General features: G+C 70.4%; 54 protein-coding genes, 6 tRNA genes and 1 pseudogene (1 of these 61 only partly in view). 20 read left to right on the forward strand and 41 right to left on the reverse strand.

Going from position 1 to position 54,507, the window contains the following annotated elements; all coding sequences use genetic code 11:
• On the forward strand, window positions 1-499 hold a 499-nt coding region (locus tag ACIA8X_RS21750; RefSeq protein WP_399458906.1), incomplete at its 5' end, for a transposase.
• A gap of 113 nt (window positions 500-612) precedes the next feature.
• Here the strand turns inward: ACIA8X_RS21750 and ACIA8X_RS21755 are convergent.
• From ACIA8X_RS21755 to ACIA8X_RS21785, 7 genes are all read right to left on the reverse strand, one after another.
• Window positions 613-3,348: a Tat pathway signal sequence domain protein gene (locus ACIA8X_RS21755; RefSeq protein WP_399458908.1), complete on the reverse strand. Its 2,736-nt coding sequence runs from the start codon at window positions 3,346-3,348 to the stop codon at window positions 613-615.
• A 98-nt stretch (window positions 3,349-3,446) separates the two neighbouring features.
• Entirely contained in the window at window positions 3,447-4,046 is a 600-nt protein-coding gene (locus ACIA8X_RS21760) for a hypothetical protein (protein ID WP_399458909.1), read from the reverse strand.
• A 10-nt stretch (window positions 4,047-4,056) separates the two neighbouring features.
• Window positions 4,057-4,932 carry a carbohydrate ABC transporter permease gene (locus ACIA8X_RS21765; RefSeq protein WP_399458910.1) on the reverse strand — a complete coding sequence of 292 codons (876 nt, stop codon included), beginning with the start codon at window positions 4,930-4,932 and terminating at the stop codon, window positions 4,057-4,059.
• Entirely contained in the window at window positions 4,929-5,885 is a 957-nt protein-coding gene (locus tag ACIA8X_RS21770; protein ID WP_393462832.1) for a carbohydrate ABC transporter permease, read from the reverse strand. Before ACIA8X_RS21770 ends, ACIA8X_RS21765 begins: the two co-directional genes overlap by 4 nt.
• A 14-nt stretch (window positions 5,886-5,899) precedes the next feature.
• Window positions 5,900-7,186, reverse strand: coding sequence for an ABC transporter substrate-binding protein (locus tag ACIA8X_RS21775; RefSeq protein WP_393462831.1), 1,287 nt, complete (start codon window positions 7,184-7,186; stop codon window positions 5,900-5,902).
• A 358-nt stretch (window positions 7,187-7,544) separates the two neighbouring features.
• Window positions 7,545-7,616 (reverse strand) — tRNA-Val (locus tag ACIA8X_RS21780).
• Window positions 7,617-7,704: 88 nt separating this feature from the next.
• A complete protein-coding gene (locus tag ACIA8X_RS21785; protein WP_393462830.1) occupies window positions 7,705-8,163 on the reverse strand; it encodes a TIGR02611 family protein in 459 nt (152 codons plus the stop codon).
• A 191-nt stretch (window positions 8,164-8,354) separates the two neighbouring features.
• Between ACIA8X_RS21785 and ACIA8X_RS21790 the strand changes: the two genes are divergently transcribed.
• Both ACIA8X_RS21790 and ACIA8X_RS21795 read left to right on the forward strand, forming a co-directional pair.
• Complete coding sequence (locus tag ACIA8X_RS21790) at window positions 8,355-8,768, forward strand: SsgA family sporulation/cell division regulator (protein ID WP_004002642.1); 414 nt, start codon at window positions 8,355-8,357, stop codon at window positions 8,766-8,768.
• Between the two features lie 331 nt (window positions 8,769-9,099).
• On the forward strand, window positions 9,100-9,657 hold the full coding sequence (locus ACIA8X_RS21795) for a CGNR zinc finger domain-containing protein (protein WP_393462829.1): 558 nt from the start codon (window positions 9,100-9,102) through the stop codon (window positions 9,655-9,657).
• Window positions 9,658-10,058: 401 nt separating this feature from the next.
• Here the strand turns inward: ACIA8X_RS21795 and ACIA8X_RS21800 are convergent, their stop codons facing one another.
• Entirely contained in the window at window positions 10,059-10,505 is a 447-nt protein-coding gene (locus ACIA8X_RS21800; RefSeq protein ID WP_399458911.1) for a hypothetical protein, read from the reverse strand.
• 234 nt (window positions 10,506-10,739) lie between these two features.
• On the opposite strand from ACIA8X_RS21800, the gene ACIA8X_RS21805 reads away from it, so the two are divergent.
• A complete protein-coding gene (locus ACIA8X_RS21805; RefSeq protein ID WP_393462827.1) occupies window positions 10,740-11,261 on the forward strand; it encodes a DsbA family protein in 522 nt (173 codons plus the stop codon).
• Between the two features lie 31 nt (window positions 11,262-11,292).
• On the opposite strand, the gene ACIA8X_RS21810 is transcribed toward ACIA8X_RS21805, so the two are convergent.
• The 3 genes from ACIA8X_RS21810 to ACIA8X_RS21820 are packed head-to-tail and all read right to left on the reverse strand — an operon-like array spanning window position 11,293 to window position 14,036.
• The gene (locus ACIA8X_RS21810) at window positions 11,293-12,114 is read right to left on the reverse strand and encodes a GNAT family N-acetyltransferase (protein WP_393462826.1); all 822 of its coding nucleotides are present in this window, start codon (window positions 12,112-12,114) and stop codon (window positions 11,293-11,295) included.
• 51 nt (window positions 12,115-12,165) lie between these two features.
• Window positions 12,166-12,987: an aminotransferase class IV gene (locus ACIA8X_RS21815; protein WP_399458913.1), complete on the reverse strand. Its 822-nt coding sequence runs from the start codon at window positions 12,985-12,987 to the stop codon at window positions 12,166-12,168.
• Complete coding sequence (locus ACIA8X_RS21820; RefSeq protein ID WP_399458914.1) at window positions 12,984-14,036, reverse strand: chorismate-binding protein; 1,053 nt, start codon at window positions 14,034-14,036, stop codon at window positions 12,984-12,986. The genes ACIA8X_RS21815 and ACIA8X_RS21820 overlap by 4 nt, the downstream gene beginning before the upstream one ends.
• 178 nt (window positions 14,037-14,214) lie before the next feature.
• Between ACIA8X_RS21820 and ACIA8X_RS21825 the strand changes: the two genes are divergently transcribed.
• From ACIA8X_RS21825 to ACIA8X_RS21845, 5 genes are all read left to right on the forward strand, one after another.
• Window positions 14,215-14,287, forward strand: a tRNA-Gly gene (locus ACIA8X_RS21825).
• Between the two features lie 38 nt (window positions 14,288-14,325).
• A tRNA-Cys gene (locus ACIA8X_RS21830) sits at window positions 14,326-14,399 on the forward strand.
• A gap of 1 nt (window position 14,400) precedes the next feature.
• Window positions 14,401-14,472, forward strand: a tRNA-Val gene (locus ACIA8X_RS21835).
• 19 nt (window positions 14,473-14,491) lie between these two features.
• Window positions 14,492-14,563: transfer RNA gene (locus ACIA8X_RS21840), tRNA-Val, on the forward strand.
• Window positions 14,564-14,609: 46 nt separating this feature from the next.
• A tRNA-Val gene (locus ACIA8X_RS21845) sits at window positions 14,610-14,681 on the forward strand.
• 56 nt (window positions 14,682-14,737) lie between these two features.
• Here the strand turns inward: ACIA8X_RS21845 and ACIA8X_RS21850 are convergent.
• Window positions 14,738-15,040 (reverse strand): zf-TFIIB domain-containing protein, encoded by a 303-nt coding sequence (locus ACIA8X_RS21850; protein WP_393462823.1) that lies wholly within the window; start codon window positions 15,038-15,040, stop codon window positions 14,738-14,740.
• A 134-nt stretch (window positions 15,041-15,174) separates the two neighbouring features.
• Window positions 15,175-16,167: a phosphotransferase gene (locus ACIA8X_RS21855; RefSeq protein ID WP_399458915.1), complete on the reverse strand. Its 993-nt coding sequence runs from the start codon at window positions 16,165-16,167 to the stop codon at window positions 15,175-15,177.
• Between the two features lie 291 nt (window positions 16,168-16,458).
• Between ACIA8X_RS21855 and ACIA8X_RS21860 the strand changes: the two genes are divergently transcribed.
• Entirely contained in the window at window positions 16,459-17,580 is a 1,122-nt protein-coding gene (locus ACIA8X_RS21860) for a PP2C family protein-serine/threonine phosphatase (protein ID WP_399458916.1), read from the forward strand.
• A gap of 67 nt (window positions 17,581-17,647) precedes the next feature.
• Here ACIA8X_RS21860 and ACIA8X_RS21865 read toward each other — a convergent pair whose 3' ends face one another.
• From ACIA8X_RS21865 to ACIA8X_RS21890, 6 genes and pseudogenes are all read right to left on the reverse strand, one after another.
• On the reverse strand, window positions 17,648-17,968 hold the full coding sequence (locus tag ACIA8X_RS21865) for a hypothetical protein (protein ID WP_393462820.1): 321 nt from the start codon (window positions 17,966-17,968) through the stop codon (window positions 17,648-17,650).
• A gap of 155 nt (window positions 17,969-18,123) precedes the next feature.
• The gene (locus ACIA8X_RS21870) at window positions 18,124-18,846 is read right to left on the reverse strand and encodes a maleylpyruvate isomerase family mycothiol-dependent enzyme (RefSeq protein ID WP_393462819.1); all 723 of its coding nucleotides are present in this window, start codon (window positions 18,844-18,846) and stop codon (window positions 18,124-18,126) included.
• A gap of 11 nt (window positions 18,847-18,857) precedes the next feature.
• Complete coding sequence (locus tag ACIA8X_RS21875) at window positions 18,858-19,370, reverse strand: GNAT family N-acetyltransferase (protein WP_399458917.1); 513 nt, start codon at window positions 19,368-19,370, stop codon at window positions 18,858-18,860.
• A gap of 37 nt (window positions 19,371-19,407) precedes the next feature.
• Window positions 19,408-19,656 (reverse strand): annotated as a pseudogene (locus ACIA8X_RS21880) (IS5/IS1182 family transposase); the annotation flags it as partial.
• 220 nt (window positions 19,657-19,876) lie between these two features.
• Complete coding sequence (locus ACIA8X_RS21885) at window positions 19,877-20,074, reverse strand: hypothetical protein (RefSeq protein WP_369269901.1); 198 nt, start codon at window positions 20,072-20,074, stop codon at window positions 19,877-19,879.
• A 268-nt stretch (window positions 20,075-20,342) separates the two neighbouring features.
• Entirely contained in the window at window positions 20,343-20,585 is a 243-nt protein-coding gene (locus tag ACIA8X_RS21890; protein WP_393461382.1) for a hypothetical protein, read from the reverse strand.
• Window positions 20,586-20,781: 196 nt separating this feature from the next.
• Here ACIA8X_RS21890 and ACIA8X_RS21895 point away from each other — a divergent pair, with 196 nt between their 5' ends.
• A complete protein-coding gene (locus ACIA8X_RS21895) occupies window positions 20,782-22,212 on the forward strand; it encodes a protein kinase (protein WP_393461394.1) in 1,431 nt (476 codons plus the stop codon).
• 85 nt (window positions 22,213-22,297) lie between these two features.
• On the opposite strand, the gene ACIA8X_RS21900 is transcribed toward ACIA8X_RS21895, so the two are convergent.
• The 11 genes from ACIA8X_RS21900 to ACIA8X_RS21950 form a co-directional block, all read right to left on the reverse strand.
• Entirely contained in the window at window positions 22,298-22,693 is a 396-nt protein-coding gene (locus tag ACIA8X_RS21900) for an NUDIX domain-containing protein (RefSeq protein ID WP_399458918.1), read from the reverse strand.
• Between the two features lie 11 nt (window positions 22,694-22,704).
• Window positions 22,705-23,523 carry a TrmH family RNA methyltransferase gene (locus tag ACIA8X_RS21905; protein ID WP_393461379.1) on the reverse strand — a complete coding sequence of 273 codons (819 nt, stop codon included), beginning with the start codon at window positions 23,521-23,523 and terminating at the stop codon, window positions 22,705-22,707.
• A gap of 113 nt (window positions 23,524-23,636) precedes the next feature.
• Window positions 23,637-24,869: a uroporphyrinogen-III C-methyltransferase gene (gene cobA / locus ACIA8X_RS21910; RefSeq protein ID WP_393461377.1), complete on the reverse strand. Its 1,233-nt coding sequence runs from the start codon at window positions 24,867-24,869 to the stop codon at window positions 23,637-23,639.
• A 188-nt stretch (window positions 24,870-25,057) separates the two neighbouring features.
• Window positions 25,058-29,794: a nicotinate-nucleotide--dimethylbenzimidazole phosphoribosyltransferase gene (gene cobT, locus ACIA8X_RS21915; protein WP_399458919.1), complete on the reverse strand. Its 4,737-nt coding sequence runs from the start codon at window positions 29,792-29,794 to the stop codon at window positions 25,058-25,060.
• A gap of 370 nt (window positions 29,795-30,164) precedes the next feature.
• Entirely contained in the window at window positions 30,165-31,376 is a 1,212-nt protein-coding gene (gene cbiE / locus ACIA8X_RS21920; protein WP_393461373.1) for a precorrin-6y C5,15-methyltransferase (decarboxylating) subunit CbiE, read from the reverse strand.
• A gap of 115 nt (window positions 31,377-31,491) precedes the next feature.
• Window positions 31,492-32,130, reverse strand: a complete 639-nt coding sequence (locus tag ACIA8X_RS21925; RefSeq protein WP_393461371.1) for a GNAT family N-acetyltransferase — start codon at window positions 32,128-32,130, stop codon at window positions 31,492-31,494.
• 142 nt (window positions 32,131-32,272) lie between these two features.
• Entirely contained in the window at window positions 32,273-33,094 is an 822-nt protein-coding gene (locus ACIA8X_RS21930; protein ID WP_393461369.1) for a MetQ/NlpA family ABC transporter substrate-binding protein, read from the reverse strand.
• A 5-nt stretch (window positions 33,095-33,099) separates the two neighbouring features.
• Complete coding sequence (locus tag ACIA8X_RS21935) at window positions 33,100-33,933, reverse strand: MetQ/NlpA family ABC transporter substrate-binding protein (RefSeq protein WP_393461367.1); 834 nt, start codon at window positions 33,931-33,933, stop codon at window positions 33,100-33,102.
• Between the two features lie 84 nt (window positions 33,934-34,017).
• Complete coding sequence (locus ACIA8X_RS21940; protein ID WP_393461365.1) at window positions 34,018-34,743, reverse strand: methionine ABC transporter permease; 726 nt, start codon at window positions 34,741-34,743, stop codon at window positions 34,018-34,020.
• Window positions 34,740-35,828, reverse strand: coding sequence for a methionine ABC transporter ATP-binding protein (locus tag ACIA8X_RS21945; protein WP_393461363.1), 1,089 nt, complete (start codon window positions 35,826-35,828; stop codon window positions 34,740-34,742). Before ACIA8X_RS21945 ends, ACIA8X_RS21940 begins: the two co-directional genes overlap by 4 nt.
• Before the next feature lie 327 nt (window positions 35,829-36,155).
• Window positions 36,156-36,803, reverse strand: coding sequence for an HAD-IA family hydrolase (locus tag ACIA8X_RS21950; protein WP_393461361.1), 648 nt, complete (start codon window positions 36,801-36,803; stop codon window positions 36,156-36,158).
• Window positions 36,804-36,872: 69 nt separating this feature from the next.
• Between ACIA8X_RS21950 and ACIA8X_RS21955 the strand changes: the two genes are divergently transcribed.
• Together ACIA8X_RS21955 and ACIA8X_RS21960 are read left to right on the forward strand one after the other, a co-directional pair.
• The gene (locus ACIA8X_RS21955; protein WP_093908976.1) at window positions 36,873-37,232 is read left to right on the forward strand and encodes a hypothetical protein; all 360 of its coding nucleotides are present in this window, start codon (window positions 36,873-36,875) and stop codon (window positions 37,230-37,232) included.
• Window positions 37,213-37,656: a hypothetical protein gene (locus ACIA8X_RS21960; protein ID WP_393461359.1), complete on the forward strand. Its 444-nt coding sequence runs from the start codon at window positions 37,213-37,215 to the stop codon at window positions 37,654-37,656. The genes ACIA8X_RS21955 and ACIA8X_RS21960 overlap by 20 nt, the downstream gene beginning before the upstream one ends.
• On the opposite strand, the gene ACIA8X_RS21965 is transcribed toward ACIA8X_RS21960, so the two are convergent.
• From ACIA8X_RS21965 to ACIA8X_RS21975, 3 genes are all read right to left on the reverse strand, one after another.
• Complete coding sequence (locus ACIA8X_RS21965; RefSeq protein WP_093908978.1) at window positions 37,646-38,143, reverse strand: GNAT family N-acetyltransferase; 498 nt, start codon at window positions 38,141-38,143, stop codon at window positions 37,646-37,648. The two genes, ACIA8X_RS21960 and ACIA8X_RS21965, sit on opposite strands and share 11 nt — an antisense overlap.
• A gap of 45 nt (window positions 38,144-38,188) precedes the next feature.
• Entirely contained in the window at window positions 38,189-38,707 is a 519-nt protein-coding gene (locus tag ACIA8X_RS21970) for a sigma-70 family RNA polymerase sigma factor (protein WP_393461356.1), read from the reverse strand.
• A gap of 74 nt (window positions 38,708-38,781) precedes the next feature.
• Window positions 38,782-39,945 (reverse strand): glycerophosphodiester phosphodiesterase, encoded by a 1,164-nt coding sequence (locus tag ACIA8X_RS21975; protein WP_393461354.1) that lies wholly within the window; start codon window positions 39,943-39,945, stop codon window positions 38,782-38,784.
• Window positions 39,946-40,339: 394 nt separating this feature from the next.
• On the opposite strand from ACIA8X_RS21975, the gene ACIA8X_RS21980 reads away from it, so the two are divergent.
• Window positions 40,340-41,014, forward strand: a complete 675-nt coding sequence (locus ACIA8X_RS21980; RefSeq protein ID WP_346182974.1) for a 1-acyl-sn-glycerol-3-phosphate acyltransferase — start codon at window positions 40,340-40,342, stop codon at window positions 41,012-41,014.
• Between the two features lie 115 nt (window positions 41,015-41,129).
• Here the strand turns inward: ACIA8X_RS21980 and ACIA8X_RS21985 are convergent, their stop codons facing one another.
• From ACIA8X_RS21985 to argH, 4 genes are all read right to left on the reverse strand, one after another.
• Window positions 41,130-42,656, reverse strand: coding sequence for an MFS transporter (locus tag ACIA8X_RS21985; RefSeq protein WP_393461352.1), 1,527 nt, complete (start codon window positions 42,654-42,656; stop codon window positions 41,130-41,132).
• Window positions 42,653-43,222, reverse strand: coding sequence for a TetR/AcrR family transcriptional regulator (locus tag ACIA8X_RS21990; protein WP_393461350.1), 570 nt, complete (start codon window positions 43,220-43,222; stop codon window positions 42,653-42,655). The genes ACIA8X_RS21985 and ACIA8X_RS21990 overlap by 4 nt, the downstream gene beginning before the upstream one ends.
• Window positions 43,223-43,303: 81 nt before the next feature.
• On the reverse strand, window positions 43,304-44,275 hold the full coding sequence (locus tag ACIA8X_RS21995) for an aldo/keto reductase (RefSeq protein WP_393461348.1): 972 nt from the start codon (window positions 44,273-44,275) through the stop codon (window positions 43,304-43,306).
• A 163-nt stretch (window positions 44,276-44,438) separates the two neighbouring features.
• Window positions 44,439-45,869, reverse strand: coding sequence for an argininosuccinate lyase (argH, locus tag ACIA8X_RS22000; protein WP_393461346.1), 1,431 nt, complete (start codon window positions 45,867-45,869; stop codon window positions 44,439-44,441).
• Between the two features lie 264 nt (window positions 45,870-46,133).
• On the opposite strand from argH, the gene ACIA8X_RS22005 reads away from it, so the two are divergent.
• From ACIA8X_RS22005 to ACIA8X_RS22030, 6 genes are all read left to right on the forward strand, one after another.
• On the forward strand, window positions 46,134-47,051 hold the full coding sequence (locus tag ACIA8X_RS22005) for a hypothetical protein (protein ID WP_393461344.1): 918 nt from the start codon (window positions 46,134-46,136) through the stop codon (window positions 47,049-47,051).
• Between the two features lie 116 nt (window positions 47,052-47,167).
• Window positions 47,168-47,755 carry a pyridoxamine 5'-phosphate oxidase family protein gene (locus ACIA8X_RS22010; protein WP_393461342.1) on the forward strand — a complete coding sequence of 196 codons (588 nt, stop codon included), beginning with the start codon at window positions 47,168-47,170 and terminating at the stop codon, window positions 47,753-47,755.
• 3 nt (window positions 47,756-47,758) lie between these two features.
• The gene (locus ACIA8X_RS22015) at window positions 47,759-48,460 is read left to right on the forward strand and encodes a L,D-transpeptidase (protein WP_399458920.1); all 702 of its coding nucleotides are present in this window, start codon (window positions 47,759-47,761) and stop codon (window positions 48,458-48,460) included.
• A 125-nt stretch (window positions 48,461-48,585) separates the two neighbouring features.
• Window positions 48,586-49,968, forward strand: a complete 1,383-nt coding sequence (locus ACIA8X_RS22020) for a ferric reductase-like transmembrane domain-containing protein (protein ID WP_399458921.1) — start codon at window positions 48,586-48,588, stop codon at window positions 49,966-49,968.
• Between the two features lie 45 nt (window positions 49,969-50,013).
• Window positions 50,014-50,799 carry an FMN-binding protein gene (locus tag ACIA8X_RS22025; RefSeq protein WP_393461336.1) on the forward strand — a complete coding sequence of 262 codons (786 nt, stop codon included), beginning with the start codon at window positions 50,014-50,016 and terminating at the stop codon, window positions 50,797-50,799.
• Window positions 50,800-50,854: 55 nt separating this feature from the next.
• Window positions 50,855-51,595 (forward strand): FAD:protein FMN transferase, encoded by a 741-nt coding sequence (locus ACIA8X_RS22030; RefSeq protein WP_393461334.1) that lies wholly within the window; start codon window positions 50,855-50,857, stop codon window positions 51,593-51,595.
• Window positions 51,596-51,701: 106 nt separating this feature from the next.
• Here the strand turns inward: ACIA8X_RS22030 and ACIA8X_RS22035 are convergent, their stop codons facing one another.
• The 4 genes in view from ACIA8X_RS22035 to argJ are tightly spaced (at most 19 nt apart) and all read right to left on the reverse strand, a layout consistent with a single transcriptional unit that may run on beyond the window.
• Entirely contained in the window at window positions 51,702-52,256 is a 555-nt protein-coding gene (locus tag ACIA8X_RS22035) for an arginine repressor (protein WP_393461332.1), read from the reverse strand.
• A 19-nt stretch (window positions 52,257-52,275) separates the two neighbouring features.
• Entirely contained in the window at window positions 52,276-53,472 is a 1,197-nt protein-coding gene (locus ACIA8X_RS22040; RefSeq protein WP_399458922.1) for an acetylornithine transaminase, read from the reverse strand.
• On the reverse strand, window positions 53,469-54,383 hold the full coding sequence (gene argB / locus ACIA8X_RS22045) for an acetylglutamate kinase (protein ID WP_393461328.1): 915 nt from the start codon (window positions 54,381-54,383) through the stop codon (window positions 53,469-53,471). Before argB ends, ACIA8X_RS22040 begins: the two co-directional genes overlap by 4 nt.
• Window positions 54,380-54,507: the 3' end of a bifunctional glutamate N-acetyltransferase/amino-acid acetyltransferase ArgJ gene (gene argJ, locus ACIA8X_RS22050; protein WP_393461326.1), read on the reverse strand. The gene runs 1,024 nt beyond the window's last position; only the last 128 of its 1,152 coding nucleotides appear in the window; the start codon falls outside the window, past its right edge — the gene reads right to left on this strand; it ends in the stop codon at window positions 54,380-54,382. The genes argB and argJ overlap by 4 nt, the downstream gene beginning before the upstream one ends.

Here is a 54,507-nt window from a genome sequence, read left to right on the forward strand (position 1 = left end):
GGACGCTCAGAGCATCAAGACCTCCGCCAACGTACCCACAGCCGGCCAAGGCATCGACGCCGGCAAGAAAATCGCAGGTCGCAAGCGGCACATCGGCGTCGACACCCTCGGCCTCCTGCTGGCGGTCTGGGTGACCGCGGCGAGCGTCTCCGACAACACCGGCGGCATCCACCTGCTCTCAAGCATCGCCAGCGCGAACCCTCATGTCACCAAGGCGTGGGCCGACACCGGCTACCGCACCAAAGCCATCGACCACGGCGCCCGCGTCGGCATCGACGTCGAAGTCGTCCAACGCGCCCCCGGCGTCAAAGGCTTCAAGGTGATTCCCCGGCGTTGGGTTGTCGAGCGCACCTTCGGCTGGCTCATGCACCACCGCCGCCTCGTACGCGACTACGAAACCCACCCGCGCCGCTCCGAAGCAATAATCCACGTCGCGATGATCGACCTCATAAGCCGCAGGCTCACCCGCGAATCCACCCCGAACTGGCGCGACACCTGAATCTCGAACCAAACAATCTCGGCGGGACAAAACGCTCTTTGAGACGCCGCAAAGGGGCGCGGGGAACTGCGCGACCAGCCACAACGGACCTGCAGTTCCCCACGAACCGATCCCTACGGCATGCGATCCCCAAGCAGCGCGAGATTCTCGATCGCCGCAAGCCCGTACAACGCGGTGTCGTTGGTCGACACCCAGGCCGCCTCGCTACCCGGCACCAGCGAAGCCGGCCCGCTCAGCGCCTCCGTCTTCCAGGGCGCCGACTCCTTGTAGCCGTCGGAGTTGTAGAACTTCTCCCACGCGCGCGTGGCGAGCTTCTCGTCACCGGTCTTGACGGCGGCGTACGCGTCGAGACGCGAGTGCCCCTGGAAGAGCAGCAGGGAGCCGAAGTTCGAGCCGTAGCGCGCCGCCTGCTCGGCCTTCGTCGCGTTGAAGTACCGGCAGTAGTCGAAGTACGCCTCGTTGAACTTCGGCATGTCGACGAGGTCGATCAGCTCGGCGCACAGCTCGTTGAGGCCGAACACGGCGGACAGGTGCGAGACACCGACCACCGGCTTGTCGGCGACGGCGAACTTGCCCGTGTCGAGGTCGTAGAGCCCACTGCCCTGTACGAAGCCGTTGGGTTGGGCGGCGATCGTCTCCATCGTGGACAGCACGCGCGCGCGTGCCTTCTCCCACTTCGGCCCCTTGCGCTCCCACTCCGTCAGCCACGCCGAGACGAGCCCGCTCCAGTCCGTGCCGAAGCCGATCGACAGCGCGTGCCGGTCGGGTGTGTACGGTTCGGTGCGGATCTTGCGGATCGGGTCGAGGGCGAGGAAGGTCTCGTCGGAGTCGACGTTGGCGTGCATGAGGTCGCCGACCCGTTCGTCGGCGGTGAGGAAGTAGTAGTAGCGGCGATACGTCGTGTTGGCGATGCGCTGCTGCTTGGCGCTGTCGGCGTAGTGCTGCACGCCGTGCCGGGTGCCGAGGCCGGCCCACTCGCCGAGGTGGTAGACGTCGACCTCGCCCGTGTGCCGGGTCATCGCCTCGGCGAACCGGAAGATGTCCGAGCGGCCACTGCGCAGGTACGCGAACCAGAGCCACAGATCCGGCGAGAGCTCGGAGTTGTCCCAGGCGTAGCCGCCGATGTCGTACCGCCACTGGTGCCTGACGGTGTCGTAGGTGTGCATGATGTCGCCGTAGTCCCAGAAGCCGTACCAACGGCGCATCTCCACCTGGTCCTTGTAGTAGGTGAAGAGGAAGTCGAGGTGTTCCTCGATCTTCGCCTTGGCCGGGGTGGAGCGATCCGGCTCGGAATACAGCCCCGGCCCGAAGACCTTCGCCTTGATGAGCTGCTTGGGCGGCGCGGCGAGCTGCGGCAACACTCGTACGGCGTCGACCTGTTGGGCCAGTGCCTCCGGGGAGGGTGTGGACTCGTTGGCCCAGAACAACAGCTCCGACGTGCGGGCGATGCCGTACGGAGTGCCGAACTCCGGCTCGTAGTCCTCGTAGGTGATGTTGAGGCCTTCGAGCTGCTCGGGGTAGGTGTCCTGGCCCATGCCGTCGTGGTAGAAGCGCAGGTCCATGGGCTGTGCCTCGGGCGACCAGAGCCACATCGTGACCTCGGCCGCATCGGTGTGGGCGTCGCGGATGTCGAGCTGGGCGGGGAACTTCTCCCAGAAGTCGCGGAGCCCGAAGGAGAGTCCGCCGCTGACGCCGCCGACGTAGCCGAACCCGGAGGCGCGCTTGCCACCGCCGGCGCCGATCCAGCCGTATCCCTTCTTGGTCCTCTTCCGAAGGGTGAAACCGTCGGCGGACAGCTGGGAGAGCGTGTAGTCGCCCCATTCGGGGATGTACTGCAGCCGGGTCGTCACGCGCTGGTCCCAGGTGGCCGGGTCGGGCAGCTTCTCCCCCGCGAACTGCGCCGCCTGTACGGCCGCCCCGGGGTCGCGGCGCAGTCCGGTGATGCCCTTGACGGCCTCGCGGAGCATGCCGGTGCCCTCGCCGCCGATGCGGATGTGGCGGTCGTACGACTCGTCGCGCATCGGGACGGTGAAGCGGACGCCGATGCCGCGGATGAAGTCGCCGCTGGCCTTGCCGGGCTCCTGGGTCCCGTCGTAGGTGATGGTGTGCACCATGCGGAAGGAGTCGGCGCCCGCGTAGAAGTACAGCCGGATGGAGAAGGGGAGCCAGCTCCGGCCGCCCTTGCGGTGCTTGCCGTCGATGCGGACGACCGCGCGGACCGGGCCGTCCTGCTCGACGGTGACCTCGGAGATGGCTCCCTCGAAGCGCTCGGTCCTGACCGCGCCCTGGTCCTCGTCCTCGATCTCGGGCTGGCGGATCAGCACGAGCCGCCCGTTCTTGGCGATCTCGGTGGAGCCCCGGGTGACCGACTTGATGAGGGTCGCGCCCGACTTGCCGATCTTCGCGGTGATGACGCCGGTCGAGACGGTGATCGTGCCGCCGCTCTTGTCGACGGTGACCTTCTTCTCCGGTACGGCGGTCTCGCCGGCGGCGAGCGTGAGCTTGTCGGTGCCCGAACTCACCGCGTGGGCCGTCCACTTGAGGGATCCGTCGGGCCAGTAGGCGAGCGGCCAGGACTGCACCGGCACGGACTTGCCGGCCGCGTCGGTCACCGCGAAGGCCTGGTCCTCCTGGTAGGCGCCCTTCGGCCAGGGCACACCCACGGTGGAGCCGGGCGCGGCACCGAGGCCGCCGTCCTCCAGCCAGTCGAGGGTCACGGGGTCGGCATCGGCGTCGGCGGCTCTGGGCGCGGCCTGTGCGTCCTTGGCTCCCAGTGCCCAGCTGAACTGCGCGGCGGCGCCTGCCACGGCGGCCGCCTTGAGGAGGGACCTGCGGGGAATGGGGGACATGGCCTTTCCTTCCGTGCGGGGTACGAGGGTGCGGTCAGGGGCATGACAGAGAGAGGTACGACGCCGGGGCGCCGACCTTGTGCGAGGGGCACCGCCCGTCAGCGGTGCCGGTACCGCTCTTCCACGGCGACGGCCGCCGCCGCGACGGCCCCCAGGACGGGGACCGCCAGCGGTGGGGCGAACCAGGCGGACAGGGCCACGACAGCCAGCCCGCAGACGACCAGGAAGGACCCGGCGGGATCGAGCACGGTCCGACGCCCGGCGTCCGCGAGCAACGCCCGCCAGGCGGCACCGGGTGTCCAGACGGCGGCCGCCCGCAGCAGGGCCACGGCCACCCCGATCAGCGCCAGGATGCCGACGGCCCCGACGAGCGGCCCACCGGGAAGCCCGGCCCGCGCGGCCAGGACGTCCACCCAGACCGCACCGGCCGCCGCCCACCCGGCGAGCCCGACGACCCACCCGCCGCGCAGGGCCGTACCGAAGTCCGCGACGAACTCCCGCAGGCCACCGCCCTCGTGAGCCGTACGACGCCGTAGATGCCGTGCGCCGGCGGCGAAGGCCGCGGGGTAGGTGACGACGCCGAGCGAGGCCACGGCGATCCACACGCCGGTGAGCAGGCACTCGGCGAAGACCGCGAAGCGCTCGCCGAACACGGACTCCCTGCGCCGGGCGCGGGCCTTCACGCGTGCTTCGGCCATGGTGACCGCCTCAGCCCTTCAGTCCGGAGGTCGCCATACCGTCGATGAGATAGCGCTGGAAGGCCATGAAGAAGGCGATGACCGGCACGAGCGCCACCAGCGACATCGCGATCATGCTGCCGTAGTTGGAGATGCCCTCCTGGTCGCGGAACATCATCAGGCCGAGCGAGACGGTGTACTTGTCGGGGGTGTTGAGGTAGATCAACGGCCCCATGAAGTCGTTCCAGGCATTGATGAAGGTGAAGATCGCGCTGGTGATGAGCGCGGGCCGGCTCAGCGGCAGCACGATCGACCAGTAGGTGCGCAAGTGCCCGCAGCCGTCGAGCTTGGCGGCCTCGTCCAGCTCGCGCGGCAGTCCCCGCATGAACTGCACCATCAGGAACACGAAGAAGGCTTCCGTGGCCAGGAACTTGCCCGCGACCAGCGGCACCAGGGTGTCGGTGAGCTCCAGGTTGCGGAACAGCACGTACTGCGGGATGAGCAGCACGTGATACGGCAGCAACAGCGTGCCGATCATCAGCGTGAAGAGCAGGTTCCGCCCGGCGAACCGGATCTTGGCGAAGGCGTACGCGGTCAGCGAACTGGACAGCACGACACCGACCACGGCGAGGCCCGCGTACATCAGCGAGTTCCAGAAGAAGCTGCTGATGGAGATGCCGGAGATGCCGTCGGCGAGGCCGGAGAAGTTCGCCCAGACCGGCTTGGTGGGCAGCAGGTCGAGGCTGGCGATGATGTCCTTGCTCGGCTTGAACGAGGCGCCGACCACCCAGATCACGGGATAGAGGACGACCGCGAGGACGGCGAGCGCGCCCACGTGCCAGGCGATCGATCCGGTGCGCCGCCGCTCGTTCGCGGTGTGCAGGGCAGGGCTGGTGGCACTGGTCACTTGGCGGCCTCCTCGTAGTGCACCCACTTCTTCTGCGACCAGAACAGGACCGCCGTGACGAGCGCCACCGCGATCACCAGCGTCCAGGCCATCGCGGAGGCGAAGCCCATCTGGGCCTCCTTGAAGCCCTTCTGGTAGAGGTAACAGGTGTAGACGAGCGTGGCGTCGGCGGGCCCGCACCGGGTGTCGGAGACGACGTAGGCGGAGCCGAACACCTGGAACGCGTGGATGGACTCCAGCAGCACGTTGAAGAACAGCACCGGGGAGATCATCGGCAGCGTGATGTTCCAGAACCGCCTCAGGGGTCCTGCCCCGTCCACCTCGGCGGCCTCGTACAGCTCCTGCGGCACCTGCTTGAGACCGGCCAGGAAGATGACCATCGGCGCGCCGAACTGCCAGATGCTCAGCGCGACCAGGGCGTAGATGACGTAGTCCGGGTTGCCGATCCAGCCGCCCACGTCGAGACCGAAGATCTTCTGCGTACGGTCCACGACGGCGTCGTCGGAGAACAGCGCCCGCCACACGAAGCCGACGGAGACGCTGGCACCGATGAGCGAGGGCATGTAGAACGCGGCCCGGTACAGGCCCTGTCCGCGCCGCTTCTGCGCGAGCAGCAAGGCGACACCGAGCGCGAGCAGCAGCTTCAGCGGTGTGGCCACGACGACGTACTTCAGGGTGACCTCGACCGACTTCTGCCAGCGCGGGTCCTGGAACATCGTCGTGAAGTTGTCCAGCCCCACCCACTGGGGCGGCGTGAACAGGTTGTAGCTGGTGAACGCGTAGTACAGCGAGGCGATCATCGGCCCCGCCGTGAGCAGCAGGAACCCCGCGATCCACGGCGACATGAAGAGATAGCCGGCGAGGTTCTCGCGGCGCCGCCCGCGCCGCCCGGCGGCGGGAGCGGCGGACCGCTTCCCGGCCGGGCGCACGGGCGCTTCCTTGACGAGCGTCATGGTGGTACGTCCCCTCAGCCCGCGAACGCGGCCTTGGCCTCGCTGAACAGGGCCTTGGCGGCGTCGGCCGGCTTGGTCTTGCCCTGGGCGACCTCGCCGCCGATCCGCAGGAACGCCGCCTCGATGACGTCGGCGCCGGACGGGTGCGGGGTGATCTTCCCCAGGACGCCGGCCTTGGCGACCTCGTCCTCGTAGGCCGCGACGCCCTTGTTGTTGGCGTCGGTGGGCTTGAACGCGTCGTACTGCTCGGTGGTGGCGAGGATGCCGCGGTCGTAGCCCATGATCTTGCCGACCTCGGGGTCGTGCACCATGAAGGAGATGAACTGGGCGACTTCCTTGGGGTGCTTGGTCCCGGAGAAGGCGCTCATCATCAGCGAGCCGAGGTACTGGCCGGTCTGCTTGCCGTCCGTGGTGGGGATCGGCGCGAGCCCGTAGTCCGACTCGCCCTCGCCCTCGTAGCGGATGGAGAAGTTGTCCCAGGTGAACTCGGACGCGGCGAGGCCCGCCGAGAGACCGGACTTCGGCTTGACCTGCTCGATCTTCTTCGGGTCGGCGACGAGCCCGGACCGCACGCGCTTGTAGCCGTCCTCCCACCACTGCGTCAGATCGTCCTCGGTGAAGCCGAGATCGGTGTCCGTGAAGAAGGCCTTGCCGTTCTGACGCAGATAAAGGTCGTAGAGGTACATGATGCTGAAGTAGCCGGTGTCACCGGCGATCTTCAGCTTGTCCTGGATCGTCTGCAACGCGTCGAAGTACTCGTCCCAGGTCCAGCCGAACTTCGCCTCGACGCCCGCCTTCTCGAAGGCCTTGAGGTCGATGACGAGCGCCATGGTGTTGGCGCCGACAGGTATGCCGATCTGCTTGCCGTCGACCTGACCGTTCGCCAGAACGCCGTTGCGGAAGTTCTCCAGGTCCAGATTCCCCGCGTCCGCCTGCGTCTTGAGATCCATCAGGACCCCGCGCTTGTCGTACTTGCGCAGGAAACCGACCGCATTCTGGAAAACGTCCGGCGGATTCCCGCCGGAGGCCTGGGTCTGGAACTTCTCCCAGAACGCCTCGTAGTCCGTGAATTCAGGCTTGATCTTGATCTTCGGGTACTTCTTCTCGAAGAGCGCGATCGTCTTCTTGATGGCGATGGTGCGCGGCTCGCCGCCCCACCACGCATAACGGAGTGTCACCGTCCCGTCTCCGGAACCGCTGTCACCGCCGCACGCGGTCGTCGCTCCCAGCCCGACCGTGACCGCGGAGGCCCCGGCCACCTTCAGGATCGTACGCCTCTCAACATTCCTGCTGGTTCCCATGGTTGGGCCCCCTCCCCGCAGCGTCATTGCCGCCTGCATGAATCGTTTCAAGTAAGCGCTTGCTGGCACAAGCTACGAGGGGCCTCGTGGTGCGTCAATGATTCGGACAGGATTTTCTTGCGGACCGGCGTGGCAAGTTGACGACCCGTCGGGAACGAACCGGGCATCAGATCGCCCAACTCCGCAGGTGGGGCACGTGTGATCGACGGGCCGAACGCGGACCAGCCCTCCGCACCCGTCTGCCGATCGACCAGAACTCGCCTGCCCGACCAGGGCACCAACGGGGCCGAGCGCATCCCCGGAGCGCACATGCGACGGCGGCCCGCCTGCACTCTCGCAGACGGGCCGCCGATCCGGGTGGGCGATACTGGGTTCGAACCAGTGACCTCTTCGGTGTGAACGAAGCGCTCTCCCACTGAGCTAATCGCCCGGACGCAGGAAGAACATTACCCCATGTCAGGGGGTGCGCGTGACCAGCGCGGGCCCCGCCCGACCGACCCCCGCACCCCCCGCGCGGATCACTGGTCCTTGATCTTCCAGGGCATGACGATGCCGAACTTCCACACGTAGATACCGACGAGCACGCCCACGATCACGAGGCCGATCGTCGTCAGGATGATGTTGCGGCGGCGCACCTTCGGGTCGAGGGCCTTCTGGGCCGCCTCGGTGACCTTGCGCTTGGTCCAGCGCAGCACCAGCTGGGCCCAGACGAACTCGGTCGCCCAGATCGCCATGCCACCGAAGATCACGACCCAGCCGGGCCCGGGCAGCGGCAGCATGATGATGCCGGCGACCACGACCGCCAGGCCGATGATGAAGACGCCCACCTGCCAGCTCACGTGCAGCGCCCTGCGCGCCTTGATGAACTCCGGCGCTCTTGAGCCGAGCCCCTGCTCGCTGTCGCCCTTCACACCGTCCACTTTGGTCTCGTCCGCCGCCACGGCAACCTCGCCAGGCTCGTTACTCCCCGTATTCATACGGCCAAACCCTACCGGACCGAAACCAGTCACTGGAATGGTCGTACCTCGCGAACCGGTTCTCGGCCGGAAGAGTTACGTAAACACACGCAAAACACTCAGAGGGGTTTACAACGGCACCGTAGGTGGCATGTCGATTTCGCCGACGTGCGAATCCCCGAGCGCACACTGAGCGAAAGGCCCTGGCGCTTATGAACACCACGGTCAGCTGCGAGCTGCACCTGCGCCTCGTTGTGTCGAGCGAGTCCTCCCTGCCTGTCCCCGCAGGCCTGCGGTACGACACGGCCGACCCCTACGCCGTGCACGCCACCTTCCACACCGGAGCCGAGGAGACCGTCGAGTGGGTGTTCGCCCGCGACCTCCTCGCGGAGGGCCTGCACCGGCCCACCGGAACCGGCGACGTCCGTGTCTGGCCGTCGCGTAGTCATGGCCAGGGCGTCGTCTGCATCGCCCTGAGCTCTCCGGAGGGCGAGGCGCTGCTCGAGGCCCCGGCACGGGCTCTGGAGTCCTTCCTGAAGCGGACGGATGCCGCCGTGCCTCCCGGCACGGAACATCGGCATTTCGATCTCGATCAGGAGCTCTCGCACATCCTGGCGGAAAGCTAGGGCGAGGCCCCCGCAAGCCGCCCGGCGCCGTCGACTCGGGGAGACGGCTCGGGCCAAGACAACCGCATAGGGCACGCACCAGCGCCGTCTCCGCATCGCCGGGGGCGGCGCTGGTGTGCCTGCGGGGTGTCGCTGCGGCGGGGTCGGTCAGGTGAGGCGGCACCGACGCCCACCCAGGCGGACCGTCGGCCCGGACGGGAACCGTCGGCGCTTCCATGGCGTTGTAATCGACGTCACAGCAGGGGCAGGGCCGGTACGGTCCCGGCGGATGCCACTACCATCGGCCAGCATCGGCGGGCGTCCGCCCGACCCCCAGGCCAGGGAGCGAAACGTGCTCATCACCCATGACACCCGGTGTGCGCTCGATGCCGTGGTGGATCTGGTGAACACCGCGCCGGACGACGAGACGCCGGACCGGCTGCCGGACGTCGCGGCTCTCGAGGAATTCGTACGAACGCACGAGTTCAGCGATGTCGGGGTCCTCTCGGAGTTCGATCTGTCGGCGGTACGCAAGGTGCGCGCGCGGTTCGCCGCGATCTTCGCGGAGCCTGAGGCCCGGCGCGCGGCCGCGCTGATCAACGAGCTGGTCGCCGCCGCGGGCACCACCCCCCGCCTCACGGACCACGACGGCTACGACTGGCATGTGCACTACTTCGCCCCCGGCGCCTCCGTCGCCGACCACCTGGCCGCCGACTGCGGCATGGCGCTGGCGTTCTTCGTGGTGGCCGGGGAGCAGGAGCGACTGCGGCGCTGTGAGGCGCCGGACTGCCGGCATGCCTTCGTGGATCTCTCCCGCAACCGTTCGCGGCGGTACTGCGACAGCCGTACCTGCGGAAACCGTCTGCATGTGGCCGCCTACCGGGCGCGCCGCAAGGAAGCGGCAGGCTGAGCGGCGATCGTCCGCGGGCCGACCCATCTGTGCCGACACCACATCTGCGTCGACGCGGACCCCGGCGGGTGGCGCCGGGGGCCGCGGGTACGGCTCAGAGCAGCAGCAGGTCGTGCAGCGCAGCCATGAGTAGCAGACACCCGATCACCGCAAGGAAGATCATCAGCGGTGGCTGGGAAAGGGCGAAGAGGCACCCGCGAGGCTCGTCCTGAGGGGGCGCGGCCTCGCTTTGAGTCGTGTCCAGCATCTCGCGGCGATGATGGCCTAGTTGGCCCTCGCCGCGCGATCACCACGCCCGGAATGAGCGGGAGTTCGCCGGATTCCGCGATGTCCGGTTCGAGTCGTGATCGCTTACGGACGGGCGGCGACCCACTGTGTCGTTTCAGTCCCGCGTGCGCTGGTCATATGCCGTGCTTCTTCAGGATGGCCTCGATGTCGCTGAAGTCGTCGCCGGCATCGGCCCGGGGCGCGGTCGCGGGCCCGGTCGACTGGCGGGTGCCCGGGCCCAGCGAGGGCGCCGAGGCCTGCGGCGCCACGGCCTCGCGTTGTGCGGCGGCGCGGGCCGCCTCCTTGCGCTCCTTGCGGGTGCCACCACGGCGGCGCTCCACCGCCCGCGTGCTCGCGAACAGCAGCCAGGCCGCGCCGAGCACACCGAATCCCGCCCAGGCGGTCGGGCTGAACGCGGTGTCCGCCAGCCAGTCGACGACACCCGTCATCACGAGGCCAAGGGGCACCAGCGAGTACGCGGCCAGCCGGGCGGCCGCGAGGAACCGCTTGCGGTACGCCGTGACCGCCGCGATGCCCAGGCCGGCCACGGCGGCGGCGGAACAGACGGTCTCGGCAATCATCCGGTCCTCCAGGCAGGCTGGGTCGAGGTCAGGGCACTTCGTCTCCTCCATCCTGCACCGTGGCGCCCCCGCCCGGCCATGCCTGGGCCGGACATCAGGGACATCTCCGGGTCGTCTCCTCCACAGGTGCCGGTCGGAGTCGTACGACCGACAGCCGACCGTGCCCGGAGTCGGCCGGGCCCGAAGCACGAGGTCGGATTGGGTCGTCCGCTCCGGGACTGGGAGACTGGGGCCATGAGCGACTCCTCCCCCGACCGCCCCGCCGCCCCCGTCCTCGACGTCTGGTGCGAGCTGCAGTGTTCCGACTGCCGCAGCGCCCTCGACGACCTCCGTGCCCTGCGCGCCCGTTACGGCGACCGGCTGGAGCTGCGGCTGCGGCACTTCCCGCTGGAGAAGCACAAGCACGCCTTCGCCGCCGCACAGGCCGCCGAGGAGGCACTGGAGCAGGGGCAGGGCTGGGCGTACGCCGAGGCGGTTCTGGGCCGGGTCGAGGAACTGGACCGTAAGGGAGAACCCTTCCTGGTCGAGGTGGCCGGGGAACTCGGCCTCGACACCGAGGAGTTCGACACCGCGCTGGTCGACGGCCGGCACATCCTGATCGTCGACGCCGACCAGGCCGAGGGCAAGGCGATCGGCGTGACCGGCACCCCGACGTATGTGATCGGCGGCGAGCGCCTCGACGGCGGCAAGAGCCAAGAGGGGCTGCGCGAGCGCATCGAGGAGATCGCGGACCGGCTGCTGGCCGAAGGGGTCTGAGGCTCTGAGCCTCAGAGCAGTTGTCTGATCCTCAGAGCAGTTGCTTGTGCAGGTTGTAGTGGGTGGTCCGGTAGCCGAGTGACTCGTAGAGCCGCTCGGCCGGGGCGTTGTCCGCGAAGACGTGCAGGGCGATGCGGTCCTTCCCGCCGGCGACCGCCTGGGCCTCGGCGAGCAGCATGAGCGCCCGGCCGTGACCACGGCCGCGGTACCGGGCATCGGCCTCGACATCGAGCACGTAGGCCGTGTCCGGCCGAAGCCCCAGCCAGAGCGTGCCGACCGGCGTCTCCTCGTGCTCCAGCACGCTGATCAGCGTGTTCTCCGTCGCCAGGCCGTCCGGCAGGTACTTGGCGTTCCCTTGGTCTGCCCTGGTGTACGCCTCGGCGGCGGAGACGCCCCGTTCGATCAGGTCGTGAGCGAAGCCCTCGCGCGCGTGCGCCAGCCAGGGTCCGTACTCGGCCTCGGTCAGCGGCCGGGCCGTGGTGCCGACGGGCAACTCGGGCGGGGTCGGGTCCAGCGGCTTGGACATGTTCCGGCCGCGCAGGACGTACCCGAGCGCCGTGGCGAGCCGCAGCGCGGCCTCGGCGTCGCCGGGCACGCGCGCGTCGATGCTCTTGCAGCCCCAGCTCCGCGCGATCTCCTCGGCGGCGAGCACGGCCACCGTGCCGCGCCCGCGCCTGCGGTCCGGCTCCTCTATGTGCAGGTCCGTGACGCTGGCGACGGACGGGCCGTCGGGGACCGTACAGAGGCGGATCCCACCCACGGGACGGCTGTTCACGCACACCTGGTAGCGGCGTGACTGCGTCCCGTCGGCGTTGCGCTGAAGCGGCTCGATCGGCCGCAGGGTCGTGGTCATCAGGGTTGTTCTACCCGCCGTACGGCCCTGCGGCAGCCCATTTTCCGCGCCTTACGGATCCAGGTCGTCCCCGGACCGCTCGGCGAAGATCCGCATGGCCTTCGCGGTCACCGGGCCCGGCGCGCCCGGCAGTTCGCGGTCGTCGACGCGCTGCACGGCCTGGACGTCCCGCAGGGTGGAGGTGAGGAAGACCTCCTCGGCCCGCTCGAGCACGTCCAGCGGCAGGTCCCTCTCCTTGGCGCCGGTCCACTCGATCGTCAACGCGCGCGTGATGCCCGCGAGGCAGCCCGAGGCGAGCGGCGGGGTGTGGATCTCGCCGTCCAGGACGACGAAGACGTTCGACCCGGTGCCCTCACAGAGCTGCCCGACGGTGTTGCCGAACAGGGCCTCGGTGGCGCCGTGTTGGTGGGCGCGGGCGAGGGCGACGACGTTCTCGGCGTACGAGGTCGTCTTCAGGCCGGTGAGCGCGCCACGCTCGTTGCGGGTCCAGGGCACGGTGATGACCGCCGTGGAGTCGGGGCGCCGGGCGGTCTCGCCGAGGGCGACGACGAGGGTCGGTCCGTGCTCGCCACGGTCGGAGCCGAGGGGGCCGTGGCCGCCGGTGTAGGTGATGCGCAGCCTGCCGAGCGGCATCGGGTTGGCCGCCAGGACGGCGGCGCAGGCGCGACGGACCTCGTCGTGGTCGGGCTCGGGCAGGCCGAGACCGCGCGCCGAACGCGTCAGCCGGTCGATGTGCCGGGTCAGCGCGAACGGACGGCCGTCCACCGCCTTCACCGTCTCGAAGATGCCGTCGCCCACGGTCAGCCCGTGGTCGAAGACGGAGACGCGGGCGGACTCGATGTCCTGCAGCCCGCCGTCGAGCCAAAGCTTCACTGGTCTCCTCGCAAGTCCGCTCCACTCACTGCATACGCCCCCGACGCTACCGCGAGCAGCCGGGCCGCCTTCAGCTCGGTCTCCCGCCACTCCCCCTCCGGATCCGACCCCCAGGTGATCCCCGCACCGGTGCCGAACCGCAGCACCCCCTCGGCCCGGTCGATCCAGAAGGTACGTATCCCTACGGCCAGCTCGCCGATGCCCCGGTCGGCGTCGACCCATCCGATGCCGCCGCAGTACGGCCCGCGGGGCGCCGTCTCCAGCGCGTCGATGATCCGCAGGGCACTCGACTTGGGCGCGCCGGTGACCGAGCCGGGCGGGAAGGTGGCGTCGAGCAGCTCGGGCCAGCCGGCGCCCTCGCGCAGCTCACCGCGGACGGTGGACACGAGATGGACAAGCCCCGGGTGCTTCTCGACGGCGCACAGGTCGGGGACGGCCACGGTCCCGGTGGCGCACACCCGGCCGATGTCGTTGCGCACCAGGTCCACGATCATGACGTTCTCGGCGTAGTCCTTCTCCAACAGGTCCGCCTCGGTGCGCCCGGTGCCCTTGATCGGCCCGGACTCGACGACACGCCCGTCGCGCCGCAGGAAGAGCTCGGGAGACGCGGTGGCTATCTCGACCCCGTGCTCCGGCAGCCGGATCGTTCCTGCGTACGGTGCCGGATTGCCACGGGCCAACAGGGCAGTGAGGGAGTCCACATCGGCATCCGGCCCGATGGGTGCGCTCAGCACCCGGCACAGATTCGCCTGATAGACCTCGCCGGCCGCGATGTACTCGCGGATGCGCCGTACGCCCGCCGTGTACGCGGCGCGATCGAGCGAGGACGTCCAGTCACTGACTCGCGGGCCACACCACTCCCCCGGCACCGGTGCGGGCACGGCCTCTTCGCGTACGTCACGGAAGCGGGCGCAGGTCAGACCGCCCTCGAAGTCGGCGCAGACGGCCCAGAATCCGCTGGAGTCCAGGGCCGCGGGGTCGCTGGTGACATCGAGGAGACCGGTGGCGAGGCGAGCGCCGAAGCGGGCGAGAGGAGGGAGGTCGAGCACGCAGTCGAGTCTATGGCGGGTGTCCGGCCGGTGACCTGGCCATGTCCCTTGGGGGAGGTTCATCGCGCCCCTGAGCAGGTGCAGCGCAGCACGCTGCACAAACGCGTTTTTGTACTGGCTCCGGAATCCGCTAGAGTTCAACACGTCGCCGGGCCGCGCGAGCGGAACGAAACGACAAGCGGACGTAGCTCAGTTGGTAGAGCGCAACCTTGCCAAGGTTGAGGTCGCGAGTTCGAGCCTCGTCGTCCGCTCGCAGGAACAGGGGATCTTCCCGAACCCCTACACTCCTGGTGGAGTGGCCGAGAGGCGAGGCAACGGCCTGCAAAGCCGTCTACACGGGTTCAAATCCCGTCTCCACCTCCAAGGACGATTAGCTCAGCGGGAGAGCGCTTCCCTGACACGGAAGAGGTCACTGGTTCAATCCCAGTATCGTCCACTGGATCTTCGGATCCCCCGCGCGATTAGCTCAGCGGGAGAGCGCTTCCCTGACACGGAAGAGGTCACTGGTTCAATCCCAGTATCGCGCACGCAGTAGCCCGTGATCTTCGGATCGATCGTCGATCACGGTCCCGAGGACGATTAGCTCAGCGGGAGAGCGCTTCCCTGACACGGAAGAGGTCACTGGTTCAATCCCAGTATCGTCCACACGCCGAAGCCCCCCGGTCCGATGACCGGGGGGCTTCTTCGCGGCTTGGTGCGGCTCAGCTGGAGAACAGCATGTGGCCGAAGCTCTTGTGACGCTTGTGGCCGTAGTGACCACCGTGGTGGCCGCCGTGGTGCCCACCGTGCGGGGCGCCCCAGGCCGGGGCCTGCGGGGCGGCCGGGTAGGCCTGCGGCGCGGCCGGGGGTGGCGGTGCCGGCTGGGACCACTGGGACTCCACGCGGGCCAGGGCCTCCAACTCGCCGTAGTCGAGGAAGATCCCGCGGCAGCCGCTGCACTGCTCAATCTGAACACCGTTGCGGTTGTACGTGTGCATCGGCGCATGGCACTTCGGACACTGCATGGTCGGCTCAACTCCTCGCCGGTCGGTCCTGCTTCGCGTATCGCCAGGACAGACTCTGTCCGGCTGCGGTCGGTTGCACACTACTTTGCGTGTCCGTGGGTCAACTCAGGGGGGACGTAGGGGGCGTAGGCCATTCAGTCACAGGCGGCAATTCGGTCACAGGCGTCGACGAGGGACTGCTCGACCTCGTCGAGGGGACGGCCTTCGGTCAGAGCCTTGGTGACCGCCCGGGCAGCGGTCTGCACGGTGAGGGCGCGGGCCGGGACGTCCAGCGCGGGCCAGGGGTCACCATCGGCGGGGACGGCCGGGCCTCCGGCGGCGCGGTAGGCGGTGAGGAATCGGTTCCATTCCTCGGGCGACAGCAACCCACAGGCGTACCAGGCGGCAGGGCGCCCGAGGTCCCAGGCCGGTACGCCCACGCCGAGATCGTCGACATCGATGAGCAGCCAAGGGCCGTCCGGGGCCGGGTGACGGACGAGTTGGCCGAGGTGGAGGTCGCCGTGGCAGAGGGTGGTGGTGTCGGGCTGGGGGGCCTCGGCGCGGGCCCAGGCGGGGAGGGTGTTCCAGGCGCAGAGGATGGATGTGGTGGGGGTTGCTGGGTCTGGGGTGTTTGTCGGGTTTATGCCGGTGGTGGGTTTTGGGGCGGTGGTGGGTTCCATGCCGGTGGTCGGGGCTGCGTTGGCTACAGCACGGAGGCGGGATATCGCGAGGGCTGCCTTGACGGGGCCGCGCATGGGAGGGAGCGGAGCGGGTGCGGGGGTGCGATGGAGGCGGGCGAGGAGGGTGGCGGCCGCTTCCCAGGGGGCCGCGTCGGGGTCTTCCGGGTCCACCGGGGTGCCGTACGGCCAGAAGGTCACCAGTCGGCCGTGGAGGTCGACCGGCGTGGGGGTGAGTGGGGGCAGGAGGGTGCCGGGGAGGTGTGTGGCTGTGGTGAGGCGGGGGGCCAGGTCGGTGGGGGTGAGGTCCGGGGCGTGGGCCTTGGCGACCGTGTCGGCGTGCCGGACGACGGTGGCGTCGGGGCGGTCGGCGAGTGTGACTGTTGCTCCGCAGGGACAGGTGGATGTGCGGTGGTGGGCGGCGGCCTCGGCTTGTGCGGTGAGGTCGGGGAGGAGGGGGTTGGGGGTCACGGGGGTCCCTTGGGTGCGGATGCTTTGGGGCGAGGGTACGTGGGGGACGGTGGCGGATAGGTCGTACGGGGCGCGCAGTCCGGCGCCGTAGTGCGCCTCGCCCGTTCGACAGTGAAGGACGCCCGTACCAGAGGCGGCAGCATGTGAACGAAGCCCGTTGGAGGAGGCCCAGCCCGCCAGGAAGGCGTTCGACGACCCCCGCCCGCCGCGTCTCCGACACCCTCCCCAGCCCCAGCCGCGTCCCCGGAGCGGCGCATCCTCGTAGGCGGAGGTGGGTGGCAGGCTTGGGGCATGGCCGTTCGACCATGGCTGGACTTCCGGCGTCCCTGGCGGCCGGGGCACTCGCCCGCGCTGGTGATGATCCCGGTCGGGCTGATCGTCACGGTCTGTGTGGTCGATGTGCTGTCTCCGCCGCACATCCACCTCGGGCCGCTGCTGGTGGCGGCACCCGCGATCACCGTGGCGTTCGCCGGCGCCGGCGTGACGGCGCTGATGGGCGCTCTCGCGGCAGCGGGGCAGGTGCTGATCGGCGTACTCAGAGGGGTGCTGCCCACCGCCAACATCCAGGCCCAGATCATTGCCCTGGTCGTCGTCTCCGTCGTCTGTGTCACCGTCTGCGTGGTGCGGGACCGACGTGAGCAGCAGTTGCGCCGGGTGCAGTCCGTGGCCGAGGCAGCGCAGAGTGTTCTGTTGCAGCCACTGCCCACACGCACTGGCCCGCTGCGGATCGCCGCCCTTTACCTGCCCGCCGAGGAAGAAGCCGACCTGGGCGGAGACCTGTACGCGGCCGCACGGACCTCTCACCACAGCACGCGGCTCCTCATCGGCGATGTGCGCGGCAATGGCCTGGCCGCGATCAACAACGCCGCCCTGCTGCTCGGCGCCTTCCGCGCGGCCGCACATCGGCAAGCCACCCTCCCCCGCCTCGCCGTCCACCTCGACGCCGCATTCCGCTGGGACACCAGCCAGTGGCGATCACAGGCCGAGCAGGACACCAATGAGGACTTCGCCACGGCCATGCTGCTCGACATCCCTGATCACGACCCGGTCGCCCACCTCATCAGCTGCGGCCACCCACCGGCGTTCCTCCTGCGGGGGAATCACCTCACCCCACTCTTGCCTGAGGCGAGCCACCTCCCGATCGGATTCGGTGGCCCCTTCGGCATCACCGACTACGACGTGCAGACGTTCGCGTTCGAGGTCGACGACTTGCTGCTCCTCTACACCGACGGCGTCATCGAAGCCCGCAATGCCGACGGACTCTTCTACCCCTTAACCGAACGGGCGCCCGGCTGGACCATGGACGACCCTGACGAACTGCTGCGCCATCTTCAGGACGACCTGTTGGCCCACGTCCACGGACACCTCGACGACGACGCTGCGGTGGTGGCGATCCGCCGCCTGACAGTCTGATACCCGGCCGGCTGGGCCGACACCTGAAGTAAGCGTGAACTGCGGACGCGGCGATACAAGCGGAGGGTCAGGTCCTGCCACCCTGGCTCGCTGGTCCTCGGCTGGACTCCCTCTGCGTGGTTTCGGCGAAGGCCAGCCCTTGCAGGGCCAGTCGTTGTGTTTCGTATCGGCCCTCGGTGGTGGCCTCCACGTCGAAGCTGTGCGCGGCCGCCGACGGGTAGCCGATGAGTTCGAGGGCCCGGCTGGGCAGTTCCTGCCTGGACGCCTCGTCCGACTCCCACAACAGAACGGCTCCCCACCGGTTGGTGTCCGGATCCGAGAGCCACATCTTGAAGCGAAGCCCGGGCAGCTGGGAAAACGCGGCGACGGATTCCACGCAGGTACTCACGCATGGACTCGATGGTTTCTCCGGAGGCGGACAGGTCCCACCAAACGATGTCGGCGCGCATGGCGCTCCTTCCCTTCGAAACGGATTCGTCCATGTCCGCCGCTCGGGCCGGGAGCGGTGCGCGCCTCACACTCACACTCTGGCCGGCGAAGACGTCACCCACGGTCCCTTGACTGCGGCGGGTGGGGTGGCCAGGGCCCGAGGGCAGGCAGTCCGTCCGCCGCCACCGGTGACAGCGCAGGCGTACGTCCGGCCAGCCATGCCGCCAGGTCGCGCACGCGTCCGGTGACCACCGTGCCCGGCTGCCCGTCGCCCACGGACCAGCCGACGGACCATTGGCGGGCCACGTCCTCGGCGCGCAGGCGTGTGCCTGCCGGGAGGCGGTCGAGGAGGAAGGCGATGGCATGTGTGGCCAGGTCCTCGGGCCAGTCGTCCGGCCGCACACCGAGTTCCAGGTCGACCATGTGGATCCATGCCTCGCGCCAGCGTGCGAAGACCGTGGCCGCGAGGTCCGCGTTGCGGAATGTGACGGGACGGCTCCAGTCCACGTCGTCGGCGCGTGCCCAGACCGCCTCCAACCCGGCTGTGTGAGCGGCGAGTTCCGCGCGGTGCTCGGCGGCGCTGCGGCCCGCCGTGGCCTCGATGATCGCGTTGCGCTCGTCCACCCCGCCGTCGTATCCCGCTACGAGCTCACCGCGCAGGGCATGCTCCGCGAGACGGGCGAACATTCTCGCGTTGTCGGTGAGATGCGCCAGGACGTGGCCGCGTGACCAGCCCGGAAGGGCGGATGCCTCGGCGACCTGCTGGTCGTTCAGCCCGGCCACGAGCTCGTCCAGTATCCCGTGGGCTTCGATGACCGCTGCGACGGGTGGTTGCACGGCCCTCCGTCCTACCGGGCCGGGGTCTGGTTGGGGACGACGGCCGGGACCTGGGCGGCGAGTTCCCTGAGGGGCTCACCGCTCAGTCGGCATACCCTCCACTCGTCCAGGAAGTCGACGCCGAGTGACTTGTAGAAGTCGATCGTCGGCTCGTTCCAGGCCAGGACCCACCACTCGAAGCGCTCGTAGCCTCTTTGCTCGCAGATCGCGGCCAGGGAGGCGAGCAGAGCCTTGCCATGTCCGCCGCCTCGGGCCTGCGGCCGCACGTAGAGGTCCTCCAGGTGCATGCCGCGCGTGCCGGTCCAGGACGAGAAGTGGGGGAACCACAGGGCATAGCCCACTGCCTCGCCCGTCCCGTCGTCCTCGGCGATAAGCGCGAAGGCGGCCGGATGCTCTCCGAACAGCGCCTCGCGGAGCTGCTCCTCGGTCGCCCGGGCCTGCTCAACAGACCGTTCGTACTCGGCGAGTTCACGGATCATCGCGCGGATCTCCGCGACGTCGTTCACGGTGGCGGCACGGATCATGCCGGAGATCATCGGTCACCGAACCGTGCTGTGTCCATCCAATTCCACGTCTCCGCCGGGCGACGCGCTCCGCTGCTCGCCCTCGCGGGCGGCGCGGCAGATAGCGGCGGCTGCGGCGGGAGCTGTGTGCCTTGTCGCCGCTGAGATGGTCCGGCCGGGTGCGCGGGTGCCCGCCCTGCGGGCGGGGGACGCGGATGCGGCTGAGGACCACGATCATCTGCGGGGCATCACCGAACTGGCCCGGTGTGAGCACGACGGCCATGGGGCGAGAGCCGCCTGCGCCTGCACGGGCTGATTGGCACGGACCCGCGTCAAGAGGTGGTCGTCCCTTGCGGGCCGCCCCAGGTGCCCCCGGCCGAACCGCCGGAGGCCCCCGCACAAAAGCAATGCCGGCGCAGCTCCCCAGCTGCGCCGGCATTTGTGCCGTCCGCCGCACCCCCGTCCCCACGGGGTTTCATGGGTGGATGTCCCCGCCCGGACCGCTCTTCCGGGCCTGGGGTCGCCGCTCAGCGCCCCAGCATCACGCCCACGGACGACGCCTGTGTGGCCACTGTCTCCCAGCCGTCGAAGACGACCAGGAGCAGGACCGCCAGGGGAAGGGCCATGAGCGTCGCCACCAAGGGGTGGCGGCGGCCCTGGCGGCGCGGGCGCAGCAGCGGGCGCTGCTGCGTGCGGATCAGTGTCCGCGGTGCCGTCTGGGCCATGGTCCCTCTCCTGACCTGTGTCAGTTGTCGTTGGCAGCGGCGGGTGTCTGACCTCGGGGGACGAGTGCTGCACCCGCCGCTTGACCTCAAATCTAGGCCTCCGACCACCCCCGGCACGTCATGCCCTCGTACCGATTGCCGGGCCTCCCGGAGGATGAGCAATGACCTGCGGAGTACTCCCCTGGGTGGAGACGAGGTCCTAGGTCTCGGGGTCTTCCCCGAGGGGGCGCCCGGTCTGCCCGGCTTTCTCCGGGCTTCGCTTCGGGCCTTACTCCGGGCTTTTCTCCGAGCTGTCCTCGCGCGGCACCGGCTGTTCGACCAGCGCCAGGACCCGGTTCGCCATGAAGCGGGCCGTACGCACGACCGATCCGTTCCGGGTGACTTCGCTCACTTCCACTACGCCTCGACGCACCGCCGTCTCCACCCGGCGGCCCGCCCTGCTCGCCACCACCTCGTAGGTGCGCGTCGTGTCCCCTGCGTCCACGACTATCTCCACGCGATCACCCTTCACGGGCTCAATCCCCCTTCTGCGACGGGTGGTTGGAAGTCCGACAAGGCATAAGTCGCCCTGCTCGTCCGCCCTCTGACCACCCTTCAAGTCTCCCACCCACCACTGACAATCCATCGCCCCGAGAGGGCGCGGCCTCTGCGCACGGCGGCCCGCGGAAACGTAAGCTGTGGCTCGTCAGACGGACCGGGCAGCGGGGATGAACATGGCGATGATGCGCCTGAGGCGCGAGGACCCGCGCGTCGTCGGCTCGTTCAGGCTTCACAGACGGCTCGGCGCGGGCGGCATGGGCGTCGTCTACCTGGGCTCCGACAAGAAGGGGCAGCGGGTCGCGCTGAAGGTGATCCGGCCCGACCTGGCGGAGGATCAGGAGTTCCGCTCGCGGTTCGCGCGTGAGGTCTCGGCGGCACGGCGGATTCGCGGCGGCTGCACGGCACGGCTGGTGGCCGCCGACCTGGAGGCGGAGCGTCCCTGGTTCGCCACGCAGTACGTACCCGGCCCCTCCCTGCACGACAAGGTCGCCGACGCGGGCGGGCTCGGCGCGGCCGAGGTCGCCGCCATCGGCGCCGCCCTGTCCGAGGGACTGGTCGCCGTGCACGAGGCCGGCGTCGTGCACCGGGATCTCAAGCCCTCCAACATCCTGCTGTCCCCCAAGGGCCCCCGCATCATCGACTTCGGCATCGCCTGGGCGACGGGCGCCTCGACCCTCACCCATGTCGGCACCGCGGTCGGCTCCCCCGGCTTCCTCGCCCCGGAGCAGGTGCGCGGCGCCGCCGTCACCCCGGCCACGGACGTCTTCTCCCTCGGCGCCACGCTCGCGTACGCCTCCATGGCCGACTCGCCCTTCGGGCACGGCAGTTCCGAGGTGATGCTGTACCGCGTCGTCCACGAGGAGCCGCAGCTGCACGGCGTGCCGGACGCTCTGGCCCCGCTCGTCCGGGCGTGTCTGGCGAAGGACCCGGAGGAGCGGCCCAGCACGCTGCAGCTGTCGTTGCGGCTCAAGGAGATCGCGGCCCGCGAGGCGCAGGGCCTCTCCGACGTACGCCCGCCCGCGCCCCGTTCCGCCGAGGCGGACCGTCCGACCGGGCGGCTCGCCGACACCTACCCGGACCAGCAGCGCGCCCAGCGACGTACGCAGGGCGGCGCCGTTCCGCCGCGCGGTACGGGGGTGCCGCGTGGCACCGGCGTCCCGCGGGTGCCCGGCCCCGCACGCGACGTACCCGCGTCGAGGGGTGGCGGTGCCCCGCACAGCGGTACGGCACCGTCCCGGTCGGGGACCCGGCCGGTGCCCTCCGCACGGAACGCCCCGCGCTCCGGCAACGGCAGCGGCAACCGGCCCGCACAGCGCGGCGCCAACGGCCGTCCGGCCCCACGGAACACGGGGACCGGCCGACGGCCCGCCAACCCGCAGCTGCTGCGGCAGCGGCTGTTCGTGTTCGTCGTGGTGACGCTGCTGGTGGCGCTCGGCATCGCGGCCGCGCAGGGCTGCCAGGGCCCGCAGCGAGGGCTCGGCGACGACGGGGATGTCGTACAGGACCGGCAGGAGCACGTGGAGCCGGGCTACCAGCCGTTGGACGGGGACTTGATGTCCGAGCGGTACGAGTCGACGTTCGAGATCTCCGACGAGTAGGACGAGTAGTCGGGGCTCGCGCAGTCTGGGCTTGCGCAGTCTGGGCTTGCGCAAGCGAATCTCGCGCAGTCGGGTCTCGCGGGTGTCACAGGTCCGGCAGGATCCGTTCGAAGAACTCCCGGTCGCCGTCGAAGACCGGGTCCAGGGACAGGAACTCCTCCGGTGTGACCCAGCGGGCCTCGCCGACCTCGTCCGGGTCGGGGATCACGTCGCCGGTGTCGGCCCGTGCCGTCCACCAGTGGAGGCGGAAGTGGCCGTCGTCTGTCTCGGACTCCCAGACCTTCGCCAGGGGTACGACGGTGAGGCCGACCTCCTCGCGGACCTCCCGGACGACCGCCTCCCGCTGGGTCTCCCCCGGCTCGACCTTGCCGCTGACGGGCTGCCAGTAGCCGGGGCGTGCGACGGCGGGGCCGCGGCGGACGGCGAGGACGCGGTCGGGGCCGCGGAGCAGGACCGCGACGATCGCCTCGCGCTGCGCCATCGCCGTTCGGCCTAGACCTGGGGGCGGCCGGTGGCCACCGCGTAGAAGGCGACCGCGGCTGCCGCGCCGACGTTGAGGGAGTCGACGCCGTGGGCCATGGGGATGCGGACCCATTCGTCGGCGGCGACGAGGGCCTGGGTGGAGAGGCCGTCGCCCTCGGCGCCGAGCATGAGGGCGACCCGTTCCATCTTGTGCGGGGCGGCCTCGTCGAGGGTCTTGGCCTTCTCGTCGGGGGTGAGGGCGAGGAGCGTGAAGCCGGCCTCGCGGACCGACTCCAGGCCCTTGGGCCAGGTGTCGAGGCGGGCGTACGGGACCGAGAAGACGGCGCCCATCGAGACCTTGACGCTCCGGCGGTACAAGGGGTCGGCGCAGTCCGGGGAGAGCAGGACCGCGTCCATGCCGAGGGCCGCCGCGGAGCGGAAGATGGCGCCGATGTTGGTGTGGTCGTTGACCGACTCCATGACCACAACCCGGCGGGTGGTCTGGAGGAGGTCGGTGGCGGTCGGGAGCGGCTTGCGCTGCATGGAGGCGAGCGCGCCGCGGTGCACGTGGTAGCCGGTGACCTGCTCGGCGAGTTCCGGGCTGACCGCGTAGACCGGGGCCGGGAGCTCGTCGATGACGTCGCGCATGACGTCGACCCACTTGGCCGAGAGCAGCATCGACCGCATCTCGTAGCCGGCTTCCTTGGCCCGTCTGATGACCTTCTCGCCCTCGGCGATGAAGAGGCCCTCGGCCGGCTCGCGCTTGCGGCGCAGGTCGACGTCGGTCAGGCCCGTGTAGTCGCGCAGGCGCGGGTCGTCGGGGTCATCGACGGTGATGAGATCGGCCACAGGGTGATACTGCCTTGTCCTGGGTGCGGTGCCAACGGCTTGGCACGGTTGGGTTACCCGCGGTTACGCAAAGGGTTCGCGCGGAAGGGGTCACAGGCCTCACGCGGAAGAGGTCACGCGGAAGGGCTCGGTCCTACGTTCACGACCTCGCCGATGACGATGACCGCCGGCGGCTTCACCTCGTGGGCGAGCACCGTGTCGCCGGCCGTGGCGAGGGTCGCGTCGACCCTGCGCTGGGCGGCCGTCGTGCCCTCCTGGACCAGGGCGACGGGCGTGTCCGGGGACTTGCCGTGCGCGATGAGCGTCTCGGCGACCTTCCCGATCGTGCCGACGCCCATGAGGATCACCAGGGTGCCGGTCAGCTTGGCCAGCGACGGCCAGTCGACCAGGGAGCGCTCGTCGTCGGGGGCGATATGGCCGCTGACCACCGTGAACTCATGGGCGACGCCCCGGTGGGTGACCGGGATGCCGGCGGCGCCCGGGACGGAGATGGAGCTGGAGATGCCGGGCACGACGGTGCACGGGATGCCGGCCTCGGCCAGCGCCTGAACCTCCTCCATGCCACGGCCGTACACAAAGGGGTCGCCGCCCTTGAGTCGTACGACCGACTTGCCCTGCTTGGCGTGCTCGATCAGCGCGTTGTTGATGGCCTCCTGGGCCATGAAGCGGCCGTACGGCAGCTTCGCCGCGTCGATCACCTCGACGCTCGGCGGAAGCTCGGCGAGCAGATCGCGCGGGCCCAGGTGGTCGGTGATCACCACGTCGGCCTCGGCGAGCAGACGGCGACCGCGCACGGTGATCAGGTCGGGGTCGCCGGGGCCGCCGCCGACCAGGGCGACGCCGGGGGTGCGGGTGCGGTGGTGGGGGGCGACCAGCGTGCCGTCGCGGAGGCCCTCGACTACCGCGTCGCGGATGGCGGCCGTGTGGCGGGGGTCGCGGCCCCGCGCGTCGGTGGTGAGGACGGCGATCGTGACGCCCTCGCTGTGGCCCGTCGCCGGGGTCCAGGCGGTGGCCTCGTCGGCGTCGTCGGAACGGACGCACCAGACGCGGCGGCGCTCCGCTTCGGCCGAGGCCCGGGTGTTGGCCTCGGTGTCGCCGGTGGCGATCAGGGCGTACCAGGCCTCCGCGAGGTCGCCTTCCTCGTAAGGGCGCTCGTGCCAGGTGAGCTCGCCCGCGTCCGCCATGGCCTGGACCGAGGGGGTCACCGAAGGGGACACGAGGTGGATGTCGGCGCCGGCCGCGATGAGGGTGGGGAGGCGGCGCTGGGCCACATGACCGCCGCCGAGGACGACGACCTTGCGGCCGGTGAGGCGGAGGCCTACGGGGTAGGCGGGGTTTTCGGCCATGAGGGTGCGGCTCCTCTGGGCTTGGCGGTGGCCCTGACGTGCAGATTTTAAGGGGCGGGTGGTTCAGGCCGCTCAGGTGTCCGGTGGCTGAGCTTCGTTGCCGGGTGCGGGGGCGTGGGATGGCCGAGCGGCATCGGCGAGGACCCGGCGCTGTCGCACCGGAGTCCTCACCAGCGATACGGCAACCGCTACTTCTCAGTTACCCCCGCCGAGTCGAACGTCGCCACCTCGTGCATCGCCCTCGCCGTGCTCTGCACCAACGGCAGGGCCAGCAGCGCGCCCGTGCCCTCGCCCAGCCTCAGGTCGAGGTCGACCAGGGGGCGCAGGCCCAGCTTGTTGAGGGCGGCGACGTGGCCGGGCTCGGCGCTGCGGTGGCCCGCGATGCAGGCGGCCAGCACCTCGGGGGCGATCGCGCGGGCGACCAGGGCGGCGGCGCCGGCGCTGACGCCGTCCAGGATCACCGGGGTGCGCAGGGACGCGCCGCCGAGCAACAGGCCGACCATCGCGGCGTGTTCGAAGCCGCCGATCGCGGCCAGGACGCCGATGGGGTCGGCGGGGTCGGGCTGGTGGAGCTCGATGGCGCGGCGGACGACCTCGGTCTTGCGGGCGAGGGTCTCGTCGTTGATGCCGGTGCCGCGGCCCGTCACGTCGGCCGGGTCGGTGTCCGTGAAGACGGAGATCAGGGCCGCCGACGCGGTCGTGTTGGCGATGCCCATCTCGCCCGTGAGCAGGGCCTTGTTGCCGGCCGCCACCAGGTCGCGGGCCGTCTCGATGCCGACCTCGATGGCCTGCTTGGCCTCCTCGCGGGTCATCGCGGGGCCGGTCGTCATGTCGGAGGTGCCCGCGCGGACCTTGCGGGGCAGCAGACCCGGGGTCGCCGGGAGGTCGGTGACCACACCGACGTCCACGACGCAGACCTCGGCGCCCACCTGGCCGGCGAAGGCGTTGCAGACCGCGCCGCCGCCGAGGAAGTTGGCGACCATCTGGGCCGTCACCTCCTGCGGCCAGGGGGTGACGCCCTGGGCGTGCACGCCGTGGTCGCCGGCGAAGATCGCGACGGCCGCGGGCTCCGGGATCGGCGGCGGGCACTGCCGGGACAGCCCGGAGAGCTGGGCCGAGATGATCTCCAGCATGCCGAGCGCGCCGGCCGGCTTGGTCATGCGCTTCTGCCGCTCCCAGGCCTCGCCGAGCGCCTTGGCGTCCAGCGGACGGATCTGGGCGACGGTCTCACCGAGCAGGTCGTGCGGCTCCTCACCGGGCAGGGCGCGACGGCCGTACGTCTCCTCGTGCACGACCCACGACAGCGGGCGGCGCTTGGACCAGCCGGCCTGCATCAGCTCGGGCTCGTCCGGGAACTCGTCGACGTACCCGACGCACAGGTAGGCGATGACCTCCAGGTGCTCGGGCAGGCCGAGGGCGCGGACCATCTCGCGCTCGTCGAAGAAGCTGACCCAGCCGACGCCGAGGCCCTCGGCGCGGGCGGCGAGCCAGAGGTTCTCGACGGCGAGCGCGGCGGAGTACGGCGCCATCTGCGGCTGGGTGTGCCGGCCGAGGGTGTGCCGGCCGCCGCGGGTCGGGTCGGCGGTGACGACGATGTTCACCGGGGTGTCGAGGATGGCCTCGATCTTCAGTTCCTTGAACTGCTTGGCCCGGCCCTTGGGCAGCGACTTGGCGTACGCCTCGCGCTGACGCTGGGCCAGTTCGTGCATGGTGCGCCGGGTGTCGGCGGACCGGATGACGACGAAGTCCCACGGCTGCGAGTGGCCCACGGAGGGCGCGGTGTGGGCGGCCTCCAGGACGCGCAGCAGGACCTCGTGCGGGATCGGGTCGCTGCGGAAGCCGTTGCGGATGTCGCGGCGCTCGCGCATGACCTTGAGGACGGCCTCGCGCTCGGCGTCGTCGTAGGCGGGCGCGGCGGGGCCGGTGGACTGACGTACTTCTTCCACTGCGGCCGTGCTCTCTTCTTGAGGGTCTTCCTGGTCGGCGGCCCGGGTGTCCAGGTCCTCCGCGTGCTGTACGAGTTCGGGGTCGCCCCCGCGGGGTGCCGGGACCGTGGCGACGGCGGCCGGTGCCTCCTTCACGGGGAGGAGGATCGGCTGCGGCGGGGTCGGCGCGAGGTGCGGGGTGGTCGGAACCAGGCCCTCGACCGGGACGAACTGCCCCAGGGACTGGTCGGGCGTGGGCTCCAGGGGCGTGGCCGACGGGAGGACGGCTGTGGCGTCGTCGCCGTCCTGGGGGTCCTGGAGGGCCTGCGCGGACTGGGTCACTGACCGCAGCTGCGGTCCGGCGGGTTCCGCTACGAAGGGCTCGGGCGCTTCGGCCGGTGCGATGTCCGTCGGGGAAGCCTGCGGGTCGGGCGAGTCAGGGCTCGACGGGTCGGTGCCGGGGGCGTTCGAGGCGGCGGACGCGGCGAGCGGCTGAGGAGCCTCGGCCGGCTCGGCGGGCATGTCCGGAGTCTGCTGGGCGCCCGGCACCTGGCCTGCGGGGTCCGCGATAGGTGCTTCCGCTTCGGCGCCGAGCGTGTTCGCGGCCACGGCCTGTGCGGCGACGGCCGCGTCGGTGTCCGCCGGCGTGCCGTCATGGGCCGGCTGCGGGCTCTGCGCGAGGTTCGGGTCCGCCAGGGGTTCCGCCACCGGGGCGGAGAGCTCGGCGTCCGGGAAGTGCGGGGTCGGATCGAGGGCTGCATCGAGGGTTACGACGGCGGAGGCGTCGTGGGCGGGGTGGGGCACCTGCCCGACCTGCTCGGCGTCCGCGGGCTGGGGAGCCGGTGCCGCTTCCGATGCCGTCGGGTCGCGGTCGGCTTCCGGGGCCGGCTGGACCTGAACCGGGATGACACCCTCGGCCGCGGCCTGGGCGGCCTCGGCGGCGGAGACAGCCTCAGGAACCGGGGCACCCTCGGGAGCGGGCTCTTCGCCGCCCTGGGCGAGAGCCTCGGGCGCGACGGCATCGGCAACCTGGGCAGCCTCGGCGGAGGGAGCCCCGGGGATCTGTTCGCCCTCGACTACAGGCGTCCCGGGCATCTGGGCGGCTTCGGGGGCGGGTGCTGCGGGGGCCTGCTCTGCTTCAGCGGGGGGCGCGGCGAGGGCCGGCCCTGCTTCAGCAGCGGGCGCGGCGAAGGCCGACCCTGCGTCAGGACCGGGCGCTGCAAGAGTCTGCTCGCCCTCGGCGGCGGGCGCGGCGACGGCCTGCTCGCCGTCAGCAGCGGGCGCTGCAAGAGCTTGCTCTGCTTCAGCAGCGGGCACGACAAGAGCTTGCTGCGCCTCAGGAGCGGGCGCCGCGAGGACCTGCTCGCCCTCAGGAGCAGGCGCCGCGAGGACCTGCTCGCCCTCAGGAGCAGGCGCCGCGAGGACCTGCTCGCCTTCAACAGCAGTTGCCGCAGGGGCCCCCTCGCCCTCGGCGGCGGTCTCCACGAGGGCTAGTTCGCCTTCCGCAGCGGATGCCGCCACCGGCTGCACCGCCTCGGGCGTGGCTGTCTCGGCGACGTCCCCGGGCTCAGCCGCGGCAGCCTCGCCAGTCGGTGCGGCCCCGGGCGCGGCAGCGCCGGGAACCTCAGCGACCTCGCCAGCTTCGGAGACCTCGGCGACGCCCGCACCGACAGCCCGCGCGCCGTCGCCCGAAGGGTCCCCGGCAACCGAAGGGTCCCCGCCAACCGGCACGCCCTCAGCGCCCGGCACGACTCCCGGAACCTGCTCGGGCTCGAAGCCCTGCCCGTGCTCGGGCACATCGCCGGCTCCCGCGTCCTGTACGGCGTCGGGGACACCGGGCGCGCCAGGCACCGGCCCGGCATCCTGGGCCGCCCCGCTCACCGGGACCTCCCCGCCGTCAGCGTCGGACGGGATCGCCTCGACCGCGCCGGCACCGGGATCGGCCACAGCTGCCGCGCCATCCCCGGCCCCGGGCACGACGGCAGCCCCGACGGTGGGGTCATCCGCGGCCACCGCCAACTGACCGGCGTCCTGGCCATGCGTCGCCTCGGCACCCGGAACCTGCGCGCCGTCGGCCGACTGCCCGGCACTCGCAGCCGGTGCCGTTCCAGGAGCAAGACCTCCGTCCGCACCCGGTTCCCCGGCGACGACTTGCTCCGCATCTACGACCGGTGTGGCATCGGCGGCCGACGGCAGCTGGCCGTCGTACGCACCCTCTTGGGGCACCACCACACCAGCCGCGGCACCTTGCTGCACCTCTGGCGCAGCGGCCTGCGCCGCATCCGTGGTACCCGGCGCCACGTCCAAAGCCGCGCTCTGCACCGCGTCCAAGGTCGCAGCCTGCGCCACGTCCGCCGTGCCCTGCGGAGCACTCCCCGGGGCCACGGCGCCCATGGCGACCCCGGCCACCACCGCCTGTGCCGAGCCGACAGGCTGCCCGGTCGGGACAACCGTTTCGGCAGCCGACACCTCGACACTCACCGGTGCCGGGGCCGGCGCGCCCCACGGTGTCGCCGTCTGAGGGGCCGCCGCCTCGCGGTGCTGCTGGACGTCGAGGTACTCGGGGCCGGTCGCGCCGGGGTGGCGTACGGGGGCGCCGACGGCGCCGCGGTCGGCGAGGGAGCGGACCGGGCTGGCGGAGGCGTCGGGGATCGGCGGACCGAGGTGGAGGGGGCGTCGGGGCGTGATGGGCGGGATCGGCGTCGAGGGGGGCGTCGAGTTCGGGAGGCGGACGCCGCTGAGGTCGACCGAGCCGCTGTCGCGGCCGGAGATCTCGTGCGGGCCCGGCTCGTGCACGGCCTCCAGGACCGGCTCCGGCGCGGGCGGGGCGACCTCGTTGCCCCAGGCACCGTGGGAACCGGGCATCAGCAGGTCTTCGTCCTCGGCGGTGGTCTCGGAGAGGTAGGTGTACGTACCGTGCGCCGCGGGGGCGCCCGGCTGCTCCACCATGCCTGCGCTCTCCGGCAGTCCCTCGCTCGGGACCTGGCCGGTGTCGGTCATGCGTACCCCTCGCCCATCGGTTAGTGCCTCTTACGACCAGCTCGCCCGGGAACGGCGCACCGACCGCCCCCGCAGTGAAGAACGAGCGTGCGTGCCCAGCGGCACGAACGACCCGCCCAAAAAAGGCGACAAAGCCATTGAGTGGCATTGTCCTGGCCGTTCGGCCGTCGCGACAGGTTGATCCGCGACAGGCCGCTGTGGACTGCGCCACGTTGCGCGTCCCCCAGGTCCGCCGTACCACACGCACCCCAAACGGGGCGTGTTTTTCCGGACATTGACCGACGAAGCGCCGGGCGACCGAGTGCGGTACAACGATCGGCCAGCCTACCGCGCGCGGTACGACAACAGGATCACGGGGACAGGTACACGGTCATACCGTGCGGTCGGGCAACACCCCGCTGAGCAGGAACGCAACCGTGCGCTCGCGCTCCGTCCAGGCCCGCGTGTCGAGCTCCACGGACTGCAGGAGCGCGCACTCCACGTCGTAGCCGTGCTGGGTCAGGTCCCGTCCGACGAGTTCGGCGGCGTCACGGGTCGCGGCGTGCGTGACGATGCGCTGCGGGCGCCGGTCTGCGACGGCGGAGACCACGGCGGCTCCCCCGCCGCCGACGCGTACGACGTCCGGTTCGGGGAGGTTCTCCAGGATGTGCGGGGCGGTGCCGTGGACGATCTGGAGCTGGACTCCGAAGCCGCGCGCGTTGGCCCCGGTGCGCTCACAGGCCCGCGGGTCGCGGTCGACGGCGATGACGGCGGCGCCGGCCCGGGCGGCCTCGGTGGCGAAGGCGCCGCTGCCGCAGCCGATGTCCCACACGAGGTCGCCGACGCGCGGGCCGAGCCTGGCGAGTTGGGCCGCACGCAGCGGTTCCAGCTCGCCCTCGCCCATTAGTCCGCCGTAGGACTCGGCGGGCAGGGTCCAGCCGCGCGGCCCGACGCCCGGGTCGCGCCCGGAGATCCAGCCACCGGACTCCCCCGCGCCGGCCCGGCCGCCGATGACGATGACGACGTTCGGGTCGCGCCATGCGTGGTCGGCGGCCTTGTCGGAGGTGACGACGGTGACCTGCTCGCGCTCGGTGCCCAGTTCCTCGCAGATGACGAAGGTGCGGTGCACGCCCTCCAGGAGCAGGCCGAGTTCGGCGGGTCCGGCGCCGGGTGAGGTGAGGACGGCGACCTTGGTGTGGGCGCGGCACACATTCACCGCGCGTCGCAGGGTGCGACGGTGTGCGACGACCACCTGTGCGTCGTCCCACGGCATGCCGGCCCGGGCGAAGGCGGCGGCGACCGAGGAGACGGCGGGGACGACCTCGACCTCCAGGCCGAACTCGGGTGCACGCAGGGTCCGTACGACGCCGAAGAAGCCCGGATCGCCGTCGGCGAATACGACCGCGGTCCCGCGGTGGCCGGCGATGCGGCGGGCGGCGAGGGCGGTGCTGCCGAGACGGATGCGCTCGGCGGCGGGCGGCACCTCGGGAAGCGCCAGGTGGTGTGCGGCGCCGGCCACGAGCGTGGCGGCACCGAGAGCGGAGCGTGCCGCGGCGGTCAGCGGCGAGCCGTCCCAGCCGATCACCGTGACGCGGTCGGCCATCGTCGTCAGTCTCCAGAGTTCGCGCAGGTCGTCGTGGGCAGCTACGAGGGGCGGGCTCCGTGAGGGTACCTGGTCGCCGGGTCGGCACCGCCCGTGCCCGTGGGTTCGATTCCCGTCAGTTCCACTCGCCGAACGAGGTGAAGCCGCCGCTGTCGGCCAGCTGGTCCCCGGCGCCGTCGAGATCCTCCGGGAGGAGGCTCCAGACGATGAAGTCCGTGCGTACGTCGGTCCAGGTGCCGTCGTCCGTGCGGACGTGCGCTATGCACGCGTTGCGCAGGACGCCCTCGCTGATACAGCCGATCTTCTGGGCGACCTGCTGCGAGGCGGTGTTGTCGGCGGCCGTGCGCAGCTCGATCCGTTCGAACTTCTGGTCGCTGAACAGCCATTGGGCGGTGGCCAGCGCGGCCTCGGAGGCGTAGCCCTCGCCGCGGGCCCAGGGAGCGATGATGTACGACAGCTCGGTGGAGCGCACATGCCAGTTCGTCTTGGCGAGCTGGACGACGCCGACCAGGCGCTGGGTGAGGAACTCGGTGACGGCGAGGTCGAGTCCTCGCCCGGCCGCCCGCTCGGCGGGGGCGTACTCGTTGATCCAGGTGCGGGCGCCGTCCTCGGTGTAGGGCTGGGGGACGTCCGTCCAGGCGCCGACCTGCTCGTCGTTCATCATCTCGGCCAGTGCGGGCACGTCGTCCTCGTCGAGGGGGCGCAACACCAACCGCTCCGTGCTGATGGAGATGTTGGGGAAGGTGCTAGTCATGCGCCGCTCCGTAACCTTCGGAAAACCTACAGGGCCTGCTGAACTGCCCAGCATGCAGCATGAAAGCACTGAACCGCACGACAGGGTCCACCCCGGGTGAGCGAGTGGACCCTGTGCGTACCGAAACGCCGTATACGCGCCGTCAGCCGGAAGCGACCGGCAGGACCGAGCCCTTGTACTTGTCCTCGATGAACTTCTTCACCGCGGACGACGTGAGCAGCTTCGCGAGCTTCCTCACGCGCGGGTCGTCCTCGTTGCCCTTCTTCACGGCGAGGAGGTTGGCGTAGGGGTTGTCCTTCACCGACTCCAGCAGGATGGCGTCCTCGGTGGGGCTGAGATCCGCGTCCTGGGCGTAGTTGTTGTTGATGACCGCCGCGGCCACGTCGTCGAGCGAGCGCGGCAGCTGGGCGGGCTCCAGCTCCTTGAACTTCAGGTGCTTGGGGTTGGCGGCGATGTCCGCCGGGGACGCGTCCGTGCCCGCGCCCTCCTTGAGCGTGATGACGCCCTTGGAGGCGAGGAGTTTCAGGGCGCGGCCCTCGTTGGTGGTGTCGTTCGGCACGGCGACGGTGGCTCCGTCGGCGAGCTTCGTGACGTCGGTGACCTTGTTCGAGTAGACGCCCATGGGCGGCAGATAGGCGTCGACGACCGGGACCAGGTCGGTGCCCTTGGACTCGTTGAAGTCGTCCAGGTAGGGCTTGTTCTGGTACAGGTTCGCGTCGAGCGAGCCCTCCTGGAGCGCGGTGTTCGGCAGGACGTAGTCCGTGAACTCCCTGATCTCCAGGTCGAGGCCCGCCTTCTGGGCGAGGTTGTCCTTGATGTACGTCAGTACCTCGCCGGCCGGGACCGCGGTGGCGCCGACGACCAACGTGTCGTCGTCGGTGCCACCGGAGGAGCCCGAGCCGCAGGCGGTGAGCGTCAGGCCGAGAGCCAGCGTGGCCGTCAGCGGTACGGAGAGGCGCTTCATGTCGGTCAGAAGGCCGCGACGACGGCGCCGTCGTACTTGTCCTCGATGAACTTCTTCACCTCGGGCGACGTGAGCAGCTTCGCCAGCTTCTGCACGCGCGGGTCGTCCTCGTTGCCCTTCTTCACGGCGAGGAAGTTGCCGTACGGGTTGTCCTTGGGCGACTCGGCGGCGATGGCGTCCTTGGCCGGGCTGAGGTCGGCCTCCAGCGCGTAGTTGCCGTTGATGACCGCGGCGTCGACGTCGCCGAGGGAGCGCGGCAGCTGGGCCGCCTCAAGCTCCTTGAACTGGAGGTTCTTGGGGTTGGTGGCGATGTCCTTGGGGGTCGCCGTGTAGTCGGCGCCCGCCTTGAGCTTGATCACACCGTTGGCCTCCAGCAGCTTCAGCGCGCGGGCCTCGTTGGTGGTGTCGTTCGGCAGGGCGATCGTGGCGCCCTTCTTCAGGTCCGTGAGCTTCTTGACGCCCTGGGAGTACACGCCGAGCGGCTCCAGGTGCACCGTGGCGTTCGGCACGGCGACGATGTCGGTGCCGTTCTTCTTGTTGAAGTCGTCCAGGTACGGCTGGTGCTGGAAGTAGTTGGCGTCGACCTCACCCTGCTGGACGGCCGTGTTCGGCGTCACGTAGTCGGTGAACTCCTTGACCTCGAGTTCGAGGCCGGCCTTCTTGGCGAGCTTGTCCTTGATGTAGGTGAGGATCTCGCCCTGCGGGGTCGGCGTGGCCGCGACCTTCAGCGGGGCGCTCGCGTCGGAACCGGAGTCCTTGTCCGAGCCGCACGCGGAGAGCCCGAGGGTGAGGGCTCCGGCGGCGAGGACGGCAGTGGTGATCTTGGCGGTGTTACGCACGAAAAGTGCCTTTCCTTATGGGTGGTGCGGCCCCGCGACGGGTGGGCGGGGGAGATAAGGGGGATCAGGAGGGATTGCCTGCGCTCAGACGGTCTTGCTCGTGGCCGTGGACGCCTTCAGCAGCCGCAGCTTCGGCGCCGCGCCCGAGTGGCCGCCGCGGCGGTGCAGGGAGCGGGCCGCGTAGTCGCCGGCGAACTGGATGAGGGAGATGACGACCGCGAGGATCGCGACGGTGAACCACATCAGCTCGGTCTCGAAGCGCTGGTAGCCGTAGCGGATGGCGATGTCGCCCAGGCCGCCGGCGCCGACCGTGCCGGCCATGGCCGAGTAGCCGATGAGGGCGACGATCGTGGTGGTGGTGCTGGCGATGAGGGACGGCAGGGACTCGGGTACGAGGACCTTGCGCACGATCGTCCAGGTGTTGCCGCCCATCGACTGCACGGCCTCAACGAGACCGCCGTCCACTTCGCGGACAGCCGTCTCGACCAGGCGGGCGAAGAAGGGGATCGCGCCGATCGCGAGCGGCACGATGGCGGCCTCGCGGCCGATGGTCGTGCCGGTGATCCAGCGCGTGAAGCTCATCAGCGCGACCATCAGGATGATGAACGGCATCGACCGGGCGACGTTCACGATCTGACCGATGACCCTGTTGGCGAGGACGTTCTGGAGCAGACCGCCCCGGTCGGTGAGGACGAGGAGGATGCCGAGCGGAAGGCCGCCGACGACGGCGATGAGGGTGGACCAGCCGACCATGTAGAGGGTGTCCCAACACGCCTGCTCCAGCAGGGGCTGCATCTCGGACCAGGTCACTTGGCACCTTCCTTCACCAACAGGGGTTCATCGATGACGTCGATCTGCAGGCCCTGTTCGCGCAGGAAGCCGATGGGCACGACGTTGTCCTCGTAGCGGCCGGGCAGTTCGATGCGCATCCGGCCGACCTGGAGGCCGCCGACGGTGTCGATGGCGGCGCCGAGGATCGAGATGTCGATGTTGTAGGTGCGCGAGAGCTGGGAGATGACCGGCTGGGTGGCCGCCTCGCCCTGGAAGGTCACGTCGACGACGGTGCGGTCGTCGCCTGAGGCCTCGCCGCCCACCGGGAAGAGGGCGGCGGCCAGTTCGGAGCCGGGCGTGGCGAGCAGCTCGCTCACGGTGCCGGACTCGACGATGCGGCCCTGCTCCATGAGCGCGGCCGAGTCGCAGATCGACTTCACGACGTCCATCTCGTGCGTGATGAGCAGGACGGTCAGGCCCAGCTGCCGGTTCAGGTCGCGCAGCAGCTGGAGGATGGAGCGGGTGGTCTCCGGGTCGAGGGCACTGGTGGCCTCGTCGGAGAGCAGCACCTTGGGGTCGCCGGCCAGGGCGCGGGCGATGCCGACGCGCTGCTTCTGGCCGCCGGAGAGCTGGGCGGGGTAGGCCTTGGCCTTGTCGGCAAGACCGACGAGGTCGAGCAGTTCGAGCGCCTTGCGGGAGCGTTCCTTGCCCGACTGGCCGAGGATCTCCAGCGGAAGCTCGACGTTGTCCTGGACGGTGCGGGAGGACAGCAGGTTGAAGTGCTGGAAGACCATGCCGATACGGCTGCGGGCCTGCCGGAGTTCCTTGCCGGCCCGGGGTCCGCGCCCCGCGAGGGCGGTGAGGTCCTGTCCGGCGACGGTCACGGTGCCGGCGGTGGGGCGCTCCAGCAGGTTGACGCAGCGGATGAGCGAGGACTTGCCGGCGCCGGACTGGCCGATGACGCCGTACACCTCGCCTTCGCGGACATGGAGATCGACGCCGTCGAGGGCGGTGACCTCTCGGCCGCGTGAGCGGTAGACCTTGGTCAGGCCCGATGTGGTGATCACTGGGGTTTCCGTCACTGTCGAGTGCGCGGCACGTCGTGGGCGCCGGGCACGTGGCATGGCAGGGTCGAAGGCAGCCAGGACGCAGCACGGTTCTCGGGGACGCGGTCGAACCGGAGGGGAGAATCGTGTGCGCGGGGCGCGGCTCAGTCCCGTACGCGAGGCGCGGACGCGGACATGAGCGGGCTCTCGCTTCGGGGCGCGAGGCTCAGGTGGTGCAGGGGCCCTCTAGAAGGCGCACATTCGACACATACAACGAGCACCGGGCGTCATGGTCGCCTCGGTCGCAGCGGTGCGGCAGCTCGTCGTGGTCATGCGATCAGTAAACCAGACGTACGGTCCTTACCAACCGCCGCCGTCCGCATCCTGGACAACGGCGGACAGCCGTCAGTCGCGGACGGAGATCTCCACGGCCCCGTCGATGACCAGCGCGGACAGGGCGGACAGGTCCCGCACGACGAGGTCGGCTTCGAGTTCGTGGGCCTCGTGGGTTGTGGCCAACGCCACGGTGGTCATGCCGGCGGCGCGACCGGCCGCGAGACCCGCGGGGGCGTCCTCGAAGACGACGCAGTGGGCCGGGTCGACGCCCAGTTCGCGGGCGGCGAGGAGGTAGGGCTCGGGGTCGGGCTTGCCGCGCGTGATGTCGTCGGCGGTGACCATGGTCTTGGGGAGGATCCCGACGGCCTCGAGCCGGGCCTCGGCGAGGCGTCGGGTGGCGGAGGTGACGACGGCCCAGCGGTCGGCGGGCAGCGAGTCGAGGAGGTCCTTGGTGCCGGGCAGCAGGTGCGCGCCGCCGTTCGGGACGTCCTCCACCTCCAGGGTCTCGATCCGGGCGAGGGCCTCCGGCACGACGTCGGCGGGCAGCAGGTCGGCGACTATCTCGACGGCCGGGCGTCCGTGCAGCTCGACCCTGCCGAACTCCTCCGTGATGCCGTACTCCTCGGCCCAGCGCGCCCAGCAGCGGTCCACGGAGGCCAGGGAGGAGACGAGGGTGCCGTCGTTGTCGAACAGGAGGGCTTGTGCACGGATCTTCATGCCCTCGACCCTACGATGCCCGCCGGGGGCGGCCGCATCAGGCCTTTTGGCCCGTAATAGGCTCGCCGCATGTTTGATGCCCTGACGCTGGTGACCGGGGTCGCCGCGCTGCTGCTCGCCGCGTGGTGCGGATGGGCGGCGTACCGTGATCAGCCGACCAAGGACTGGCACTTCATCGGGATGGCCGTGGTGACGGTGCTGGCCCTGGTGCAGCTGGTGGTCGGGATCGTGCTGCTGGCGCGGGGCGAGAAGCCGGAGCAGGGCACGACGATCTTCGTGGCGTATCTGCTGGGTTCGTTCGCGTGCGTTCCGGCCGCGGGCTTCATGTCGCTGGCCGAGCGCACCAAGTGGGGTTCGGTGACGGTCGCCGCGGGCGGTGTGGTGCTCGCCGTGCTGGAGGTGCGGCTCTATGACATCTGGGGAGGCTGAGGTGGCCGTGACCGAGGAGAAGCCGACCAGGACGCGGCTGATCAGTGGGCCCGGGATTCTGCTGGTGTGGCTGTACGGCGTGATGGTCGTCGGGGCGGTGTCGCGATCGGCGTACCAGATCGCGACGGAGTTCGACCGGGCGCCGCTCGCCTACTCGTTGTCGGCGGTGGCGGGGCTCGTGTACGGGTTCATCACGTACACCCTCGTCAGGGGCGGCGAAAGAGCCCGCAAGGCGGCGCTGGTGTGCTGCGCCGCCGAGCTCGCGGGCGTTCTGGTCATCGGCACCTGGACGCTGGTGGAACCATCGGCGTTCCCCGACGCGACCGTCTGGTCCGACTACGGCATGGGATATCTGTTCATCCCCGTACTGCTGCCCCTGTCGGCCCTGTACTGGCTCCGCAAGGCACGAACCGTCAAGCCGTAGTGGCGTACGTCCCCGCCAGTTTCTCCAGGACGATCATCGGCACCCCGTCGGCGCCCTTCGACGTGCCCACCGCCTCGTAGCCGACCTTGCGGTACAGGCGGAGGTTGCCCTCGCTGCGGTGGCCTGCCTCCAGGCGGAACCTCTTGGCGCCGCGCTGTTCGGTCAGGGCGGCTTCCGCCGCGCGCAGCAGCCTCGCGCCGATGCCGTGGCCCTGGAGGCGGGGGTGGACGCAGAGCTTGCCGATGGCGGCGGCGCCCTCCGCGGTGACGCTGCCGCGGACCGAGCCGACGACCTCGTCGCCGAGTCGCGCCACGAAGACGCAGTCAGCGGCGACCTCCGCGCGGACCGAGTCCAGCGTTTGGACCAGCGGGTCGATGCGGTAGTTGCCGTACAGCGCCGCCTCGCTCTGGAAGCACAGGTACTGCAGCCTGAAGATCTGCTCCGCGTCCTGCTCGGTCGCCACCGAGATGGTCACGCTCATGCCCATGTGCGCACGCCTCCCGCTCACCTGATCGCCTGTTGTTCCTCACTCCTATCCCCGCGCTCTGCGGGCCGCAACCTCCGGCGCGAGCAAACGACGCAGACATCCCAGGCATCTGGAACGTTCCGGGCCGAGACTGCCCTGTGAGATACCCAACTCCCCCGCGATTTCCCGGTATGTCAGGTCCTTCGGGGAGAGGAGGGCCTCCATCAGACGCGGGCAGCGGCCGGGGAGCCGGCGGACCGCTTCCCGCAGGGCCCGGTGGCGGGCGGCCGTGAGGGCGAGGTGTTCCGGGTCGTCGGCGCTCTCGTCCGCCGGCTCGTGCTCATACGGTCGTTCGAGCCGCGTCGTACGGCGGCTGCGGCGCGCCTCCGAGCGGACCGCCCGGCGCAGCCAACCCGGTGGGTCCGGGGGCGGGCCGTCCGAGTCGAGGCGTTCGAGGAGGCGAAGCCAGACCGCCTGTTCCAGGTCGCCGGCTTCCGCTCCGCAGGCGGGTGCCTCTGCCGAGGCCTCGGCGGTGAGGAGGGGGCGCAGCGCGGCAACCAGGTCGTCGCTCGGGTCGTCCGTCATATGCGGCACGACGCGGCCGCCCGGGCGCGGGGTTGCCCGGACGGCCGACGCTCACCCCAACCGGGGCGTGGGTCTCAGCCGTTGACGAAGTCCTCGCGGGCCAGCACGCCCGTGTCGGGGTTGTCGGTGAAGACGCCGTCGATGCCGGTCGCGAAGTACACCTTGTAGGCGCCGAAGACGTCGCCGTAGGCGTCCGCGTCGGTGCCCTTGCGGAAGTTCGCGGGGAGGAAGGGGTTCTCGTTGCGCATGGTCCAGGGGTGCAGGAGCAGGCCGACCCTGTGCGCGTCGCTCACCAGCGTGGTGGGCGTGGTCAGGTTGCCGTTCGCGTCCTTCGGGATGACCAGGTCCAGGGTGGGGCCGATGCCCTGGGCGTAGGAGGCGATCTCCCTGAGGCCGGCCGGCTTGACCAGGTCGGCGACGGTGCGCGGGTCGCCGGTCTCGACGAAGTCCCAGGGGCGGGTGGTCGGGCCGGAGAGCAGGACCACCAGCGGGTTGTCGACCAGCTTGTTCAGGCGCTGGATGCTGGTCGGCTCGAAGGACTGGATGACGACCGGCGAGTTCCGGCGGTCCTTGCCGTGCTTGTGCAGCACCTTGGCGACCCGCTCCTCCAGGGCGAGGCCCAGCTTGCGGAAGTAGGTGGGGTGCTTGAGCTCGGGGTAGATCCAGACCTGCTTGCCGCGCTTACGGGTCTGCTCGTCCTGCCACCGCAGGACCTCTTCGAAGGTGGGGATCTCGAAGCGGCCGTTGTACAGGGTGTTGTGCGGACGGTTGGCCGGGATGCGCTCGATCGCGCGCAGGGTCTTCAGCTCGGCGAGCGTGAAGTCCTCGGTGAACCAGCCGGTCGTGGAGACGCCGTCGAGCAGCGTGGTCTTCTTGCGGTCGGCGAACTCGGGGTGGTCCGCGACATCGGTCGTGCCGCCGATCTCCGGCTCGTGCCGGCAGACCAGGTGGCCGTCCTTGGTGGGCACCAGGTCGCCCGCCTCGACGATGTCGGCGCCTATGTCGAGGGCCAGCTGGTAAGAGCCGAGGGTGTGCTCGGGCCGGTAGCCGCTGGCGCCGCGATGGCCGATGATCGTCGGCTTGGGCAGGGACTTCAGACCGCCGCCACCGTGCCGGGCCTCGGCGGCCGTCGCCGTACCGGACAGCCCGAGGACCGCTCCGCCCGCGCCGAGCACGGCCGCTCCGAGCAGCGCCCGCCGTCCGGTTCCGACCGTCTGCCCGTTCTCCTGCGTTCCCATGAGCGCCCTTCCTGCCCGTCCGTTCGACCTCTGTGCTCGGCGCTCCGCCTCCGGGGCGCGGGCCGATCCTAGGTGCGTGTACATGACGGTGGGGAGACCACCGCCGGAACGCGTGGGTGACGCTGGATGTCGTACGTGAACGCAGTGGTGACGTGCCGTCGGATTCGTCGTGGTGACGCGGGGAACGCGTCCGGTATGCCCCGAGGGCGATGTCCGTCACATCGTGGCGGGCGCGTTACAAGCGGGCTCCGGCGCGCCACCGCAGGTAAACCCGCGTCAACAGTGAGTAAGACGTCGGTGAAGTCGGCGCACCCGATGTGCGGGAGACCCGGGACCGCGAGTATCGTCCTCACCTGCACAGACATATAGGAAACCGTTGACACCGGAGGGCACGTTGTCCCGCTTCGCGCTCATCAAGGCAGTGCTCGGACCGATCATGCGCCTGATGTTCCGCCCACAGGTGGAGGGCGCGGAGCACATCCCGGGCGACGGTCCCGTCATCCTGGCCGGCAACCACCTCACCTTCATCGACTCGATGATCCTGCCGCTGGTCTGCGACCGTCAGGTCCTCTTCATCGGCAAGGACGAGTACGTCACCGGCAAGGGGTTCAAGGGCCGCCTGATGGCCTGGTTCTTCACCGGCGTCGGCATGATCCCGGTGGACCGGGACGGCGGCCGGGGCGGTGTCGCGGCGCTGATGACCGGGCGCCGGATCCTGGAGGAGGGCCAGGTCTTCGGCATCTACCCCGAAGGCACCCGCTCGCCCGACGGACGGCTGTACCGGGGGCGCACCGGCATCGCGCGGCTGACGCTGATGACCGGGGCGCCGGTCGTCCCGTTCGCCATGATCGGCACGGACAAGATCCAGCCGGGTGGGGCGGGCATGCCGCGGCCGCGCAAGGTGACGGTTCGGTTCGGTGAGGCTATGGAGTTCTCCCGGTACGAGGGAATGGACCGGGATCGCTATGTGCTGCGGGCCGTGACCGACTCCGTGATGGCGGAGGTCATGCGGCTGTCCGGGCAGGAGTACGTGGACATGTACGCGAGCAAGGCAAAGGAAGCGGCGTAGCTCCGCTGGTTGGGCCGGGGGGTTCGCGGAGCTGCGGGCGGTCTGTTTGCTGCGGGTTCGTCGTGGCTGGTCGCGCCCACGCGGCGGAGCCGCCAATCGATACAGCCCCGCCCCCCTAAGATGCGGCGTTGTCCAGCCGTTGGCCGCGGAGGAGGAACCACGCTGCCACCGCCGCCGCGAGCAGGACTGCCGCGCCTGCGCCTGCCGCGATCGTGAGGCCGTCGACGAAGGCATCCTGGGCCGAGGACAGCATCGCCCGAGCTGTGTCCGACGGCATCGCAGCCGCCGCCTCCACCGCCCCGCCCAACGACTCGTGCGCCTCCGCCGGAGTGCCCGCCGGGCCTGCGAAGTCCCTGTACACGCCGGTCACGATCGAACCCAGTACGGCGATTCCCATCGCCGCGCCCAGTTCGTACGCCGTCTCCGACACCGCCGACGCCGCGCCCGCCTGCTCCTTCGGTACGGAGGAGAGGATCACGTCCGATGTCACCGTGAAGGAGAAACCGGCGCCGATGCCGACGACCAGCAGGGCGGCGCCGAGCAGGGGGTAGCCCGTCGAGCGGTCGATCACCGTGAGCGCGGCCAGGGCCAGGCCGATCGCCGCGAGGCCGCCGGAGACCACGGCCCGTACCGAGTAGCGGCGGGCGACGCGACCGGCGATCAGGCCGGCCACCACCGCGCCGATCGCGGCGGGCAGTTCGGCCAGGCCCGCCTCGAACGGGCCCCGTCCCTGCACGAGTTGCAGGAACTGGGAGAGGAAGAACACCAGGCCGGACAGGCCGAGGATGGTCAGCAGGTCGGCCAGCACCGCGCCGCTGAAGCCGCGACCGCGGAACAGCCGCATGTCCAGCAGCGGGGTCGGCAGCGTGAGCTGGCGGCGTACGAAGCCGTACAGCGCCGCCGCGCCCAGCAGGCCCGCGGCGAGCGTGGTCCACATGAAGCCGTGTGCGGCCGCCTCCTTGACGGCGTAGACGACACCGAGCATGCCGACGAGGGACAGGGCCACGCTGATCAGGTCCCACGGGCCGGGACTGGGGTTCCGGGATTCGGGCAGCAGCTTGATGCCGACGAGGACGAGGACCGCCATCACCGGCAGGTTGATCAGGAAGACCGAGCCCCACCAGAAGTGTTCGAGCAGGAAGCCACCGACGATCGGGCCGACGGCCGTACCGGCGGAGGCGGTCGCGCCCCAGATACCGATGGCGAGGCTGCGTTCGCGCGGGTCGTGGAAGAGGTTGCGGATCAGGGCGAGGGTGGCGGGCATCAGGGTGGCGCCCGCGACACCGAGCAAGGCCCGGGCCAGGATCATCAGTTCGGGCGTCGTCGCGTAGGCGTTGAGGACGGATATCGCGCCGAACGCCGTGGCGCCGACGAGCAGGATCCGCTTGCGGCCGATGCGGTCGCCCAGGCTGCCCATCGAGACGAGCAGGCCCGCGATCACGAAGGAGTAGACGTCACCTATCCAGAGGAGCTGGGTGCCGGAGGGCTTCAGGTCCTCGCTGATGTAGGGGGTCGCCAGGCCGAGGACGGTCGCGTCGACGGCCACCAGCAGCACGGCGAGCACAAGGACGGACAGCGCGAGCCAGCGGCCCGGGCGCTTCACCGCCTCGGTCGTGGTCGCCGGCTGCAGGGTGCTGGTCATGATTCCTCTCTCTGTCCAGTGGCGTGATGCCGTAGTGCGCCGCCGAGCAGCAGCTCGGTGATCATGTGGGTGAAGTCGTTGCGGGCGACCCTGCCCTCCGAGACCGCCCAGGCCCCGGAGGCCAGCAGGCCGTAGAGCGCCTCGGTGAGCCAGGCCGGGGTGAGGTCGATGCGGAACTCACCGCTCTGCTGGCCGCGCCGGAACAGCGCGGCGATGCGCTCGTCGATGCGCGCCCACCCCGCGTTCTGCTCCTCGCCCTCGAACAGCTGGTTCTCCGTGTAGAGGAACGCGAGCAGTCCGGCCGCGGGCTCGATCTCGCGGACCAGCCGGCGCACGGCGTCCGGCGCGGGCCCGTCGTCGAGGCGGGCCGCTGCCAGCGCGGCCTCGCACTCCGCGATGCCGAGCGACTCCAGCGCCCGTACGAGGGCATCGCGCCCGGCGAACTGCCGGTGCAGCGTGGCACGGCTGATCCCGGCCGCCTTGGCGACCTCGTCCATGGTCGCGGTGGATTTGCGGGTCAGCAGGGCTGCGGCGGTGCGCAGGACGTGGTCACGATCTACGGCCATGAGACGAGAGTAGCGCATGTGAGACATTGATGTCTCATCGAGGGCATGCGTGACTCAAGACTGCCGGTCGGCGGGTGTGCGTCAGTGCCAGGGCAGTTGCCCGCGCCGCTCCCAGTACGCGCCCGGCTCCTCCACCAGCACGGCCAGCCGCTCCAGCTTGTCCTCGTCGAGGTCCACGACGGCGGCGTGCAGGTTGGACGCAAGTTGTACGGTCGTCGCGGCGCCGGAGAGGACCACGCCGGCCCAGGGCTGACGCAGGACGAGCGCGAGGGCGACCGCGTCGCACCCCAGGGACGTTTCTTCCGCTACGGCCTTCAGCGCGTCCGGCGCGTGCGGGTCCGCGAGTCGGCCGTTGGCCATGCCCTCCTTCACGATCACCGTGAGCCCGGCGTCGTGGGCCTCGGCGAGGGCGGGGGCGGCCGAGGTCTCCAGGGCGTTGTACGTCGACTGGACGGTGCGGAAGAGGGGCTCGCCGTCGACGGTCACCGCGAGGGCGGCGCGGATCGCGTCGGCCTGGGCGGGGCCGCTGGTGGAGAAGCCGATGGTGAGGCCGCCGGCCGCTGCTTCGGCGAGCCTGACGTGGAGGTCCTTGTCGGTGAGGGCGGGGCTGTCCGGGGTCACCGAGTGGATCTGGTAGAGGTCGAGACGGTCGCCGAGGAGGGCGTCGGTCTCGGCGCGCTGGCGCTCGTAGGTCTGGATGCCGTGGTCCTTGACCTCGTGCGTCTCGGCGTCCGCCGACCAGCCGGCGGTGTAGGTGTAGCCCCACTTGCTGCCGACGACGATGTCGTCCAGGTCGGGGCGGGCGTTCAGCCAGTCGGCGAGGAACTCCTCCGAGCGGCCGTAGGAGCGGGCGGCGTCGAAGTAGCGGACGCCTTGGGCGTAGGCGGCGTCGAGGAGTTCGTGGGTGCGGGTGCGCAGCGCTTCGGCGCTGCGGTTCTCTCCGAGGTCTTCGTCCCGGCCGAGGTTGATGTAGCCGGGGCGGCCGACGGCGGCGAGGCCGAGTCCGATGTGGCAGGTGGGGGTTGTTGCTGTGGCCAGTCGGGCGAACGGCATCGCGGGCTCCGTTTGGGTCGGCTCCAGTACGGCTTCCGACCAACGTAACCCGCGATGACCTTGACGTAATCGCCGTCGAGCTCGGTTTGTGCGGTGGTTTGGCGGGTGCGGGTTCAATGTGGCTTGTCGCGCAGTTCCCCGCGCCCCTAAGAGGGCGTTGGCCTTAACCCTTCTTTGCCGTCGCCCACTCGTGCTGGACCGTCACATCCTGCTTCACCTCGGCCAGCTGGATCGCGACCGCGCTCGGGGCCGTGCCACCGCGGCCGTTGCGGGAGGCCAGGGCGCCCGGCACGTTCAGCACCGACCGGACCTCCGGGGTCAGGTGGGCCGAGATCTTCGCGAACTGTTCGTCCGTCAGGTCGTCCAGTTCCTTGTTCTCGGACTCGGCGACCTTGACGCACTCACCGGCGACCTCGTGGGCGACGCGGAACGGCACGCCCTGCTTGACCAGCCACTCGGCGATGTCCGTGGCCAGGGAGAAGCCGGCCGGGGCCAGTTCCTCCATGCGCTCGCGGTTGACGGTGAGGGTCGCCATCATGCCGGTGAAGGCGGGGAGCAGGACCTCCAGCTGGTCGCAGGAGTCGAAGACCGGCTCCTTGTCCTCCTGGAGGTCGCGGTTGTAGGCGAGGGGCAGGGCCTTGAGCGTGGCCAGCAGGCCCGTCAGGTTGCCGATCAGGCGGCCGCTCTTGCCTCGGGCCAGCTCGGCGATGTCCGGGTTCTTCTTCTGCGGCATGATCGACGAGCCGGTGGAGAACGCGTCGTGCAGGGTCACGAAGGAGAACTCCTTCGTGTTCCAGATGATGACCTCCTCGGCGATCCGGGAGAGGTTCACGCCGATCATCGCGGTGATGAAGGCGAACTCGGCGACGAAGTCGCGGGACGCCGTGCCGTCGATCGAGTTGGCGGCCGACCCGTGCTCGAAGCCGAGGTCCTTCGCGACGGCCTCCGGGTCCAGGCCGAGGGAGGAGCCCGCCAGGGCGCCCGAGCCGTACGGCGACACGGCCGTGCGCTCGTCCCACTGGCGCAGGCGTTCCGCGTCCCGGGACAGGGACTGCACGTGGGCCAGGACGTGGTGGGCGAAGAGCACCGGCTGGGCGTGCTGGAGGTGGGTGCGGCCGGGCATCGCGACGTCGGGGTGGGCCTCGGCCAGGCCGATCAGCGCGTCCTGGAGGTCGGCGATCAGGCCGCCGATGACACGGGCGTGGTCGCGGAGGTACATCCGGAAGAGGGTCGCGACCTGGTCGTTGCGTGAGCGGCCGGCGCGCAGCTTGCCGCCGAGGTCTGGGCCGAGGCGCTCCAGCAGGCCGCGCTCCAGGGCGGTGTGGACGTCCTCGTCGGCGATGGTGCCCACGAAGTCACCCGAGGCCACATCCCCTTCGAGCTGGTCGAGGCCCGCGATCATCCGGGTCAGCTCGTCCTCGGTGAGCAGCCCCGCCTTGTGCAGCACGCGCGCGTGGGCGCGCGAACCGGCGATGTCGTACGGCGCCAGCCGCCAGTCGAAGTGGACGGACGCGGACAGCTTCGCCAGGGCCTCGGCGGGACCGTCGGCGAAACGGCCGCCCCAGAGCCGTACGTCACCGCTGTTGCTGCTCACTTGCTGTGCTCCTCGGGAGGTCTGGGTGTGGCACCGCCTCCCCGTAGCGTGAACGGGGAGGCGGTCGTCAGGCTAGTGCGAACCCACCAGGGAACTCACCAACGGACTCACCACACAGTGACCTGCATGATTATGCAGAGCCTTGCATGATTCGTCAATTTGCGGAGCCTTTGAACGCGGGAAACCGCTTACTCGTACCTCTCGCCGAACGCAGGCGCCGCGTTCGTACACGACGACACCACCGAACCCGAGTGAGGCATCCGCATGTCCAGGGCTCTTCCGAAGTACAACAAGCGTCGCGTCGCGTTCATCGGCGGCGCCGCCGCGGTGGCGCTGTCCGGCACGGTGATCGCCGGCTTCGCCCTCGCCGGGGAGACGACATCGTCTTCGAAGAGCGGCACGAACGCCCGGACGCTGGCCGGCCCCGGCACCATCTCGTGCCCGGAGGTCGACTCCCAGCTGCCGGCGATCCCGGCGTCCGCGCAGGCCGAGGTCGACCGCAACCTGGCTCTGCTGAACACCCAGATCCAGGAGGCCAACCAGCGCCTCGTCGACACCGTCGGCCAGGGCGGCCCCAACTTCGTCCAGAACGCCATCCTCGGCCCCCTGGAGGACAAGCGGATCGCCACCCTCAACCGCATCGAGACCGCCATCGGCCGCGCCGCCGCGAAGCCCGAGGGGCTGGAGGCGTTCGCCGCCTGCACCCTCAACGCCGACGGCGGCGCGGGAGCGGGCGCGGGCGAGGAGGCCGGTGCCGGTGCCGGTGAGGAAGCGGGGGCGGGCGCCGGTGCCGGCGAGGAGGCCGAGGCCACGCCGAGCGAGACGGCCACGGACGACGCGGGGAACGCCGCGGGCGAGGAGGGCGGCGACGCCGCGGGGAACGCCGGCGTCGGCACGATCACCTGCCCGGACGTCACCGGCCAGCTGCCCGCGATCCCTGCCTCCGCGCAGGCCGAGGTCGACCGCAACCTGGCTCTGCTGAACACCCAGATCCAGGAGGCCAACCAGCGCCTCGTCGACACCGTCGGCCAGGGCGGCCCCAACTTCGTCCAGAACGCCATCCTCGGCCCCCTGGAGGACAAGCGGATCGCCGCCCTCAACCGCATCGAGACCGCCATCGGCCGCGCGGCCGCGAAGCCCGAGGGGCTGGAGGCGTTCGCCGCCTGCACGCTCAACCAGTGACGTGACAGGCAGCCATGGCCGCCCCGTTGGCACGCCGGCCGGGGCGGCCATGGTGCCGCAAGCGGACCTCGCAATTCCTTAGACAGGCGAACGATCCACGTCCATACTCGGTTGACGTGGGAAAAACTTATGAGCGCATAGACGGCAGGCTCCGCACGTTCATCGAGGAGCAGCCGCTCTTCTTCACCGCGACGGCTCCGCTGGCCGCCGACGGGACGGTCAACCTCTCCCCCAAGGGCCTCAAGGGCTCCTTCGCGATCCTCGACGAAGTCACCCTGGCCTACCTCGACTTCGCCGGGTCCACCGCCGAGACCATCGCGCATCTGCGGGAGAACGGCCGGATCACCCTCATGTGGTGCGCCTTCCAGGGCCCGCCGAACATCGTCCGCGTGCACGGCCAGGGTGAGGCCGTCTTCCGCGACGACCCTCGGTTCAAGGAACTGCTCGGCCACTTCCCCGACATCGACCCGAGCCTGCACGGCCTGCGCGCGATCATCGTGGTACGGGCCGAACTCATCCGCGACTCCTGCGGGTACGCGGTGCCCTTCATGACGTACGACGAGGACCGCGACCTGCACGGCAAGCGGTTCGCGCGCGAGGACGACGACTCGCTCAGCGCCTACTTCACCAAGAAGGAGCACATCGCGACCAGCCTGGATGGCCTACCCGGGCTGCCGTTGCCGCTGCCTCCCTCTAGCGTCTGAGCCATGCGCCCCGGTGTCGTCGCCCTCGCGTCCGCGTCCTTGCTCGTCCTCGGTGCCGCGCCCGGCGGCGCGCCGCCGCAGCCGCTGCCCGCGCGGATGGCCGACACCGGGGGCGGCAGCCAGCTGATCACCGCGGTGGCGCCGAAGGCCGGCTCGACGTCGGGGACGGTCACCTGGTGGGACCGGGTGGACGGGCAGTGGGTGAAGACCGGTTCGGCGTCGGCCCGGTTCGGGGCGAAGGGGCTCGTCGAGGGGGCCGAGCGGAAGCAGGGCACGAACACGACGCCGACGGGGCTGTTCGGGCTGCCGTACGCCTTCGGCATCAAGGCCGCGCCGCGCGGTACGGCGTACAAGTACCGCCGTGTTCACCGGGACTCCTGGTGGTGTCAGGACAACGACTCCCGTGCGTACAACCGCTGGACCGAGCCGCTCGCGCGCGACTGCCGGGCCGCCGAGTCCGAGCACCTGGTCTCCTACGGCGCGCTGTACGCGTACGCGCTCGTCATCGACTTCAACTACGCGCGCCCGGTGCGGAACCGAGGGGCCGGGATCTTCCTCCATGTGAAGGGGCGTGGGGCGACCGCCGGTTGTGTGTCGGTGTCCGAGGACGCGATGCGGCGGATCCTCAAGTGGGCCGATCCGCGGCACAGGCCGCACATGGCGATCGGCACGGCGAACGGGCCGACGGCGATCACCCGGTACTGAGCACGTACTGAGCACGTACCGACCGAGCACGACTGAACACACGGACCTCCCCGCACGTATCTCTGGGCCAAGGGACCACGTCAATCACGCACTCCCCTTGCTCCCGTCCCCGGAGGAACCGAACCGTGACCACCACGCTCGCGGGCGGCCGTGCCGCCCGACGCCAGACGATGCGCCGCATCCGCCCGCGCCGCTCCCCGGCCGTTCCGCTGGTGATCGCCCTATGGGCGGGCGCGGCGGCGGTGCTGTGGTTGTGGTGGGACAACACGCCGTCCCTCGCGGACAACACCGCCAAGATCATCGCCGCGGGCCGGATCACCGGTCTGCTCGCCGGCTATCTGATGGCGCTCGTCGTGCTCCAGATGGCCCGGGTGCCCGCGCTGGAGCGGCGGGTGGGCTCGGACCGGGTCGCGCGCTGGCACGCCATGAGCGGCCGGTACACGATCTGCCTGGTCATCGCGCACGTCTTCCTCATCATGTGGGGGTACGCGCTCCAGGCCGGCAAGACGCTCGGTGACGTCGTCCAGCAGACGATCGACTCGGTCAACACGCTGCCGGACATGGGCAAGGCGGCCATCGGCACCGGGCTGCTGTTCTTCATCGCGTTCATCTCGATCGGGGGGATCCGCCGCCGGATCCCGTACGACACCTGGTACCACGTGCACCTGCTGACGTACGCGGCGGTGTTCCTGACGTTCTGGCACCAGATCTCCACCGGCAACGAGTTCGCCGTCGAGCCGACCGCGAAGACCTTCTGGTACGGGCTGTACGGCGTGGTCACCGCGCTGGTGGTCTGGTACCGGATCGTCACTCCGATCCGCCTCAACCTGCGGCACCGGATGTACGTCGAGGCGGTCATCGAGGAAACGCCGGGCGTCGTGTCGGTGCTGATCGGCGGGCGCAAGCTGCACCGGATGGGCGCGGAGGCGGGGCACTTCTTCCGCTGGCGGTTCAAGGCGCCGGGCATGCGGTTCAGCTCGCACCCCTACTCGCTGTCGGCGGCGCCCCGCCCGGACATGCTGCGGATCACGGTCAAGGCGATCGGCGACCACACGTCCCGGCTGCGCGATCTCACGCCCGGCACCAAGGTGTGGGCCGAGGGCCCGTACGGCGCCATGACCGCCCAGCGCCGCAGCCGCGGCAAGGTGCTGCTGGTGGCGGGCGGCGTCGGCATCACGCCGATGCGGGCCCTGTTCGAGACGCTGCCCGGCGCGGCCGGCGACATCACCCTGCTCTACCGGGCCAACAGCACCCAGGACCTGGCGCTGTGGGACGAGCTCGCGGCCATCGCCGACGAGCGCGGTGCCCGGCTGATGTACGCGGTCAACAGCCCGGACGGTGAACGGCCCGACATCTCGGCGGAGCGGTTGCAGCAGAAGCTGCCCGACATCGACAAGCACGACGTGTTCATGTGCGGGCCGGCCGGCTTCGCACAGGGCGTGTACGAAGCACTGCGCGGCGCGGGTGTGCCCGCCCGCCGCATCCATCACGAGTCGTTCGAGATGTGAGCGACGGGACTTCGAGACTTCAAGACTTCAGGAGCTGTAGAAGCCATGAGGAAGAGTCACCCCATCCGGCGTGTCGTGCTGGCCGGCGCCGCCACCGTGTCCGGGATCGTGCTGCTGCTGTCGCTGAAACCGGCGACCGACCCTGCGTCCGCGCAGGCGGCCGGCGGTGCGGCACCGCCCGCGGCGGCCTCGCCCCAGGGCGGCGCCCAGGCGGCCGGGTCCGGCACGATCACCGGTGACGCGGCGCAGACCCAGTACGGGGCCGTGCAGGTACGGCTGACCGTCAACAACGGCAAGATCACCCAGGCTGAGGCCGTCCAGGCCCCCAAGGGCGGCCAGAGCGACCAGATCACCGCGAACGCCGTGCCCAAGCTGAACCAGGCGACCGTCGCCGCGCAGAGCGCCACCATCGACGCGGTGTCCGGGGCGACGTACACCAGCAAGGGCTACCAGGAATCACTCCAGTCGGCGATCGACAAGGTGAAGGCGAGCGCGGGCTCGTCGCAGGGGTCGGGCTCGCAGGGCTCCGGCTCGCAGGGTTCGGGCGGCGCCGCCCAGGCCCGTGCCTACACCGGCAGCGTCGCCCAGACCCAGTACGGCCCGGTCCAGGTCCGGATCACGGTCAGCGGCGGCAAGATCACCAAGGCCGAGACGGTCCAGGCACCCAGCGGCGGCCAGAGCACCAACATCACCGCCAATGCCGTACCGAAGCTCAACCAGGCGGCGGTGGCGGCGAGCAGCGCTGACATCGACGCCGTGTCCGGAGCGACCTACACCAGCAAGGGCTACCAGGAATCACTCCAGTCGGCCGTGGACCAGGCCGGTGGCTGACACGGTGGCGGAACCGACACAAGCTCCCGCCGCGGTACGTCATGCGGAGGAGGTCATGGGGACGGTCTTCTCCTTCGACGTCCGCGGCGGGGATCCCGGTGCCGTGCGGTCGGCACTGGAAGAGGCGGTCGCCGGGCTGCACCGGGTCGACGAGGTGTTCAGCACCTACCGCGACGACAGCCAGGTCTCCCGGCTGGCCCGCGGCGAGCTGACCGTCGACGACTGTGCCCCGGAGGTCGCCGAGGTGCTCGCCCTCGGCGCCGAGGCGGAACGGCTCAGCGAGGGCTGGTTCAGTACGAAGTACGAGGGCCGCCTCGACCCGACCGGCATCGTGAAGGGCTGGTCGGTGGAGCGAGCGGCCCGCCGCCTGGCGGACATCCCCGGGGTGAGCGGCGTGAGCGTCAACGGCGGCGGCGACGTGCAGTTGCTGGGCGTGCCGGGCCCCCAACGCCCCTGGCGCGTGGGCGTGTCCGACCCTCTGCGCCCGGGCGGCCTGGCAGCGGTCATCTCCGCCTCCGGCCTCGACGAACTGGCGGTCGCCACATCCGGCACGGCGGAGCGCGGCGCCCACATCGTCGACCCCCGCACGGGCCGCTCCGCGGTAACGGACCTGGTGGCGGTGACGGTGGTCGCCCCATCGGTGACCTGGGCGGACTGCTGGGCGACGGCGGCCTTCGCGATGGGCTCGCGGCAGGGGTTGCGCTGGCTGGAGTCACTGCCCGGCGTGGAGGCACTGCTGATCACGGCGGGCGACGAGGTGCGGTGCACGGGGGGCCTGGCAGCTCGGCTCGGGTGAGTCAGCCCACCCAGGGGCGCGGGGCTGTATCAATGTGCGGCTCCGCCGCGTGGGCGCGACCAGCCCCCACTCACCCGCAGTCGGCGAACAACCGCCACCACCCCACTCAGTGGCCGTTCTGAGCCAACCGCAACAGATGATCGGCCAAGGCCTGCCCACCCGTAGGATTCCGACTGATCAACAGCAACGTGTCGTCCCCGGCGATCGTCCCCAGAATGTCCTGCAGCTCGGCCTGATCAATCGCCGACGCCAAGAACTGCGCAGCCCCCGGAGGGGTCCGCAGAACCACGAGATTCGCCGAAGCCTCCGCAGAGATCAGCAGCTCCTGCGACAACCGCCGCATCCGCTCTTCCTTCGCCGACTCCCCCAGCGGCGCCCGAGGCGTACGGAACCCGCCCTCACTCGGCACCGCGTAGATCAGGTCACCGTCGTTGTTGCGGATCTTGACCGCGTTCAGCTCATCCAGATCCCGGGAGAGCGTCGCCTGAGTGACGCTCAGCCCGTCGTCGGCGAGCAGCTTGGCCAACTGACTCTGCGACCGCACGGGTTGCCGGTTGAGGATGTCCACGATCCGGCGGTGGCGTGCGGTGCGGGTCTGCGGCACGGCAGGCCCCCCGGCCTCGTTCGCACCGTTGTGCCCGTGGTCCTGCGCCTGACTCATCGTCGTCTCATTCCCCGGATCATCCTTCCCCGTTGGCAGCGTTCAGGATGCCGGGAAGGGCCTGAAGAAGCGCCTCCACTTCGTCGTCCCCGAGGTTCAGCGGCGGCATGAGCCGTACGACATCGGGGGCGGGCGCGTTCACCAGGAATCCGGCGTCCTGAGCCACCTGCTGCACCTTGGCGGCGAGCGGCTCGGTGAGCACGATACCCAGGAGCAGGCCCGCGCCCCGGACATAATCGATCAACGGGTGGCCAAGAGCATCGATTCCGTCGCGCAACTTCTCGCTCTGCCGCTTGACGTTCTCCAGCAATCCTTCGTTCGCAATCGTGTCCAGCACGGCGAGTCCCGCGGCACACGCGACCGGGTTCCCGCCGAAGGTCGTCCCGTGCTGACCGGGCTGCAGCAGCTCCGCCGCCCGCCCGAACGCGACCGTAGCGCCGAGCGGCAGCCCGCCGCCGAGTTGCTTGGCGAGCGTGACGACGTCCGGCAGGACGCCCTCGTGGGCCTGGTACGCGAACCAGTGCCCGGTCCGGCCCGTGCCGGTCTGCACCTCGTCGAGGACCAGCAGGGCCCCGTTGGCGGCGGTGATCGCCCGTGCCGCCTTGAGATAGCCGGCCGGCGGGACCACGACGCCGTTCTCGCCCTGGACCGGCTCGATGATCACCAGCGCGGTCTCCTCCGTCACCGCCTCGGCCAGCGCCTGCGCGTCGCCGTACGGCACATGCGTGACCTCGCCCGGCAGCGGCAGGAAGGGCTGCTGCTTGGCGGGCTGGCCGGTGAGCGCGAGGGCGCCCATGGTGCGGCCGTGGAAGCCGCCCTCGGTGGCGACGACGCGGGTCCGCCCGGTCAGCCGGCCGATCTTGAACGCGGCCTCGTTGGCCTCGGCGCCGGAGTTGCAGAAGAAGACCTTGCCGTCCCGCCCGAAGAGCTGGAGGAGCCGTTCGGCGAGCGCGACCGTCGGCTCGGCCATGAAGAAGTTGGAGATGTGGCCGAGGGACGCGATCTGCGTGCTCACGGCCTCGACGATCGCGGGGTGGGCGTGACCGAGCGCGTTGGTCGCGATGCCGCCGACGAAGTCGAGGTACTGCTTGCCCTCGGCGTCCCAGACCTTCAGGCCCGCACCGCGCACGAGAGGGAGCCGCGGGGTGCCGTAGTTGTTCATGAGCGAGCCCTGCCACCGCTGGGCGTACTCGGCGTTGGTCGCGGTCCCGGTCATTCGGCGTCCCCCTCAGGCGCGTCCGGCACGACCATCGTGCCGATTCCTTCGTCGGTGAAGATCTCCAGCAGGATCGAGTGCTGGACCCGGCCGTCGATGACCCGGGCGGTGGTCACGCCGCCCCGGACGGCGTGCAGGCAGCCCTCCATCTTCGGCACCATGCCGGAGCTCAACTCCGGCAGCAGCTTCTCCAGTTGGGAAGCGGTGAGGCGGCTGATCACCTCGTCGCTGTTGGGCCAGTCCTCGTAGAGGCCCTCCACGTCCGTGAGGACCATGAGGGTTTCGGCGCCCAGAGCAGCAGCGAGTGCCGCAGCCGCCGTATCAGCATTGACGTTGTAGACATGGTGGTCGTCCTGGGAACGGGCGATAGACGAGACGACCGGGATCCGGCCGTCGGCCAGCAGTGCCTCGATCGCGCCGGTGTCGATGTCGGTGATCTCGCCGACCCGCCCGATGTCGACCAACTCGCCGTCGATCTCGGGCTGGTGGCGGGTGGCGGTGATGGTGTGCGCGTCCTCGCCGGTGAGGCCGACGGCCAGCGGGCCGTGCTGGTTGAGCAGCCCGACCAGCTCACGCTGCACCTGTCCGGCGAGCACCATCCGTACGACGTCCATGGCGTCCTCGGTGGTGACCCGGAGCCCGGCCTTGAACTCGCTGACGATGCCGTGCTTGTCGAGGGCGGCGCTGATCTGCGGGCCGCCGCCGTGCACGACGACCGGCTTGAGGCCGGCGTGGTGCAGGAACACGACGTCCTGGGCGAACGCGGCCTTCAGGTCCTCGTCGATCATGGCGTTGCCGCCGAACTTGATGACGACGGTCTTGCCGTTGTGGCGGACCAGCCAGGGCAGCGCCTCGATGAGGATCTGGGCCTTGGGAAGCGCGGTGTGCTTCCGCGCGGGTGAGTTGCTCATGAAGAGTAGGCGCTGTTCTCGTGGACGTAGTCGGCGGTCAGGTCGTTGGTCCAGATGGTGGCGGTCTCGGAGCCGGCGGCGAGGTCGGCGACGATGTGCACCTCGCGGTAGCGCATGTCGACCT

This window comes from Streptomyces sp. NPDC051738 (assembly GCF_044453205.1).
Classification (GTDB): domain Bacteria; phylum Actinomycetota; class Actinomycetes; order Streptomycetales; family Streptomycetaceae; genus Streptomyces.

What these genes read in the sequence shown, in the direction of transcription:
- ACIA8X_RS21755 (WP_399458908.1), bottom strand. Translation starts at nt 3,348, where the DNA reads ATGTCCCCCATTCCCCGCAGGTCCCTCCTCAAGGCGGCCGCCGTGGCA.
- ACIA8X_RS21760 (WP_399458909.1), bottom strand. Translation starts at nt 4,046, where the DNA reads ATGGCCGAAGCACGCGTGAAGGCCCGCGCCCGGCGCAGGGAGTCCGTG.
- ACIA8X_RS21770 (WP_393462832.1), bottom strand. Translation starts at nt 5,885, where the DNA reads ATGACGCTCGTCAAGGAAGCGCCCGTGCGCCCGGCCGGGAAGCGGTCC.
- ACIA8X_RS21775 (WP_393462831.1), bottom strand. Translation starts at nt 7,186, where the DNA reads ATGGGAACCAGCAGGAATGTTGAGAGGCGTACGATCCTGAAGGTGGCC.
- ACIA8X_RS21785 (WP_393462830.1), bottom strand. Translation starts at nt 8,163, where the DNA reads ATGAATACGGGGAGTAACGAGCCTGGCGAGGTTGCCGTGGCGGCGGAC.
- ACIA8X_RS21790 (WP_004002642.1), top strand. Translation starts at nt 8,355, where the DNA reads ATGAACACCACGGTCAGCTGCGAGCTGCACCTGCGCCTCGTTGTGTCG.
- ACIA8X_RS21800 (WP_399458911.1), bottom strand. Translation starts at nt 10,505, where the DNA reads ATGATTGCCGAGACCGTCTGTTCCGCCGCCGCCGTGGCCGGCCTGGGC.
- ACIA8X_RS21805 (WP_393462827.1), top strand. Translation starts at nt 10,740, where the DNA reads ATGAGCGACTCCTCCCCCGACCGCCCCGCCGCCCCCGTCCTCGACGTC.
- ACIA8X_RS21810 (WP_393462826.1), bottom strand. Translation starts at nt 12,114, where the DNA reads ATGACCACGACCCTGCGGCCGATCGAGCCGCTTCAGCGCAACGCCGAC.
- ACIA8X_RS21850 (WP_393462823.1), bottom strand. Translation starts at nt 15,040, where the DNA reads ATGCAGTGTCCGAAGTGCCATGCGCCGATGCACACGTACAACCGCAAC.
- ACIA8X_RS21860 (WP_399458916.1), top strand. Translation starts at nt 16,459, where the DNA reads ATGGCCGTTCGACCATGGCTGGACTTCCGGCGTCCCTGGCGGCCGGGG.
- ACIA8X_RS21875 (WP_399458917.1), bottom strand. Translation starts at nt 19,370, where the DNA reads ATGATCCGTGCCGCCACCGTGAACGACGTCGCGGAGATCCGCGCGATG.
- ACIA8X_RS21885 (WP_369269901.1), bottom strand. Translation starts at nt 20,074, where the DNA reads ATGGCCCAGACGGCACCGCGGACACTGATCCGCACGCAGCAGCGCCCG.
- ACIA8X_RS21895 (WP_393461394.1), top strand. Translation starts at nt 20,782, where the DNA reads ATGAACATGGCGATGATGCGCCTGAGGCGCGAGGACCCGCGCGTCGTC.
- ACIA8X_RS21900 (WP_399458918.1), bottom strand. Translation starts at nt 22,693, where the DNA reads ATGGCGCAGCGCGAGGCGATCGTCGCGGTCCTGCTCCGCGGCCCCGAC.
- cobA (WP_393461377.1), bottom strand. Translation starts at nt 24,869, where the DNA reads ATGGCCGAAAACCCCGCCTACCCCGTAGGCCTCCGCCTCACCGGCCGC.
- cobT (WP_399458919.1), bottom strand. Translation starts at nt 29,794, where the DNA reads ATGACCGACACCGGCCAGGTCCCGAGCGAGGGACTGCCGGAGAGCGCA.
- cbiE (WP_393461373.1), bottom strand. Translation starts at nt 31,376, where the DNA reads ATGGCCGACCGCGTCACGGTGATCGGCTGGGACGGCTCGCCGCTGACC.
- ACIA8X_RS21925 (WP_393461371.1), bottom strand. Translation starts at nt 32,130, where the DNA reads ATGACTAGCACCTTCCCCAACATCTCCATCAGCACGGAGCGGTTGGTG.
- ACIA8X_RS21930 (WP_393461369.1), bottom strand. Translation starts at nt 33,094, where the DNA reads ATGAAGCGCCTCTCCGTACCGCTGACGGCCACGCTGGCTCTCGGCCTG.
- ACIA8X_RS21945 (WP_393461363.1), bottom strand. Translation starts at nt 35,828, where the DNA reads ATGCCACGTGCCCGGCGCCCACGACGTGCCGCGCACTCGACAGTGACG.
- ACIA8X_RS21950 (WP_393461361.1), bottom strand. Translation starts at nt 36,803, where the DNA reads ATGAAGATCCGTGCACAAGCCCTCCTGTTCGACAACGACGGCACCCTC.
- ACIA8X_RS21955 (WP_093908976.1), top strand. Translation starts at nt 36,873, where the DNA reads ATGTTTGATGCCCTGACGCTGGTGACCGGGGTCGCCGCGCTGCTGCTC.
- ACIA8X_RS21960 (WP_393461359.1), top strand. Translation starts at nt 37,213, where the DNA reads ATGACATCTGGGGAGGCTGAGGTGGCCGTGACCGAGGAGAAGCCGACC.
- ACIA8X_RS21965 (WP_093908978.1), bottom strand. Translation starts at nt 38,143, where the DNA reads ATGGGCATGAGCGTGACCATCTCGGTGGCGACCGAGCAGGACGCGGAG.
- ACIA8X_RS21970 (WP_393461356.1), bottom strand. Translation starts at nt 38,707, where the DNA reads ATGACGGACGACCCGAGCGACGACCTGGTTGCCGCGCTGCGCCCCCTC.
- ACIA8X_RS21975 (WP_393461354.1), bottom strand. Translation starts at nt 39,945, where the DNA reads ATGGGAACGCAGGAGAACGGGCAGACGGTCGGAACCGGACGGCGGGCG.
- ACIA8X_RS21985 (WP_393461352.1), bottom strand. Translation starts at nt 42,656, where the DNA reads ATGACCAGCACCCTGCAGCCGGCGACCACGACCGAGGCGGTGAAGCGC.
- ACIA8X_RS21990 (WP_393461350.1), bottom strand. Translation starts at nt 43,222, where the DNA reads ATGGCCGTAGATCGTGACCACGTCCTGCGCACCGCCGCAGCCCTGCTG.
- ACIA8X_RS21995 (WP_393461348.1), bottom strand. Translation starts at nt 44,275, where the DNA reads ATGCCGTTCGCCCGACTGGCCACAGCAACAACCCCCACCTGCCACATC.
- ACIA8X_RS22005 (WP_393461344.1), top strand. Translation starts at nt 46,134, where the DNA reads ATGTCCAGGGCTCTTCCGAAGTACAACAAGCGTCGCGTCGCGTTCATC.
- ACIA8X_RS22015 (WP_399458920.1), top strand. Translation starts at nt 47,759, where the DNA reads ATGCGCCCCGGTGTCGTCGCCCTCGCGTCCGCGTCCTTGCTCGTCCTC.
- ACIA8X_RS22025 (WP_393461336.1), top strand. Translation starts at nt 50,014, where the DNA reads ATGAGGAAGAGTCACCCCATCCGGCGTGTCGTGCTGGCCGGCGCCGCC.
- ACIA8X_RS22030 (WP_393461334.1), top strand. Translation starts at nt 50,855, where the DNA reads ATGGGGACGGTCTTCTCCTTCGACGTCCGCGGCGGGGATCCCGGTGCC.
- ACIA8X_RS22035 (WP_393461332.1), bottom strand. Translation starts at nt 52,256, where the DNA reads ATGAGTCAGGCGCAGGACCACGGGCACAACGGTGCGAACGAGGCCGGG.
- ACIA8X_RS22040 (WP_399458922.1), bottom strand. Translation starts at nt 53,472, where the DNA reads ATGACCGGGACCGCGACCAACGCCGAGTACGCCCAGCGGTGGCAGGGC.
- argB (WP_393461328.1), bottom strand. Translation starts at nt 54,383, where the DNA reads ATGAGCAACTCACCCGCGCGGAAGCACACCGCGCTTCCCAAGGCCCAG.